Annotated in this window: 46 protein-coding genes (2 of these 46 cut by a window edge); 30 read left to right on the top strand and 16 right to left on the bottom strand. The window is 60.4% G+C overall.

Annotation, left to right across the window (positions count from 1 at the left end; genetic code table 11):
- Both K5K89_RS01510 and K5K89_RS01505 read right to left on the bottom strand, forming a co-directional pair.
- Positions 1–382: the start of a CaiB/BaiF CoA transferase family protein gene (locus K5K89_RS01510; protein WP_222540731.1), read on the bottom strand. Its footprint begins 839 nt before the window's first position; only the first 382 of its 1,221 coding nucleotides appear in the window; it begins with the start codon at positions 380–382; its stop codon lies off the left edge, out of view.
- Positions 383–394: 12 nt separating this feature from the next.
- A complete protein-coding gene (locus tag K5K89_RS01505; protein WP_003170842.1) occupies positions 395–1,576 on the bottom strand; it encodes an acyl-CoA dehydrogenase in 1,182 nt (393 codons plus the stop codon).
- Positions 1,577–1,734: 158 nt separating this feature from the next.
- On the opposite strand from K5K89_RS01505, the gene K5K89_RS01500 reads away from it, so the two are divergent.
- From K5K89_RS01500 to K5K89_RS01405, 20 genes are all read left to right on the top strand, one after another.
- Positions 1,735–2,634: a LysR family transcriptional regulator gene (locus K5K89_RS01500; protein WP_071490972.1), complete on the top strand. Its 900-nt coding sequence runs from the start codon at positions 1,735–1,737 to the stop codon at positions 2,632–2,634.
- Positions 2,635–3,086: 452 nt separating this feature from the next.
- Positions 3,087–4,208: a Re/Si-specific NAD(P)(+) transhydrogenase subunit alpha gene (locus K5K89_RS01495; RefSeq protein ID WP_222540730.1), complete on the top strand. Its 1,122-nt coding sequence runs from the start codon at positions 3,087–3,089 to the stop codon at positions 4,206–4,208.
- Positions 4,209–4,223: 15 nt separating this feature from the next.
- Positions 4,224–4,544, top strand: a complete 321-nt coding sequence (locus K5K89_RS01490; RefSeq protein ID WP_003220416.1) for an NAD(P) transhydrogenase subunit alpha — start codon at positions 4,224–4,226, stop codon at positions 4,542–4,544.
- Entirely contained in the window at positions 4,544–5,980 is a 1,437-nt protein-coding gene (locus tag K5K89_RS01485; protein WP_071490970.1) for an NAD(P)(+) transhydrogenase (Re/Si-specific) subunit beta, read from the top strand. Before K5K89_RS01490 ends, K5K89_RS01485 begins: the two co-directional genes overlap by 1 nt.
- 179 nt (positions 5,981–6,159) lie before the next feature.
- Positions 6,160–7,653: an acetyl-CoA hydrolase/transferase family protein gene (locus K5K89_RS01480; protein WP_071490969.1), complete on the top strand. Its 1,494-nt coding sequence runs from the start codon at positions 6,160–6,162 to the stop codon at positions 7,651–7,653.
- A gap of 318 nt (positions 7,654–7,971) precedes the next feature.
- The gene (locus K5K89_RS01475; RefSeq protein ID WP_012721550.1) at positions 7,972–8,187 is read left to right on the top strand and encodes a DUF1127 domain-containing protein; all 216 of its coding nucleotides are present in this window, start codon (positions 7,972–7,974) and stop codon (positions 8,185–8,187) included.
- Between the two features lie 262 nt (positions 8,188–8,449).
- Positions 8,450–8,635 (top strand): DUF1127 domain-containing protein, encoded by a 186-nt coding sequence (locus K5K89_RS01470; protein WP_092250850.1) that lies wholly within the window; start codon positions 8,450–8,452, stop codon positions 8,633–8,635.
- Positions 8,636–8,771: 136 nt separating this feature from the next.
- A complete protein-coding gene (locus K5K89_RS01465) occupies positions 8,772–9,092 on the top strand; it encodes a DUF2388 domain-containing protein (RefSeq protein ID WP_222540729.1) in 321 nt (106 codons plus the stop codon).
- 80 nt (positions 9,093–9,172) lie between these two features.
- The gene (locus tag K5K89_RS01460) at positions 9,173–9,481 is read left to right on the top strand and encodes a DUF2388 domain-containing protein (protein ID WP_222540728.1); all 309 of its coding nucleotides are present in this window, start codon (positions 9,173–9,175) and stop codon (positions 9,479–9,481) included.
- Positions 9,482–9,507: 26 nt separating this feature from the next.
- Entirely contained in the window at positions 9,508–9,828 is a 321-nt protein-coding gene (locus tag K5K89_RS01455; protein WP_071490965.1) for a DUF2388 domain-containing protein, read from the top strand.
- A complete protein-coding gene (locus tag K5K89_RS01450; protein WP_222540727.1) occupies positions 9,825–11,786 on the top strand; it encodes a DUF4105 domain-containing protein in 1,962 nt (653 codons plus the stop codon). The genes K5K89_RS01455 and K5K89_RS01450 overlap by 4 nt, the downstream gene beginning before the upstream one ends.
- A gap of 379 nt (positions 11,787–12,165) precedes the next feature.
- Positions 12,166–13,473 (top strand): CitMHS family transporter, encoded by a 1,308-nt coding sequence (locus tag K5K89_RS01445; protein ID WP_071490963.1) that lies wholly within the window; start codon positions 12,166–12,168, stop codon positions 13,471–13,473.
- Positions 13,474–13,538: 65 nt separating this feature from the next.
- Positions 13,539–14,306, top strand: coding sequence for a TerC family protein (locus K5K89_RS01440; protein WP_014716354.1), 768 nt, complete (start codon positions 13,539–13,541; stop codon positions 14,304–14,306).
- Positions 14,307–14,518: 212 nt separating this feature from the next.
- On the top strand, positions 14,519–16,177 hold the full coding sequence (locus K5K89_RS01435; protein ID WP_058424447.1) for a Na/Pi cotransporter family protein: 1,659 nt from the start codon (positions 14,519–14,521) through the stop codon (positions 16,175–16,177).
- A 57-nt stretch (positions 16,178–16,234) separates the two neighbouring features.
- The gene (locus K5K89_RS01430) at positions 16,235–17,620 is read left to right on the top strand and encodes a M16 family metallopeptidase (protein ID WP_222540726.1); all 1,386 of its coding nucleotides are present in this window, start codon (positions 16,235–16,237) and stop codon (positions 17,618–17,620) included.
- Positions 17,621–17,688: 68 nt separating this feature from the next.
- Positions 17,689–18,720, top strand: a complete 1,032-nt coding sequence (locus K5K89_RS01425) for a DUF5924 family protein (RefSeq protein WP_071490961.1) — start codon at positions 17,689–17,691, stop codon at positions 18,718–18,720.
- Positions 18,721–18,774: 54 nt separating this feature from the next.
- Positions 18,775–19,923, top strand: a complete 1,149-nt coding sequence (locus tag K5K89_RS01420; protein ID WP_222540725.1) for an ABC transporter permease — start codon at positions 18,775–18,777, stop codon at positions 19,921–19,923.
- Entirely contained in the window at positions 19,920–20,723 is an 804-nt protein-coding gene (locus K5K89_RS01415) for an ABC transporter ATP-binding protein (RefSeq protein WP_222540724.1), read from the top strand. The genes K5K89_RS01420 and K5K89_RS01415 overlap by 4 nt, the downstream gene beginning before the upstream one ends.
- Before the next feature lies 1 nt (position 20,724).
- A complete protein-coding gene (locus tag K5K89_RS01410) occupies positions 20,725–21,663 on the top strand; it encodes an MlaD family protein (RefSeq protein WP_071490958.1) in 939 nt (312 codons plus the stop codon).
- Positions 21,660–22,271 carry an ABC-type transport auxiliary lipoprotein family protein gene (locus K5K89_RS01405; protein WP_071490957.1) on the top strand — a complete coding sequence of 204 codons (612 nt, stop codon included), beginning with the start codon at positions 21,660–21,662 and terminating at the stop codon, positions 22,269–22,271. Before K5K89_RS01410 ends, K5K89_RS01405 begins: the two co-directional genes overlap by 4 nt.
- A gap of 92 nt (positions 22,272–22,363) precedes the next feature.
- Here K5K89_RS01405 and K5K89_RS01400 read toward each other — a convergent pair whose 3' ends face one another.
- The 5 genes from K5K89_RS01400 to K5K89_RS01380 form a co-directional block, all read right to left on the bottom strand.
- Positions 22,364–23,593, bottom strand: coding sequence for a nucleoside recognition domain-containing protein (locus K5K89_RS01400; RefSeq protein WP_071490956.1), 1,230 nt, complete (start codon positions 23,591–23,593; stop codon positions 22,364–22,366).
- Between the two features lie 98 nt (positions 23,594–23,691).
- On the bottom strand, positions 23,692–25,023 hold the full coding sequence (gene gltP, locus K5K89_RS01395) for a glutamate/aspartate:proton symporter GltP (protein ID WP_058424440.1): 1,332 nt from the start codon (positions 25,021–25,023) through the stop codon (positions 23,692–23,694).
- Between the two features lie 727 nt (positions 25,024–25,750).
- Positions 25,751–26,218 carry an inhibitor of vertebrate lysozyme family protein gene (locus tag K5K89_RS01390; RefSeq protein ID WP_071490955.1) on the bottom strand — a complete coding sequence of 156 codons (468 nt, stop codon included), beginning with the start codon at positions 26,216–26,218 and terminating at the stop codon, positions 25,751–25,753.
- Positions 26,219–26,220: 2 nt separating this feature from the next.
- Complete coding sequence (locus K5K89_RS01385) at positions 26,221–26,385, bottom strand: DUF1328 domain-containing protein (RefSeq protein ID WP_003170804.1); 165 nt, start codon at positions 26,383–26,385, stop codon at positions 26,221–26,223.
- A gap of 75 nt (positions 26,386–26,460) precedes the next feature.
- Positions 26,461–26,745 (bottom strand): hypothetical protein, encoded by a 285-nt coding sequence (locus K5K89_RS01380; protein WP_222540723.1) that lies wholly within the window; start codon positions 26,743–26,745, stop codon positions 26,461–26,463.
- Positions 26,746–27,123: 378 nt separating this feature from the next.
- On the opposite strand from K5K89_RS01380, the gene algB reads away from it, so the two are divergent.
- The gene (algB, locus tag K5K89_RS01375; protein WP_058424438.1) at positions 27,124–28,470 is read left to right on the top strand and encodes a sigma-54-dependent response regulator transcription factor AlgB; all 1,347 of its coding nucleotides are present in this window, start codon (positions 27,124–27,126) and stop codon (positions 28,468–28,470) included.
- A gap of 10 nt (positions 28,471–28,480) precedes the next feature.
- Complete coding sequence (locus K5K89_RS01370) at positions 28,481–30,268, top strand: KinB sensor domain-containing domain (protein ID WP_222540722.1); 1,788 nt, start codon at positions 28,481–28,483, stop codon at positions 30,266–30,268.
- Here the strand turns inward: K5K89_RS01370 and K5K89_RS01365 are convergent.
- From K5K89_RS01365 to K5K89_RS01340, 6 genes are all read right to left on the bottom strand, one after another.
- Positions 30,265–31,041 (bottom strand): N-acetylmuramoyl-L-alanine amidase, encoded by a 777-nt coding sequence (locus K5K89_RS01365; RefSeq protein WP_093527066.1) that lies wholly within the window; start codon positions 31,039–31,041, stop codon positions 30,265–30,267. The two genes, K5K89_RS01370 and K5K89_RS01365, sit on opposite strands and share 4 nt — an antisense overlap.
- An 88-nt stretch (positions 31,042–31,129) precedes the next feature.
- Positions 31,130–33,172, bottom strand: a complete 2,043-nt coding sequence (locus K5K89_RS01360; RefSeq protein WP_222540721.1) for a GGDEF domain-containing protein — start codon at positions 33,170–33,172, stop codon at positions 31,130–31,132.
- Complete coding sequence (locus K5K89_RS01355) at positions 33,169–34,047, bottom strand: endonuclease/exonuclease/phosphatase family protein (RefSeq protein WP_071490951.1); 879 nt, start codon at positions 34,045–34,047, stop codon at positions 33,169–33,171. Before K5K89_RS01355 ends, K5K89_RS01360 begins: the two co-directional genes overlap by 4 nt.
- A 10-nt stretch (positions 34,048–34,057) precedes the next feature.
- Complete coding sequence (gene dsbA / locus K5K89_RS01350; protein WP_033899253.1) at positions 34,058–34,693, bottom strand: thiol:disulfide interchange protein DsbA; 636 nt, start codon at positions 34,691–34,693, stop codon at positions 34,058–34,060.
- Positions 34,694–34,861: 168 nt separating this feature from the next.
- The gene (locus K5K89_RS01345) at positions 34,862–35,473 is read right to left on the bottom strand and encodes a c-type cytochrome (RefSeq protein ID WP_222540720.1); all 612 of its coding nucleotides are present in this window, start codon (positions 35,471–35,473) and stop codon (positions 34,862–34,864) included.
- A 34-nt stretch (positions 35,474–35,507) separates the two neighbouring features.
- Entirely contained in the window at positions 35,508–35,810 is a 303-nt protein-coding gene (locus K5K89_RS01340) for a c-type cytochrome (protein WP_071490950.1), read from the bottom strand.
- Positions 35,811–36,002: 192 nt separating this feature from the next.
- Between K5K89_RS01340 and yihA the strand changes: the two genes are divergently transcribed.
- Complete coding sequence (gene yihA / locus K5K89_RS01335) at positions 36,003–36,644, top strand: ribosome biogenesis GTP-binding protein YihA/YsxC (protein ID WP_010207832.1); 642 nt, start codon at positions 36,003–36,005, stop codon at positions 36,642–36,644.
- Positions 36,645–36,913: 269 nt separating this feature from the next.
- Here the strand turns inward: yihA and polA are convergent, their stop codons facing one another.
- On the bottom strand, positions 36,914–39,691 hold the full coding sequence (gene polA / locus K5K89_RS01330) for a DNA polymerase I (RefSeq protein ID WP_222540719.1): 2,778 nt from the start codon (positions 39,689–39,691) through the stop codon (positions 36,914–36,916).
- Between the two features lie 74 nt (positions 39,692–39,765).
- Here polA and K5K89_RS01325 point away from each other — a divergent pair, with 74 nt between their 5' ends.
- Both K5K89_RS01325 and K5K89_RS01320 read left to right on the top strand, forming a co-directional pair.
- Positions 39,766–40,056 (top strand): DUF2782 domain-containing protein, encoded by a 291-nt coding sequence (locus K5K89_RS01325; protein WP_071490948.1) that lies wholly within the window; start codon positions 39,766–39,768, stop codon positions 40,054–40,056.
- 56 nt (positions 40,057–40,112) lie between these two features.
- Complete coding sequence (locus tag K5K89_RS01320; RefSeq protein ID WP_222540718.1) at positions 40,113–41,066, top strand: homoserine kinase; 954 nt, start codon at positions 40,113–40,115, stop codon at positions 41,064–41,066.
- Positions 41,067–41,132: 66 nt separating this feature from the next.
- Here K5K89_RS01320 and K5K89_RS01315 read toward each other — a convergent pair whose 3' ends face one another.
- The gene (locus K5K89_RS01315; RefSeq protein WP_071490946.1) at positions 41,133–42,062 is read right to left on the bottom strand and encodes a zinc ABC transporter substrate-binding protein ZnuA; all 930 of its coding nucleotides are present in this window, start codon (positions 42,060–42,062) and stop codon (positions 41,133–41,135) included.
- A 58-nt stretch (positions 42,063–42,120) separates the two neighbouring features.
- Here K5K89_RS01315 and K5K89_RS01310 point away from each other — a divergent pair, with 58 nt between their 5' ends.
- From K5K89_RS01310 to K5K89_RS01295, 4 genes are read left to right on the top strand one after another with little or no spacing between them, the layout of a single operon-like run.
- On the top strand, positions 42,121–42,603 hold the full coding sequence (locus K5K89_RS01310) for a Fur family transcriptional regulator (RefSeq protein WP_025854323.1): 483 nt from the start codon (positions 42,121–42,123) through the stop codon (positions 42,601–42,603).
- Positions 42,603–43,388, top strand: coding sequence for a zinc ABC transporter ATP-binding protein ZnuC (gene znuC, locus K5K89_RS01305; RefSeq protein ID WP_071490945.1), 786 nt, complete (start codon positions 42,603–42,605; stop codon positions 43,386–43,388). Before K5K89_RS01310 ends, znuC begins: the two co-directional genes overlap by 1 nt.
- Positions 43,381–44,169, top strand: coding sequence for a zinc ABC transporter permease subunit ZnuB (gene znuB / locus K5K89_RS01300; RefSeq protein ID WP_071490944.1), 789 nt, complete (start codon positions 43,381–43,383; stop codon positions 44,167–44,169). Before znuC ends, znuB begins: the two co-directional genes overlap by 8 nt.
- Before the next feature lie 37 nt (positions 44,170–44,206).
- Positions 44,207–44,926, top strand: coding sequence for a PA5502 family lipoprotein (locus tag K5K89_RS01295; protein ID WP_071490943.1), 720 nt, complete (start codon positions 44,207–44,209; stop codon positions 44,924–44,926).
- Positions 44,927–45,028: 102 nt separating this feature from the next.
- Here K5K89_RS01295 and katE read toward each other — a convergent pair whose 3' ends face one another.
- A complete protein-coding gene (gene katE / locus K5K89_RS01290) occupies positions 45,029–47,158 on the bottom strand; it encodes a catalase HPII (protein WP_071490942.1) in 2,130 nt (709 codons plus the stop codon).
- Between the two features lie 265 nt (positions 47,159–47,423).
- Between katE and K5K89_RS01285 the strand changes: the two genes are divergently transcribed.
- Positions 47,424–48,093, top strand: the 5' portion of a protein-coding gene (locus K5K89_RS01285) for a methionine ABC transporter ATP-binding protein (protein ID WP_222540717.1). It continues 338 nt past the right edge of the window; only the first 670 of its 1,008 coding nucleotides appear in the window; it begins with the start codon at positions 47,424–47,426; its stop codon lies beyond the right edge, outside the window.

Genomic DNA, 48,093 nt, shown 5'->3' with positions numbered 1-48,093 from the left:
AGTAGATCAGCTCCGGGTTGATCTCCTTGAGCGATTCATAGTCCAGCCCGTAAGCCGCGAGACCACCCACCTTGAAGTTCTCGATCAGGATGTCCGACTTGGCCGCCAGCTCACGCACCAGCGCCTGACCCTCCGGCCGCGTGAAGTCAATTGTCACCGACTCCTTATTGCGATTGGCCGACAGGTAATACGCCGCCTCACTGGTGTTCTCACCATAGGTATCCTTGAGGAAGGGTGGCCCCCAGGCGCGCGTATCGTCGCCGCTGCCCGGCCGCTCGACCTTGATCACCTCAGCCCCAAGGTCCGCAAGGATCTGCCCAGCCCAGGGGCCCGCCAGTACTCGAGATAAATCCAGCACCCGCAGGTGCGAAAGCGCGCCCATGCCGTGCTCCTATTAATAGAACGCCTGAAGACCGGTTTGCGCACGCCCCAGAATCAAGGCATGCACGTCATGAGTGCCCTCGTAGGTATTGACCACCTCAAGGTTGACCAGATGACGCGCCACTCCGAACTCGTCGGAAATCCCATTGCCACCCAACATGTCCCGGGCCATGCGTGCGATGTCCAGGGATTTGCCGCACGAGTTACGCTTCATGATCGAAGTGATCTCAACCGCCGCCGTGCCTTCATCCTTCATGCGCCCCAGACGCAGGCAACCCTGCAGAGCCAGAGTAATCTCGGTTTGCATGTCTGCCAGCTTCTTCTGGATCAACTGAGTTGCCGCCAGTGGACGGCCGAACTGATGGCGATCAAGCGTGTATTGGCGAGCGGTATGCCAGCAAAACTCGGCAGCCCCCAACGCCCCCCAGGAGATGCCATAGCGTGCAGAGTTCAAGCATGTGAAAGGCCCCTTCAAGCCACGCACATCCGGAAAGATGTTCTCTTCCGGCACGAACACGTTGTCCATCACGATTTCACCGGTGATGGAGGCGCGCAGCCCGACCTTGCCGTGAATCGCCGGAGCGCTCAAACCCTTCCAGCCTTTCTCCAGGACAAAGCCACGGATATCGCCGGCATCGTCCTTGCCCCACACAACAAACACATCCGCGATCGGGCTATTGGTGATCCACATCTTTGCGCCCGTCAGGCTGTAGCCACCTTCCACCTTGCGGGCGCGAGTAATCATCGCCCCCGGGTCGGAACCGTGGTTAGGCTCTGTCAGACCAAAACAACCGATCCACTCGCCAGAGGCCAACTTGGGCAGGTACTTCTGCTTCTGCGCCTCAGTGCCGAATTCATTGATCGGCACCATGACCAGTGACGACTGCACACTCATCATCGAACGATAGCCCGAGTCAACACGTTCCACTTCGCGTGCGATCAACCCATAGCTGACGTAATTCAAGCCACTGCCACCGTACTGCTCGGGAATCATCGCGCCGAGCAGGCCCGTCTCGCCCATCTCGCGGAAAATCGCAGGGTCTGTCTTTTCATGGCGGAAGGCCTCGAGCACACGCGGCGCCAACTTGTCCTGAGCAAATTGCTCAGCACTGTCGCGCACCATGCGCTCTTCTTCGGTGAGCTGCTGATCCAGCAGCAGTGGATCGATCCAGTTGAAGCTTGCCTTGCCAGCCATGAATAAGCCCTCGCGGAAGAAAACGGAAGTCGTGGAGCCAGCGTAGGCCCGCCATGCGCGTAGGGCAAACGAGGTTTCCGCATAGGGTTGTGCTAATTTCTCACTTCGAAGCAGCCAAAAATGGCGTATATGCGCCCTAGCAAGTGAGGACACGGTATATGCGCAGGAAAATTCCCAGTACCACCGCTTTGGTCAGTTTTGAAGCGGCAGCCCGCCACGAGAGCTTCACCAAGGCTGCGCAGGAGCTTTCGATCACTCAAGGCGCTATCTGTCGACAGATCGCCAGTCTCGAGGAGTTTTTAAGTGTCGAGCTGTTTCGCCGTTCACGGCGCGGGGTAAAGCTGACAGAGGCGGGTCTGTCGTATAGCCGTCGCGTGGCGACGCAACTGGATGCGGTGGAGCGCGATACGCTTTCCGTCATGGGCCAGCAGGGCGCCAACACCATCGAACTGGCCGTAGTCCCGACGTTCGGCACTCAATGGTTGATTCCTCGCCTCAAGGATTTCCAACGCCAGCACCCCGAGGTCACGGTCAACCTCACGAATCGAACGCGACCTTTCCTGTTTGCCGACACAGAGTTCGACGCCGCCATCTACTTCGGCGACGCCGACTGGTCCGGTACCGAATCCCACCGGCTGATGGGCGAAAATCCTGTACCCGTATGCAGCCCTCGGCTATTGGGTGACCGTGCGCAGTTCAGCGCCCAGGCGATTGCAGAACTGCCGCTCCTGCAGCAAACCACACGACCCTATGCCTGGCGCCAATGGTTCAACGCCCAACATTTGAACATCCCACGCGACATGACAGGCCCCCGTTACGAGCTATTCTCGATGTTGTCCCAAGCGGCCATGCATGACATGGGGATCGCGCTGATCCCCCCGTTCCTTATCCAGCGCGAACTGAACGATGGCCAATTGGTGATAGCAAGCCCCGAGGCGCTGAGCAGCACGAAGGCTTATTACCTGATGATTCCCGACAGAAAAGTCGAATCCGCTTCGTTGCACGCGTTCAGAGACTGGCTCATCGACCAGTCGCAACGCTACAGCTCCAATGTTTAAAGGCTAAAACCGCATTACTGACTTTGTAGTCAATCAACCTACAGTCCTACAGATGTATATATATGTCGCATTTAAACAGAGCGTATCTCAAAGGTAAAAATACAGCTGAAAGCCATTAATTACGTGGCTTAGAGCGACTATTGCAAGCCAATGACCGACCATTCACACCAACCATGCAAAAATATTGGAAAAGCGTGCAAAACCCTTTAAGCCTATGTATTTGAACAGCTTAATTCAGTGCATTGCGACAATCAGTCACAGGGTGACTTGTAGTTAATTTTTCGTCACCCATCATAATCCCTTGAAGGCCGTAAAGTTCGCCTGCAAAATGCCGCGCCCCGCTGTCATTTCAGCGGGATCGTGCTGATCGGCCGCCCCAGTTGCGCCACTCGCGGTGCACTGGCCTTTTTACAAAAAGATCAAAAGCAAAAAGATCATGCAGGAGATTTGACGTGCACATTGGTGTTCCTCTCGAAACCCAGACCGGTGAAACGCGGGTGGCTGCCACCCCGGAAACCATCAAGAAGCTGATCGGCCAGGGCCATAAGGTCACTGTACAAAGCGGAGCAGGCATCAAGGCCAGCATCGTCGACAGTGCGTATGAAACGGCAGGCGCGACCATTGGCAGTGCCAACGATGCGTTTGGCGCAGAGCTGATTCTCAAGGTGGTAGCCCCCAGCGACAGCGAGCTGACGCTGATCAAAAGTGGCACCGTGTTGGTCGGCATGCTCAATCCGTTCAGCAACGAAACCATTGCCAAGTTGGCCGAGCGCGGTATTACAGCCTTCGCCCTGGAAGCTGCACCGCGCACCTCGCGGGCCCAGAGCCTGGACGTGCTGTCCTCCCAGGCCAACATCGCCGGCTATAAGGCGGTACTGCTCGCCGCTCATCACTATCCGCGCTTCATGCCGATGCTGATGACCGCCGCGGGCACCGTCAAGGCTGCTCGCGTGCTGATCCTCGGCGCCGGTGTGGCGGGCTTGCAGGCCATCGCCACAGCGAAACGCCTGGGTGCCGTCATCGAAGCGTCCGACGTACGCCCGGCCGTAAAAGAGCAGATCGAGTCTCTCGGTGCCAAGTTCGTCGACGTGCCTTACGAAACCGACGAAGAACGTGAATGCGCCGTCGGCGTCGGCGGTTACGCTCGCCCGATGCCCACCAGTTGGATGCAACGCCAGGCCCTGGCTGTGCACGAACGCGCCAAGCAAGCTGACATCGTCATCACCACCGCCCTCATCCCAGGCCGTAAAGCTCCGACGTTGCTCAGCGCTGAAACCGTGGCACAGATGAAACCCGGCTCCGTGGTGATCGATCTCGCGGCCGCCCAAGGCGGCAACTGCCCGCTGACCGTCGCCGACCAAGTGGTCGTGGAAAATGGCGTGATCATCTGCGGCCCGACCAACCTGGCCGGTGCCGTCGCTGCCGACGCGTCAGCTTTGTATGCGCGCAACCTGCTGGACTTCCTGAAGCTGGTCTTCACCAAGGAAGGGCAGTTTGAAATCAACCTCGAAGACGACATCGTCGCCGCGTGCCTGATGTGCCGCGACGGCCAAGTCATCCGTAAAAACGCCTAGGCAGGGATTCAGACGATGGAAGAGCTTATCTCCCCCGGTATCTACAACCTGATCATCTTTGTGCTGGCGATTTATGTCGGTTACCACGTGGTCTGGAACGTCACACCCGCACTGCACACGCCGCTGATGGCGGTAACCAACGCGATTTCGGCGATTGTGATCGTCGGCGCCATGCTCGCCGCCGCACTCACCGTGACGCCCCTGGGCAAGACCATGGGCACCCTGGCCGTGGCCTTGGCAGCAGTGAACGTGTTCGGCGGTTTCCTGGTGACGCGCCGCATGCTCGAGATGTTCAAGAAGAAAGCCCCGAAAGCAAAAGAAGAGGCGCCTAAGTAATGAGCATGAATCTGGTTACGACGCTCTACTTGATCGCGTCGATCTGCTTTATCCAGGCCCTTAAAGGCCTGTCACACCCGACCACTTCGCGACGCGGCAACCTGTTCGGCATGCTCGGCATGGCGCTGGCGGTACTCACGACCGTGGGCTTAATCTATAAGCTCGGCGCTGAACTCGCCACTGCCGGTATCGGCTACGTGATTGTCGGTCTGCTGATCGGCGGCACCGCCGGTTCGATCATGGCCAAGCGCGTGGAAATGACCAAGATGCCGGAACTGGTCGCCTTCATGCACAGCATGATCGGCCTGGCTGCAGTGTTCATCGCCATTGCCGCCGTAGTCGAGCCGCAATCACTGGGCATCGTCAAACACCTGGGCGATTCGATCCCTGCCGGTAACCGCCTGGAACTGTTTCTTGGCGCAGCCATCGGTGCTATCACCTTCTCCGGTTCGGTGATTGCGTTCGGCAAGCTGTCGGGCAAGTACAAGTTCCGCCTGTTCCAGGGTGCACCGGTACAGTTCGGCGGCCAACACAAGTTGAACCTGGTGCTCGGCCTGCTGACACTGGGCTTGGGCCTGGCGTTTATGTTCACCGGCAACCTCACCGCCTTCGCGTTGATGCTGGCCCTGGCCTTCGTGCTCGGCGTGCTGATCATCATCCCGATTGGCGGCGCGGACATGCCCGTGGTTGTCTCGATGCTCAACAGCTACTCCGGCTGGGCGGCGGCGGGCATCGGTTTCTCGCTGAACAACTCGATGCTGATCATAGCCGGCTCTCTGGTGGGCTCCAGCGGCGCGATCCTGTCTTACATCATGTGCAAGGCGATGAACCGTTCCTTCTTTAATGTACTGCTCGGCGGTTTCGGCAATGCGCCGGATGCGGGCGCAGCAACGGGCTCAAAAGAAGCACGTCCGGTTAAGTCCGGCTCTGCGGACGATGCAACCTTCCTGCTGACCAACGCCGACACCGTGATCATCGTCCCGGGCTATGGCCTGGCGGTGGCGCGGGCGCAACACGCGCTCAAAGAACTGACCGAGAAGCTGACCCACCACGGCGTCACCGTTAAATATGCGATCCACCCAGTGGCAGGCCGCATGCCTGGACATATGAACGTCCTATTGGCGGAGGCCGAAGTGCCTTACGACCAGGTGTTCGAGATGGAAGACATCAACTCCGAGTTCGGCCAAGCCGACGTGGTGCTGGTGCTGGGCGCGAACGACGTGGTCAACCCGGCCGCCAAGAACGACCCGAACTCGCCGATTGCCGGCATGCCGATCCTCGAAGCGTTCAAAGCCAAGACCATCATCGTCAACAAGCGCTCGATGGCCAGTGGTTATGCTGGGCTGGATAACGAACTGTTCTACCTGGACAAGACCATGATGGTCTTCGGTGATGCCAAGAAGGTCATCGAAGACATGGTCAAAGCCGTCGAGTAACACTGCCTCAGCGCAATACTCGAAACCCCGGCCTGCGATAGGCTGGGGTTTTTTATTGCTGCATGAAACCCGACCAAAGGCTCTAAATCGCTGCCTGGCATTCGACCATGGTAGCGGGCCGAAATTTTTTGAAATCACTAAACTGCGCACCTTGCTTCCGTAGCCTGAGATAAGAATCCATGTACCGTGATCGCATCCGCTTGCCTTCGTTGTTGAACAAGGTCATGAGCGCGGCAGACGCCGCCGCACTGATCGAGGACGGCATGACCGTCGGCATGAGTGGCTTCACCCGTGCGGGTGAAGCCAAGGCCGTCCCCCACGCCCTGGCCGAACGCGCCAAGACGTCGCCGCTGAAAATCACCCTGATGACCGGCGCCAGCCTGGGCAATGACCTGGACAAGCAACTGACCGAAGCGGGCGTACTGTCACGACGCATGCCTTTCCAGGTCGACAGCACCCTGCGTAAGGCAATCAACGCCGGCGAAGTGATGTTCATCGACCAGCACTTGTCGGAAACCGTCGAACAACTGCGCAACAACCAACTCAAGTTGCCGGACATCGCGGTGATTGAAGCGGTGGCGATCACTGAACAAGGGCATATCGTGCCCACCACGTCTGTGGGCAACTCGGCCAGCTTCGCGATTTTTGCCAAACAGGTGATCGTCGAGATCAACCTGGCGCACAATCCGAACCTGGAAGGGTTGCACGACATCTATATCCCGACCTACCGGCCGACGCGCACGCCGATCCCGCTGGTCAAAGTTGATGACCGTATCGGCAGCACCGCGATCCCGATTCCACCGGAAAAGATCGTCGCCATCGTGATCACCCACCAGGCCGACTCCGCCTCCACGGTGACGCCGCCCGACAGCGACACCCAAGGCATCGCCAATCACCTGATCAACTTCCTCAAGCAGGAAGTCGACGCCGGCCGCATGACCAACAAGCTCGGCCCGCTGCAGGCCGGTATCGGCAACATTGCCAACGCGGTGATGTGCGGCTTGATCGAGTCGCCGTTCGAAGACCTGACCATGTATTCGGAAGTGTTGCAGGATTCGACCTTCGACCTGATCGACGCCGGCAAGCTCAGTTTCGCCTCGGGCAGCTCGATCACCTTGTCGGAGCGACGCAACGCCGACGTGTTCGGCAACCTGGAACACTATAAGGACAAGCTGGTACTGCGCCCGCAGGAGATCTCCAACCACCCTGAAGTGGTGCGGCGCCTGGGCATTATCGGCATCAACACCGCGCTGGAGTTCGATATCTACGGCAACGTCAATTCCACCCATGTCTGCGGCACACGGATGATGAACGGCATTGGTGGCTCCGGGGACTTCGCGCGCAATGCGCACTTGGCGATATTCGTCACCAAGTCGATTGCCAAGGGCGGCGCAATTTCCAGCGTGGTGCCAATGGTCAGCCACGTGGACCACACCGAGCATGACGTCGACATCCTGGTGACCGAGATTGGCCTGGCCGACCTGCGTGGCCTGGCGCCACGGGAACGGGCTAGGGTAATCATCGACAACTGCGTGCACCCGGCCTACCGAGATGCCCTCAACAGTTACTTCGATGCCGCCTGCGCCATCGGCGGGCATACCCCGCACATCCTGCGCGAAGCACTGAGCTGGCACATCAACCTGGAAGAAACCGGGCACATGCTCAAGGCGTGATTGATACAGATCCGAGCTGATGCAAATACAGTTTCATCAGCTCGATGGATTCGCCCCCACTTAATGATAAAACTGTACTACTGTACCGGTCATTTCCTACCGAAACATCCTACGAACCTCACCGAAAATACCTATTTCGCACTATTTCAGTGCGGACAGGTACAGTTGCCCCATTTACGTACAGTACAGCAGCTATAAACAGTTAACTGGCCCCTTACAATACAGGTGAACTGTATCTAGAGAGTGTTGCGCCGGAAGAGGATCATTGGCATCAGTTAAACCACTACCTAATCCCGCCACAAGCGGAAGGATGTCATCATGGAACGTACACTCAGTTCCGAACTGTTCTTCGAAGAAAAAGCTGTAAACACCCAGGCCTCCCTGCCTCTGCGCGTTATCGCCAACCTGATGTTGTGGCAGCGCCGCATCTCCAGCCGCCACCAACTGGCTCGTCTGGATTCGCGTCTGCTGGCTGACGCAGGCATCAGCGAAGCTCAACGCTACGAAGAGCTGAGCAAGCCGTTCTGGCGCTGATTCAGCGCTCGCTGGCCCTGACCTGACGGGTCCACTGCCAGCAACCTGATTTGTCAAAACAAAGCCCGCCCCGGGAAACCGGAGGCGGGCTTTGTTGTTTCCAGGATTCGGATTTTTAACGGAAAACAGAAGCCTAGCGCAGCAATAGGTACAGTTAAAAAGATATAACAGTTAAGCGGTACAATTTAACATTGGTGTATCTGTATCGGTCGGACGCCGCCACCCAACATGGTGTTCCAAGACCTCATGAAAGGTACTCGCCATGGATACGTCACCCCCCCTTTATAAGCGACTGCCACGCCAGGCAGCCTCCATTCTGGCCAAATGGCTACGCCACGCTTATGAACGACGCCAATTGTCGCAGCTTGATACCCGGGAGCTCTCCGACGTCGGCATCAGTCAGGGCGACCGAATGGCCGAGCTGTCCAAGCCGTTCTGGCGTGACTAGGCAGTCAAGGCGCTTCCCGAACGGATAAGCGGCGGCTTAATATCCATTCACAATGTGGCAAACCGCGCAGTACAGGCGTCTGATCCCCAATGGCTGCCCTGCGCCACCTTATCCGTTCATCTACTGGAGTCATCCCATGTCCCGTCTTCGCCTGCTGAGTGCTGCCACCCTGTTGGCCCTGGCCGCCAACGCCAACGCGAGCAGCTTCATCGTGACCACCGACTCCATCGTCGGCGCGCTGAAGGCCACTTCCGACGCCACCTCCGATGCCACGTCCTCCCTACGTGACAACAAGGTCGTGCGTGCAGCCCGTGACGACGCCGCCAGCTTTGTCGCCAGCGAAGGCACCATCCGTGGCGTGAAACTGGAAAGCGCCCTGGCCCAGATCCGCCAGCAAGCGCCGCAATTGAACACTGCCACTGATGCACAACTGGCCCAAGCCATCCTGGCCATCTGACGACAAGGCGGACGCCCGGGCGCTGGCTCTCGCCCGGGCATTGCGCTAGCCTTGGCGCTCGTTTTCAGTTGTCGAGTGCCATGGTTTTTTCATACCGCCTTTTAATCGTCCTTGTGATGTTTTCGTTCGCTTGGTCGCCGATGGCTTCAGCCTTTGACCTCACCACCCAGAGCACCGTCGTGAGCGCGTATGTCACCAGCAAGGTGACCTCCGCACCCTTCGACAGAAAAGTGATAATGGCCGCCCAGGATGACGCCGCTGCGTTTATCGCCACTGACGGCCAATGGCGGGGCGCGCGGCTGGAGTCGGCACTGGATTATCTGCGCCGTAGCCAACCAAAACTTAACGCCAGCGACCTTGAACTGGCGCAGGCAATTCTCGTCCAATAATCATCCTTATTTTTTGGAGTCATTCCATGCGTAGCCCGCTGATTGCTGCCACCCTGGGCCTGCTGTTGTTGGCCGACATCGCCCAGGCGCATACGCTGGTGGCCACCAGTAACATCATTGTTCGCGCCTCCGGCCGCACCATTGATTTCACCTCGGACACGACCACCTCCATCCGCGACTCCAAAGTCGTGCGCGAAGCCCACGATGACGCCGCCAGTTTCGTCGCCAGCAATGGCGAGATCCGTGGCGCCCACCTTGAGGCCGCCTTCGACGCCCTGCGCACACGCCTGCCGGAAGCCCGCGACGCCAGCGACCAGACCCTAGCCGAAGCCATCCTCGCACTGTGAGGCGAATCGTCGCCTGGCTCCTGGCCGGGGCAGTGCTGCTGTGCGCCAGCGCAGCCCAGGCCAGCCTGCAGCTGCGACTCAAGACCGAAGGTCTGAGCCCGGCTGAACAACAGGCCAGCCAGGCGTTGCTCGACGAAGCGATGCGTTCCCTGCCGCCACGCTTTGTCGAGCAGTTGGACCGGCGCATCGATGTCGGCTGGACCGACAAGATGCCCGAGAACGCCTACGGGCAAGCCTCGCTCGTGTCCGAGCTGGACCTCAACAACAACCTGCTGGCCAGCCTGACCGACGGCAGCGCCGCCACCCAAAAAACCAATCGCCCCCACGGCACTGTGCGCCGGGAAATGCTCGCCACGGTGCTGCATGAACTGACCCACATCTATGACCGTGCGCGCCTGTGGTCCAAAGAAGACCGCACGCTGATCAATCGCTGCAGCCGCCAGAACAACCTCACCGGCCTGATCGGCCTGCCTGATCAATGCCGTGGCCAGAATGGCCGGCGCTTTACCCTGAGCGATGATCCACGCCTGCTGGACCTGGCCGGTTGGCCGCAATACGTCGGGCGCCGTGGCGAGCGTGAGCAGCACAACCATCAGGTGGCTCGCAGCCCGGACATTTACGAAACCACCAGCCCGCTGGAGTTCGTCGCGGTCAACATGGAGTATTTCCTCCTCGACCCCAGCTACGCCTGCCGCCGTCCCGCGCTGTTCCGCTATTACAAGGAACACTTCGGCTGGGCCCCGCCGCAACAAGACACCTGCGCCAGCACCTACGCGTTCCTCAATGCCGGTAACGATTTTGCCAAGACACCGCTGGGCCATGTGGACCCGGAGCGCGTCTACGAGATCGACTACCTGCTGGCCGAAGCCAACCAGAACCTGGTCAGCCGCTGGGGCCACAGCATGCTGCGCCTGGTGATCTGCGCACCGGGCCGCCCGCGTGGACCGGATTGCCGACTGGACCTGGACCAGCATCTAGTTCTTTCCTATCGCGCGTTCGTCGGTGACGTACAGCTGTCGAGTTGGGATGGCCTGGTCGGCAAATACCCCTCGCGGCTGTTCGTGCTGCCGCTGGCGCAAGTGATCGATGAATACACCAAGACCGAGCTGCGCGGCCTGGCCTCGGTGCCGTTGAAACTGACCCGCCAGGAAATCAACGATACCGTCGAGCATGCCGCCGAAATGCATTGGAGCTACGACGGCAACTACTTCTTCATCTCCAACAACTGCGCGGTGGAAAGCCTGAAACTGCTACGCAGCGGCAGCGCCAACCCGCAATTGACCGGCCTGGACAACATCACCCCCAATGGCTTGCTCGAGGTGCTGAGCGCACGCGGCCTGGCCGACACCAGTGTGCTGGATGACAAACGCAGGGCATTGCGCCTGGGTTATCACTTCGACTCCTTCCGCGAACGCTACCAAGCCATGTTCGATGTGCTGCGCAAACACCTGCCGATCAAACAGACCCAGGTCGAAGACTGGCTATCCCTGAGCGCCGAGGAGCGTCGCCAGTGGTTCGACCAGGCCGATCTGCGCACCAGCGCCGCGTTGCTGCTGCTGGAGCAGGCGAGCTTTCGCAAGCAGTTGATGCTGGCCCAAGACGAAGTCAAACAACGCTACCTCGGTGCCCGCGAGCTGAAAAACGGTGGCATGGAAAAAGCCAATGCCACGCTGCAACAGATCCTTGCCAACAGCGGTTTCCTCAGTCGCCCGGCGGAACTGCTCGGCAGCGGCGGTTATGGCTTGCCGCAACCTTCGGAAGCCACGCGTCTGGAATCGGAAAGCGCCGAGCGCCAGAAGCAGCTGCAATCGCTGACCGGCGAATTGGACAAAGAGGTGAGGGCGCTGCTGGAGCCTTCCCGTTCAGCCGAGATAGCCGCCTGTGAAGCCAACCTCAAGCTGGTGGGCGAACACTTGCGCAAGCTGCACAAAGCCGCCGGCGGCCTCGAACTGCCCTAAAAACCTCAAGCAAAATATAGACAAATGTGGGAGGGGGCTTGCCCCCGATAGCGGTGTGTCAGCCTGCGCATGCAGTGACTGGCACCCTGTTATCGGGGGCAAGCCCCCTCCCACATGTTGATCTACATAAATCCAGGGACCGCGTGCATTCCCTTCGTCACCTGTTTTTTCAGCGAAAGCTGGCTGAAAGCTTACCCGTCTAGGATCGCCCCCACTGCCGGCAACAGACCGGCTGTTAACAACAACAATGGTGATTCCCGATGTCCGCCCGTACCCGCCTGTTCGCCCCAACTCCACCCGTACGCCTCGTGCCTTTCGTTCTGCGCTGACCGCCACCCGGTTCGCCATTCCCTAGCCGCGCTACGCCTGGAGTATTCCTATGCTGACTTTCCTTGGCTTTGCCATGGTCATCACGTTCATGTTCCTGATCATGACCAAGCGCCTGTCCGCGCTGATCGCCCTGATCATCGTGCCGATCCTGTTCGCGCTGTTCGGTGGCTTCGCACCCGAGATCGGCCCAATGATGCTGGCCGGTATCACCAAGCTTGCGCCCACCGGCGTGATGCTGATGTTCGCCATTCTGTACTTCGCCCTGATGATTGACTCCGGCCTGTTCGACCCGGCCGTGCGCAAGATCCTCAAGATGGTCAAGGGCGACCCGCTGAAAGTCTCGGTCGGCACCGCTGTACTGGCCCTGGTCGTGTCCCTGGACGGTGACGGCGCCACCACCTACATGATCTGCGTGGCCGCCATGTTGCCGCTGTACCAGCGCATTGGCATGAGCCCCCGGATCATGGCCGGCCTGATCATTCTCGCCGGTGGCGTGATGAACATGACCCCTTGGGGTGGCCCGACCGCTCGTGCCGCCAGTGCATTGCATGTGGACCCTTCGGACATTTTCGTACCGATGATACCGGCGATGGCCGCCGGTGTGGTCGCGATCCTGGCGATCGCCTACCTGTACGGCAAGCGCGAGCGCGCACGTCTGGGCGAACTGCACCTGCAAGGCGATGAGATCGACCACAGCGAGATCAGCGTCTCCCAATACCCGGACGCCCGTCGCCCGAAACTGATCTGGTTCAACGGCGCGCTGACCTTCGCCCTGATGTGCGCGCTGATCGCCGGCCTGCTACCGCTGCCGGTGCTGTTCATGGTGGCGTTCAGTATCGCGATGATCGTCAACTACCCGTGCCTGCAGATGCAGAAAGACCGCGTCGCCGCCCACTCCGGCAGCGTACTGGCGGTGGTTGGGCTGATCTTCGCGGCCGGTATCTTCACTGGCATCCTGTCGGGCACCGGCATGGTCGATGCCATGTCCAAGAGCCTGCTGGCGGTCATCCCTGATGCATTGGGCCCTTACCTGGCGGTGATCACTGCACTGGTGAGCATGCCGTTCACCTTCTTCATGTCCAACGACGCGTTCTACTATGGCGTACTGCCCGTACTCGCCGAAGCCGCCAGCCACTACGGCATCACGGCTGCAGAAATGGGACGTGCGTCGATCGTCGGACAACCCGTGCACCTGTTGAGCCCACTGGTACCCTCGACCTACCTGTTGGTCGCTTTGGCAGGTATCGAATTTGGCGATCACCAGCGCTTCACCCTCAAGTGGGCAGTGCTGGTATGCCTGTGCATAATGGTCGCCGCTTTGCTGATGGGGATTATTCCGCTTTTCAGCACTCTATAATCCCAAACACCCAACCGCGCGGCGCTGCAGCTTGCGCGGTTTAACACTCGCTTAAAGGAATACACATGGAATGGCTGACCAATCCGGAAATCTGGATTGCCTTCTTCACCCTGACGGCCCTCGAGATCGTCCTGGGCATCGATAACATCATCATGATTTCGATCCTGGTCAGCCGCATGCCCAAGCACATGCAGGCACGCACCCGGATCTTCGGCCTGGCCCTGGCCATGGTCACGCGCATCCTGTTGCTGTTGTCGATCACCTGGGTGATGCAACTGACCGCCGACCTGTTCGTGGTCTTCGGCCAAGGCATCTCCGGTCGCGACCTGATCCTGTTCTTCGGTGGCCTGTTCCTGCTCTGGAAAAGCTCCCAGGAGATGTACCACGCGCTGGAAGGTGAAGACGAAACCCACGACGAGCCGAAGGGCGCCGGTGGCAAGTTCATCTACACCATCATCCAGATCGCGATCATCGACATCGTGTTCTCCCTGGACTCGGTGATCACCGCGGTCGGCATGGTCTCCCATGTACCGGTGATGGTCGCGGCGATTGTCGTGGCGGTATTGGTGATGATGCTGGCAGCCGGCACCATCAGCGAATTCATCGACAAGCACCCGTCGTTGAAGATGCTCGCGCTGTCGTTCCTGCTGGTAGTCGGTACCGTGCTGATCGCCGAATCCTTCGACGTGCACGTGCCAAAAGGCTACGTCTACTTCGCCATGGCGTTCTCGCTGGCGGTGGAAGCGGTGAACATCAAGATGCGCACCGCGATCGCGAAAAAGAAGAAACAGCAGGATCCTGTGAAACTGCGCAAAGACATTCCGGGTCAATAAACCCGAGCCAGACAATTAAGGGGCCTGCACAGGCCCCTTATTTTTATCCGCAAAAAGCTGATTTCATGACAGTTTTATTTCAATCCCCACTTTAGCTATGCGATGCTGGCGCAGAGCGCATTCGCCAACTACAGCTTAAGTACAAGACGTAGAGCGGCACGCGGCAACTTTCCTTCGCTCATTTTCGAGCGCACCCACACGGGGGGCCGAGCATGCTGACCTTGCTCAATCTGCTTTCCGCCGTGACCCTGCTTATCTGGGGCACGCATATCGTCCGTACCGGCATCCTGCGGGTCTACGGTTCCAACTTGCGCCAAGTCATCGGGCAGAACATGTCCAAGCGCTGGCTGGCGTTTATCGCCGGTATCCTGGTGACGGCCATGGTGCAGAGCAGCAACGCCACGGCAATGCTGGTCACGTCCTTTGTCGGCCAGGGCCTGATGGGGCTGATGCCCGCCCTGGCGACCATGCTCGGCGCCGACGTCGGTACCGCGCTGATGGCGCGGGTGCTGACGTTTGATTTGTCTTGGCTGTCGCCGCTGCTGATTTTTCTCGGGGTGATCTTCTTCCTGTCACGCAAACAGACGCGGGCAGGGCAGTTGGGCCGGGTGGGTATCGGTCTCGGGCTGATCATCCTCGCACTGCAATTGATTGTGGAAGCGGCCGGGCCGATTACCCATGCCCAGGGCGTCAAAGTCATCTTCGCGTCGTTGACCGGCGATATCCTGCTCGACGCCCTGGTCGGCGCCTTGTTCGCGATGATTTCCTATTCCAGCCTGGCCGCCGTCCTGCTGACCGCCACCCTGGCCGGCGCCGGTGTGATCGGCCTGCACGTGGCCATCGGCCTGGTGATCGGCGCCAACATCGGCAGCGGCGTGCTGGCGTTTCTCAGCACCAGCATGCAGAACGCTGCCGGACGCCAGGTTGCCTTGGGCAGCCTGTTGTACAAATTGATCGGCCTGCTGCTGATCATCCCGGTGCTCGACCCGCTCGTACGCTGGATGGATGGCCTGGACTACAGCGCGCAAGGCATGGTCATCACCTTCCACCTGCTCTACAACGTCAGCCGTTGCCTGATCCTGTTGCCGACCATTGGCCCGATGGCCCGCTTGTGTGCCTGGTTGCTGCCTGAGCGCGAAGAGGTGAACGGCAAGGCCAAACCACGCCATCTAGACCTGGCCGCCCTGGCCACACCCAGCCTGGCACTGGCCAACGCTGCCCGCGAGACCCTGCGCCTGGGCGACCTGATCGACAATATGCTCACCGCCATGCTCGAAGTGCTGCGCGGCAAGCAGACCGCCATCACCCAGGAAATGCGCAGCCTCAGCGATGATGTCGAAGCGCTGTACAGCGCGATCAAACTCTACCTGGCACAAATGCCCCGGGAAGACCTCAGTGAACACGACAATCGGCGCTGGGCCGAGATCATCGAACTGTCGATCAACCTGAAACTGGCCGGCGACCTGATCGAACGCATGCTGCGCAAAGTCCAGCAGCAGAAAACCTCCCAGCGTCGTCAGTTCTCCGAAGTGGGCCTGGAAGAACTCACCGGCCTGCACAGCCAGTTGATCGCCAACCTGCGCCTGGGGTTGTCGGTGTTCCTCAGCGCCGACCCGGAAAGCGCCCGCCAGTTGCTGCGGGAGAAGCGCCGCTTCCGCGCCCAGGAACGGCGCCTGGCCCACGCCCATGTCAGCCGCCTTCAGCGCAAGATCGTCCAGAGCCTGGAGACCAGCTCCCTGCACCTGGAACTGATTGCCGATATGAAACGCCTGAACTCGTTGTTTTGCAGCAGTGCTTATGTAGTGTTGGAAACGTCTGACACCGGCGCGCTCTCCGCCGAAGATATTGCCGACATCACACATTCGCCCTGAACGTACGGTGGCCCGTGAAGTCAGTTAAAAATGACCTCACTCGCCAGGAAGCTTGTTATGCGTCGCCTGTTGTTCGCTTGCCTGCTCATGGGATCTGCCCACGCCTTTGCCTTTGACCGCCTGCAAGTCGAGGGCTACACCTTGCCCAACGGCCTGCAATTGTTGCTCAAACCCGGCACCCAACGCGGGCATGTAGCGATCCGCCTGGTGGTCGGTGTAGGCCTGGATGACTTCAACTGCGCAGACAAAGAGCTGCCGCACCTGCTCGAACACTTGCTGTTCAGCGGCATCGACGGCGGTGGCGAAGCCGAGCTGGAAGACCGTATGCAAGCCCTGGGCGGCGAGTGGAATGCCTACACCAGCAACGCCGATACCACCTTTGTGATCGAGGCGCCCGCGCCAAACCAGCGCAAAGTGCTGGACCTGCTGCTGGCGATCATCACCCGCACCGAACTGACCGACGCCAATATCAACGCCGCCAAGCGGGTAGTGGAGCGCGAAGACGGCGGCCACTACTCACACCTGCAACGCCTGTTGGACCGCCAAGACCTGGGCCACACCGCCAGCAACCAATTGGCCGTCGAACTGGGGCTCAAATGCGCCGAGCGCGCCGAGGTCGACCACCTGACCCGCGACCAGTTGGAGAACCTGCGCGCACGCTGGTACGCCCCCAACAACATGACCCTGATTATCGTCGGCGACCTCGACAAACTGCTGCCCGCCTACCTGGAACGCACCTACGGCCAACTCGACCCGGTCGATCCCACTGAGCATGCGGCGCTGCCGGAAATACAACACGCCGCTGCCAGCCATCGCGAGTTGATCCACGGATGGGTCGGCAACAGCGCCAAATTGCACTGGTTATTTCCCGAACCGGTGCTGGACGAGGGGCATGATGAAACCTACGACCTGCTCAAGGATTACCTCGACTGGGCGCTGTACCGCCAACTGCGTCTCAAGCACGGTTTGTCCTACGGCCCCTGGAGCGAGCGCGAAGTACTCGGCGGTGTCGGTTTCCTCAGCCTGAATGCCGACTTAGAGCGGGAAAACCTCCCCGAAGCGGAACACGTACTCCAGGACCTCAAGGCCCGACTGCTCAAGGACGGCCTCGACCCAGCGGTATTTGCGCGCCTGCAACAAGCTGCCATTGCGCGCCAGGCGTGGGCCGTGCAAGGCAACAGCGCCTTGGCCGACTACTACTGGAGCGCGTCCGGCGATTACAACAACGGCCACTTCAGTGACCCGGCCAAGCGCATCAAGGCCGTGAGCCTGGACCAGACCAACCAGGCCATGCGTGAAGTGTTCAAGCAGCCCGGTTACTGGCGTATCGAAAAACCGCTGCTCAGCTACGACATGCTGAGCTGGATCGGCGCCGCAGTGCTGGGACTGATCGCCTTTGTGCTGATCGGCGTGCGGCTTTATCGCAAACGGATTGCGCAATGAGGCACCGGACAACGGCCTAAGACGTTATTCTGTCTGGGATTTTTTCCTACAAGACTGTGAACCGCCGAATGCCAAACCTGACCCACTTAATCCAGCGCATCCTCGAGCTGATCAAGCGCTACCCAGGGGTGATTGCACTCGGCGGTTTTATCTCAGGCGTGGGCAGCTTCATTCTGGTGGATCGCCAACAGGGCATGGCCAGCTGGATTGCGGTGATCATGCTGGTGAGCTGGCTGTGGCTGATGCTGGAAAACAGCTTCACCCAGCTGTTCACCAGGATTTTCAAGCGCGAAATCCCCGAACCGCTGTTGCGCTACGCGACCCAGATGATCCACCAGGAAAGTCTGTTTTTCGTGCTGCCGTTCTTTTTCGTCACCACCGCGTGGAACAGTGGCCAATCGGTATTCACGGGCTTGCTTGGCGCCGCGGCGCTGATCTCGATCACCGACCCGCTTTACTACAAGTGGCTGGCGCCCAAGCGCTCGCTGTTCCTTGCACTGCACACCTTTACGCTGTTCGCGGCGCTGCTCACCGCGTTGCCGATCATCCTGCACCTGACCACCGCCGAGAGTTACAAACTGGCCCTCGGCGTGGCCATGGCACTGTCGATCCCCAGCCTGGCGGTAAGCCTGCCGCTGCGTAGCGTCAAAGGCTGGGCGATGCTGCTCGGGGTGACCGCCGCCATCGGCTGCGCCGGGTGGTTCCTGCGCAGTTGGGTGCCTCCGGCCACCTTGTGGATGACCGAAGTGGCCATCAGCACCCAACTGCAGGACCGCACGCCAGGCGACGACCTCAAGGAAGTCACTGCCGCCCAACTGCGCAGCGGTGGGCTGTACGCCTATACCGCGATCAATGCGCCGCGTGGACTGGATGAACGCATCTACCACGTGTGGAAATTCAATGGCCAAGAGGTCGACCGCATCGCCCTGGATATCCACGGCGGGCGCAAAGAGGGTTACCGCGCGTGGACCCACAAGCAGAACTTCCCGGCCGACGCCGTGGGCCGCTGGCAGGTACGGGTGCTGACCGAAGACGGGCAGGTGATCGGTGTGCTGCGCTTCAAGGTGACGGACTCAGCACAAACGGACAACCCAAAGTAGGCCGTATCGTGCTATTACGTAGGAATTGTGGATAGCCAAACAAGCTCGGAGCTTATGACCCCCCCTACAACGGCCGGCGCAGCCCACCTCGATACGTCCACCACCCCGCCACAACTGCGGATTACGGGGGACTGGACGCTTGCCCACTATGCCAGTCTGAAAAAGCTGTCGGACAAGCTCGACGGCCAATACGACGCTGGCGCGCGCATCGACCTCAACGGCCTCGGCGCCCTGGATACCGCCGGCGCCTCGTTGCTGGTGGAACTGCTGGGACCGACCCGCATCGAGCAGTCCGCCGAGCAGACCGATTGCAGCTTGTCTGCCGCCGACCGCGCGCTGCTCAAGACCGTCCACCGTTCCCTGAATGATTTTTGCGTGCCGGAAAAAGCCCCGGAAGAAGCGGCGGGCATTCAGGTTCTGGCACGTATCGGCCGTGCGGTGGACACGGTCTGGCAGGACACCAAGAAACTCCTGGGTTTCGTCGGCCTGATTCTCGAAACCTTCGCCCGTAGCATCTTGCGCCCCAAGCGCTGGCGCGTGACGCCCATGGTTGCGCACCTCGAACAGGTCGGACTGGATGCCGCGCCCATCGTGGCTTTGCTGACGTTCCTGGTGGGTGCGGTGGTGGCCTTCCTCGGCGCCACGGTGCTCAAGAGCTTCGGTGCGACGATCTTCACGGTAGACCTGGTGGCGTTCGCTTTCCTACGGGAATTCGGCGTCTTGCTCACCGCGATCCTGATCGCCGGCCGCACCGCCAGTGCCTTTACCGCACAGATCGGCTCGATGAAGGCCAACGAAGAAATCGACGCGATCCGCACCCTGGGCCTGGACCCGATGGAACTGCTGGTACTGCCCCGCGTGCTGGCGCTGCTGGTGGCGCTGCCGATGCTGACGTTCCTGGCAATGCTCTCGGGCATCATCGGCGGCGGCGTGGTGTGCGCGGTGGCCCTGGATATTTCGCCGGCGATGTTCCTCTCGCTGCTGCAATCGGACATCGGCGTGCAGCACTTCCTCGTGGGTATGGTGAAAGCGCCGATCTTCGCGTTCCTGATCGCTGCGATTGGTTGCCTGGAAGGCTTCAAGGTCAGCGGCAGCGCCGAATCGGTCGGTGCCCACACCACCTCCAGCGTGGTGCAATCGATCTTTGTGGTGATCGTGATGGATGCCGTGGCCGCGCTGTTTTTCATGGAGATGGGCTGGTGAGTCGTCTACACCGAGCGCCCAGTGAGGCGGTGATTGAAGTGCGCGGCCTGTGCAATCGCTTTGGCAGCCAGAGCGTGCATGAAAACCTCGACCTGGATTTGTACAAGGGCGAGATCCTCGCAGTGGTTGGCGGCTCCGGCAGCGGCAAGTCGGTGCTGTTGCGCAGCATTGTCGGCCTGCGTCGTCCCAGCGAAGGTGAGGTGCGGGTGTTTGGCAAGAACCTGCCGAGCCTGCCGGAGCACGAACGCTCTTTGGTGGAACGACGCTTTGGCGTGCTATTCCAGAAGGGCGCGTTGTTTTCCTCGCTGACCGTTACCGAAAACGTCGCGCTGCCCTTGATCGAACACGCCGGCCTCAGCCGCCGCGACGCCGAGCACTTGGCCGCCGTCAAGCTGGCCCTGGCCGGGCTGCCATTGTCGGCGGCGGACAAATATCCGGCGTCGCTGTCCGGCGGCATGATCAAGCGCGCCGCCCTGGCCCGCGCATTGGCGCTGGACCCGGACATTCTGTTCCTCGACGAACCCACGGCGGGCCTCGACCCCATCGGTGCAGCGCAATTCGACCAACTGATCCTGACCCTGCGCGATGCGCTGGGCCTGAGCGTATTCCTGGTCACCCACGACCTGGACACGCTGTACACCATTACCGACCGCGTGGCGGTGCTGGCACAGAAGAAAGTGCTGGTGGCCGATGCCATCGATGTTGTCTCGGAAACCGACGACGCGTGGGTCCACGAATATTTCCACGGCCCCCGTGGCCGCGCGGCATTGGATGCCGCTCAATCGCTCAACGAGGTATGACATGGAAACCCGAGCCCATCATGTGATGATCGGTCTGTTCAGTGTGATCGTGGTGGTCGGCGCGATGCTGTTCGGCCTGTGGCTGGCCAAGTCCAGCGTCGACAGCGCCTTCCAGGACTACGAAGTGATCTTCAACGAGGCGGTCAGCGGCCTGTCCCAGGGCAGCTCGGTGCAGTACAGCGGGATCAAGGTGGGCGACGTGATCAGCCTGAGCCTGGACCCCAAGGACCCGCGCCGCGTGCTCGCGCGCATCCGCCTGGCCGGGCAGACGCCGATCAAGGAAGACACCCAGGCCAAGCTCGCCCTGACCGGTATCACCGGCACCTCGATCATCCAGCTCAGTGGTGGCACCCCGCAGAGTCCCGAGCTCAAGGGCAAGGACGGCAACCTGCCGCAGATCATAGCCTCGCCATCGCCCATCGCGCGCTTACTGAACAACAGCAACGACCTGATGACGAGCGTCAACCTGCTGTTGCACAACGCCAATCACATGTTCTCCCGCGAGAACGTCGAGCGCTTGAGCAACACCCTGGAGAACCTGCAGCAAACCACCGGCGCGATTGCCGACCAGCGCGGCGATATCAAGGTGGTGATGCAGCAACTGATGCTGGTGAGCAAGCAGGCGACTGCGGCGCTGGAACAGACCACCGTGCTCATGCGCAACGCCAATGGCTTGCTCAACGAACAAGGCAAGCAGGCCTTCGGCAGCGCCGAGCAGGCCATGAAATCCCTTGAACAAAGCACCGCGACCATCAACACCTTGCTGACCAACAACAAGGACTCGGTGAACAGCGGCATGCAAGGCCTCAACGAACTGGCGCCGGCGGTGCGCGAGCTGCGCGAAACCCTCGGTTCGCTGCGCGCCATCTCCCGCCGCCTGGAAGCCAACCCCAGCGGTTACCTGCTGGGCAGCGACAAGAACAAGGAGTTCACGCCATGAAGCGTGCTTACACAATGATCGCCCCTTTGGCCCTGGCACTGGTGAGCGCGTGTTCGATCCTGCCCAAGGCCGACCCTTCGGATGTGTATCGCCTGGCCGCGGCGCAGACCGCCAGCCAGGGCGCGCCGGTCAGCTGGTCACTGCGTGTGAACAAGCCGCAGACCAGCGAGTTTCTCGACAGCCCGCGCATTGCCGTGGTGCCCACTGGCGACCTGATCAGCAGCTATGCGAACTCGCGCTGGAGCGATCCGGCGCCGGTGCTGTTGCGCAACCGCTTCATGGACGGCTTCCAGCGTGATGGCCGGGTGACGCTGCTGAGCACCGATGACACCAACCTGCAGTCCGACTACGAACTGGGTGGGCAATTGCAGGCGTTCCAGAGTGAATATCACGGCGGTGCGGTAGAGGTGGTGATTCGCCTGGATGCGCGGCTGGTACGCGGCAGTGATCAACGGATCGTGGCCAGCCGACGGTTTGAGGTGAGGCAACCGGTGAGCGACACCAAGGTGCCGGCAGTGGTTGCCGGGTTTGGGCAGGCGGGGGATCAATTGAATAAGCAGGTGGTAGGGTGGGTTGTTCAGCAAGGCAATAGTGCAGCTAAACACTGAGGGCCTCATCGGGGGCAAGCCCCCTCCCACAGGTTGATCTGTGAACACATTCAAATGTGGGAGGGGGCTTGCCCCCGATAGCAATCCGAGCCTTAACCAAAGAACCAATAGCACACCGCAATCGCCGCAACGACGCCGGCCAACTCCGCCAGCAACGCACAGCCCACGGCGTGCCGCGCGCGCTGGATACCCACCGAACCGAAGTACACCGCCAACACATAGAAAGTGGTCTCGGTACTGCCCTGGATCGTCGCCGCGACCAGCGCCGGGAAGCTGTCCACGCCCTGGGTCTGCATGGTCTCGATCAACATCGCCCGCGCGGCGCTGCCGGAAAACGGCTTGACCATCGCGGTCGGCAAGGCATCGACAAAGCGCGTGTCCATGCCCGTCCAGGCGACCACATGGCGTATGCCTTCAAGGCCGAAGTCCAACGCGCCCGACGCTCGCAACACCCCCACGGCGCAGAGCATTGCCACCAGGTACGGCAGCAGGTTCTTCGCCACGTCGAAGCCTTCCTTGGCGCCTTCGACAAACGCCTCGTAGACCTTGACCTTGCGCAGCGCACCGATCACCAGGAACAGCATGATCAGGCCGAACAAGGTGAGGTTGCCAAGGATCGAGGACAGCCCGGCCAGCGCCGTGGCGGAGAGGGTCGCCAACAACGCCATGAAACCACCCAAGACCAGCGCACCGGGAACCAGGTACGCCAGCACCACCGGGTCCCACAGCCGCAGGCGCTGCATGATTGCCACCGAGAGCAGCCCCACCAGCGTGGATGCACTGGTTGCGAGCAGGATCGGCAGGAACACCAGCGTCGGGTCCGCCGCGCCTTGCTGGGCGCGGTACATGAAGATGGTTACCGGCAACAGCGTCAATGAAGATGCGTTGAGCACCAGGAACAGGATCTGCGCGTTACTGGCGGTGTTGGGGATGGGGTTGAGTTCCTGCAAGGCCTTCATCGCCTTGAGCCCGATGGGGGTGGCGGCGTTATCCAGGCCCAGGCCGTTGGCGGCAAAGTTGAGGGTGATCAAGCCGATGGCCGGGTGGCCGGCGGGCACTTCCGGCATCAAACGGCGGAACAGCGGGCCGAGGGCCTTGGCCAGCCAATCGACGATCCCGGCTTTCTCTGCGATGCGCAGAAAACCCAGCCACAGCGTCAGGGTGCCGAACAACAGCACCATGACTTCCACCGACAATTTGGCCATGGCGAAAATGCTTTCGACCATTGCCGCGAATATCCCGGCGTTACCGCCGACCAGCCATTGCGCCAGTGCCGACACCATTGCCACGACAAAGAAGCCAAGCCACAGGCCATTGAGCATCAGTTGAATCCCCCGAAGAATGGGACGAATGATAGCGGGGCCGGCAGAAACGACAAACCCCGGAATTTTCCGGGGTTTGTCTTTAAGCCGTCACGCTATCAGCTGCGGGTGGCCTGGGCGACCGGTGCGGCGGTCTTGGTGCGCCAATGCGGCAGCGAGTTCCAGTAGCGCTCGCCCTTGGCGTCGTCGTACATGCCTTCCCAACGGGAGATCACCAGCACGGCCAAGGCATTGCCGATCACGTTCAGGGCAGTACGCGCCATGTCCATGATGCGGTCGACACCGGCGATGAACGCCAGGCCTTCCAGCGGAATGCCCACGCTGCCCAGGGTGGCCAGCAGCACCACGAAGGACACACCCGGCACGCCAGCGATGCCTTTGGAGGTGACCATCAGGGTCAGCACCAGCATCAGTTGCTGGCCGATCGACAGGTCGATGCCATACAGCTGGGCAATGAAGATCGCCGCGATGCTCTGGTACAGGGTCGAACCGTCGAGGTTGAACGAGTAACCGGTCGGCACCACGAAACTGCAGATGGCTTTCGGCGCGCCGTAGGCTTCCATCTTCTCGATCACACGCGGCAGCACGGTCTCGGAACTGGCGGTGGAGTAGGCCAGTACCAGCTCATCCTTGAAGATGCGCATCAGCTTGATCACCGAGAAGCCGAACAGGCGGGCAATCAGGCCGAGGATCACGAACGCGAAGAACAGGATGGCGACGTAAACCAGGATCACCAGCTTGGCCAGCGGTAGCAGCGAGGCAAAGCCGAAGTTGGCAACGGTCACCGCGATCAGTGCGAAGACCCCGATAGGGGCGTATTTCATGATCATGTGAGTGACTTTGAACATGCTCTCGGACACGCCCTGGAACATGGTGACCAGCGGCTCACGCAGCTCAGGCTTGAGGCTCGACAAGCCAAGGCCGAACAGCACCGAGAAGAAGATGATCGGCAGCATCTCGCCACGGGCGACGGCGGCAAAGATGTTCGACGGGATCAGGTTGAGGATGGTCTGGATGAACGCATGCTCATGCTGCACTTCGGCAGCAGTGGCGGTGTACTTGGAGATGTCGACGGTACCCAGGGTACTCATGTCGATACCCGCGCCCGGGTGGAACAGGTTGGCCAGCAGCAGGCCGACCACGATAGCGATGGTGGTGACGATTTCGAAGTAAAGGATGGTTTTGACGCCGATGCGCCCGAGTTTCTTCGCATCACCCACACCGGCAATGCCGACGATCAGCGAGGAAATCACAATCGGGATCACGATCATCTTGATCAGGCGGATAAAGATATCGCCCGCTGGCTGCAATACGTTGCTGATCCACCAGGCTTTTTCAGCACTGAAATGGTTAAGCACTGCACCGATTGCGATCCCCAGCACCAAACCGATGAGGATCTGCCAGGCGAGGCTTAGCTTTGCCTTCTTCATGTCATTACCCTTACTTCAAGTGAACTTAAGGCAAATGCGCCAGCCGCAACGCTCGAGAGCGAAAAAGTGTGTGCATCTGCCTCCATGGAAGGTCACCGCAGCATGGCCGAAATGGCTTACTGGCAGGCGAAAAAAGGCGCAACTATTCCCATGCAAGGGTTCGACGTCTAATGCCGTAAACGCCTACCCTATGCCGAATCGGCATGAGATTTTTTAATAATAACTGTCCGAACGGTCAGTTCAAATGTGACATTTTGTCCGACAAAAATGCCGTGAACCGGCCAAACCCGGCTCGCTCAGAGATTCGGGACGTCCTCGGGGACCTGGCGGAAATGCCTGAGAATTCCATCATTTAGTGTCGGAAATGTCCTATGGCACCCACCAAAATTTATCGATAGATGGTCTACCCGACACACTAAGTAATGTTTGGAGATGAGCAGAAAGGTGATTCGCGACTAAGGGCGGCATGAACAGCGAAAAAAGGAGCGTTAAAGCCCGCCGCAAGTTCAGCAAGCCGATAGCTTGTGAACCTGCGTCGCAGCTTTTCGCCTGACCCGGCCCTTGCGCAGGCACTCCCTGTACCCGTAGGTCGCGCCGATCGTAGGTGATCAGAGCAACCCGGCCCCTTGGTCATGCACCGCCCTTGGCAAGCGGTGCAAACAGAAAGAAGCAAGGGCTTCCTTCTATGGACGCCGGCCCCGCAGACAACACGCGTGTCAGACGGAACCTAGTACCAATTCGGATCTTTCTTCAGCTGCTCCATCAGCAGCTTCTGCATGCCTTCATCCGGTTTACCGATAAAACGGTAATCGGCGTGCCGTGTTGGAGACTTGTCCTTCGGCAGACCGGCCGGGACTTCCACCAACATGGCGTAGGCATCTTCCTTGTCGAGGCTGAAGGCAACGATCAGGCGCTTGTTCAGGCAGGTGTCCGCGGTTTCGCAGAGCGGCCCGACCAGGTACTTGTCGCCGTCTTCTTCCACGGCATTCATTTGCTCAGCGGTGCCGGACAGGTTTATCACCCATTCCGGCAGGCGCTCTTCTTTCTTCACCACGCCTTGCCAGGTCTCACGGTATTGCGGGTCCGCGCTGAGCAATTCGTTGGCTCGGGACTGGCCGTCGTTGGCGGCCATCGCCAAGCCGCTGCCGCCCAGTAGCAGGGCGGCAGTAATGGCTTTGAAGGACAAAGTGGTCATTTTCAGCCTCGGCCGCGACGACCAAAGAAGAAGGAAGCGATGAACATCACCAGGAACACCACAAACAGAATTTTTGCGATACCCGTGGCAGTGCCCGCGATACCACCGAAGCCCAGGACTGCAGCCACAATGGCGATGATCAGAAATGTGATTGCCCAACTCAACATGGTGATTCTCCTTATGCTTCTTTATAGAGGTAACAGCGGTAGTGCTTTGCGGCCACGAAAGTGGCCTTTTGGTGCCTAGAACACCCAACGCTCCTGGGATGGCAGATCACTCAGGGAAGACTCCTGGTCAACCATCCGCAGTTGCGGGGCTGTTGCATCGGCAGCAACACTGCCAACGGAACGGAAATGGGTTTGGGTCATGGACGGACGTTCAAACTGGGGGATCTGCTGCTGACTCTGCTGCCAATGTTGCAACTGCTGGCCACCGATCAGCGTGACCATCAGGGCCAAGCTGGCAAACAGACCTTGCTGCAAGCGCAGTGGCGATACACGCAGTTGGCTGAGGCTTTGGCGAGTCATGCTGTTGTTCTCCCGCATTTTGATTATTCGTTGGAAGAGCTATTGCAGAGCGCGTGCCAGTTTTTTTACAAAATAAAACTCAATAAAATCATATAGTTATGAACTAAAGACTCATGCACCCTCCAGCATCCTGCACGATGCCCCCGTAGATGCCGTGCGAAATGCACGATGGCCAGCGGTCGGGTCGAGGGATAGAAAACGAAGAGGGTGTTGCCGAAGTGGCAAGACGGCATGAAAACGCCATCAGACGGGGCTTTGTAGGAAGTGATGCAGATACCTGCACGAGACTGCTATTTATCGATCAGAATAAACCATGCAACTTGCCCGATTATTCCGGGACTAAACACCATCATTCATAGTTTAAGGAGCGCGGGACAGATGGAATCAGCCAAGGAACTTCAAGGCCGCATTCTTTTAGTGGACGATGAGTCCGCGATCCTCCGCACCTTCCGTTATTGCCTGGAAGATGAAGGCTACACCGTCGCCACTGCGAACAGCGCGGCCCAGGCCGACGCCTTGATGCAACGCCAGGTATTCGACCTGTGCTTCCTGGACTTGCGCCTGGGCGAAGACAATGGCCTGGATGTGCTGGCCCAGATGCGAATCCAGGCGCCCTGGATGCGCGTGGTGATCGTCACCGCCCATTCGGCAGTCGATACCGCCGTTGATGCTATACAGGCCGGCGCCGCTGACTACCTGGTAAAACCCTGCAGCCCCGATCAACTGCGCCTGGCCACCGCCAAGCAGTTGGAAGTGCGCCAACTGTCTGCGCGGCTCGAAGCCCTGGAGGGCGAAGTGCGCCAGCCGAAAGACGGCCTCGACTCTCACAGCCCATCAATGATGGTGGTGCTGGAAACGGCGCGCCAGGTGGCTGGGACAGATGCGAACATCCTGATCCTTGGCGAGTCCGGCACGGGTAAAGGCGAACTGGCCCGCGCAATTCACGGCTGGAGCAAGCGTTCGAAGAAATCCTGCGTGACCATCAACTGCCCCTCTTTGACGGCAGAACTGATGGAAAGCGAGCTGTTCGGCCATAGTCGAGGGGCGTTTACCGGCGCCAGTGAAAGCACCCTGGGTCGCGTCAACCAAGCGGACGGCGGCACGCTGTTTCTCGACGAGATCGGCGACTTTCCCCTCACCTTGCAACCCAAGTTACTGAGGTTCATCCAGGACAAGGAGTACGAGCGCGTGGGCGACCCTGTCACCCGCCGTGCCGATGTGCGCATCCTCGCCGCCACCAACCTGAACCTGGAAGACATGGTGCGTGACGGCCGCTTCCGTGAAGACTTGCTGTACCGCCTCAATGTAATCACCTTGCATCTGCCACCGTTGCGCGAGCGCAGTGAAGACATCCTGACCCTGGCCGACCGGTTCCTGGCGCGCTTCGTCAAGGAATATGCCCGACCAGCACGCGGTTTCAGCGATGAAGCGCGCGAAGCGCTGCTCAACTACCGCTGGCCGGGCAACATTCGCGAACTGCGTAACGTGGTGGAGCGCGCCAGCATCATTTGCCCGCAGGAGAAGGTGGAAATCAGCCACCTGGGCATGGCCGAACAACCTAGCAACAATGCTCCACGCATTGGCGCGGCACTCAGTCTGGACCAGTTGGAGAAAGCCCACATCGGCGCAGTGCTTGCCACCAGCGATACCCTGGACCAGGCGGCCCGCACCCTCGGCATCGACGCGTCGACCCTGTACCGCAAACGCAAACAGTACAACCTGTGAGCTGTACTCTATGAAGTTAGCGATGAAGTTGCGCACTCGATTATTCCTGAGCATCTCAGCGCTGATTACCGTTGCCCTGCTGGGTTTGATCCTGGGCCTGGTAAGTGTCATGCAAATGGCCAAGACCCAGGAGTCCCTGATTCGCAGCAATTTCGTCACCCTGGACCTGGGCCTCAAGCTACGCCAGAGCCTGGGCGATCAATTGATCATGATGCTGGAAGACCGGCCGGACCCCGAGGCGCTGCAATCCTCGGAACGGCGCTACTTCGACCTGCTGGATCAAGGCATTGCCCATGAACAGCGCGACGGTCGCGGGACGGGATTCAGCCAGGCCCGAGGCCAATATCAGGCGCTGCTGGAGGCCTTTGATGAATCCCAGCAACCGACGCCGCCGCCCGGCGCCAAGGACAAACTCACCGACACTTTCAACACGCTGCGCAATGGCCTGATCGCCGAACACAAGCAGGCTTTGGAAAACATCAGCAACAGCGAGCACAAGTCCCGCGAACGCGCGTTATTGGTCGCCGGATTACTGGGGTTGGTGGGGCTTGCCGTGCTGATCATCGGGTTTGTGACAGCCCATGGCATCGCGCGGCGTTTTGGCGGACCGATCGAAGCGCTGGCCAAAGCGGCAGACAAGATCGGACAAGGGGATTTCGAGGTGACGCTGCCAATCTCCTCGGCAGCAGAAATGAACCAGCTGACCCGCCGCTTCGGCATCATGGCCGAAGCTCTGCGCCAGCATCAGGCGACCAATGTGGATGAACTGCTGGCCGGCCAACAGCGCTTGCAGGCTGTGCTCGACAGCATCGACGATGGCTTGCTGATGATTGACCGCCAAGGCCGGCTGGAGCATCTCAACCCCGTGGCTCAGCGCCAACTGGGCTGGGACGAGGAGCGCCTCGGCCAAGGCCTGGGCGAAGCCTTGTCGCGTCCGGAGCTGGATGAGCAACTGCACCTGGTGCTGCGCGGCGGCAACCTGGAGCGGGCGCCGGAGGATCTGGAAGTGGAGGTCGAGGGCGAACTGCGCCTGCTGACCTACAGCCTGACCCCGGTCAGCCATACCCAGGGACATATTCTCGGCGCAGTGATGGTGCTGCATGACGTGACTGAACAACGCGCCTTCGAGCGGGTGCGCAGCGAGTTCGTACTGCGCGCTTCCCATGAACTGCGTACGCCGGTGACCGGCATGCATATGGCCTTCGGACTCTTCCGCGAACGTGCGAAGTTCCCGGCGGAGTCCCGCGAAGCGGACTTGCTGGATACCGTCAATGAAGAGATGCAGCGCCTGATGCAGTTGATCAACGACCTGCTCAACTTCTCACGCTACCAGAACGGCCTGCAAAAACTCACGCTGGGGCCGTGCGACGTCACCGATCTGCTCGAGCACGCCCGAGCACGCTTCGCCGAGCCCGCCAACGCGCAAAATATCGAACTGCTGGTGGAAGCCCAATCCGACCTGCCTCGGCTGTATGCAGACCAGGTCCAACTGGAGCGTGTGCTCGACAATCTACTGGGCAACGCGCTGCGCCACACTCCCGCGGGCGGGCAGATACGCCTGCAGGCACGGCGCCATGGCGAGCGGGTGATCGTCAGCGTCGAGGATAACGGCGAGGGCATCGCCTACGGGCAGCAGGGGCGGATCTTCGAACCCTTTGTCCAGGTGGGCCGCAAGAAAGGCGGCGCCGGCCTGGGGCTGGCGCTGTGCAAGGAAATCGTGCAATTGCACGGTGGCCGCATGGGCGTGTACTCGCGACCGGGGCAGGGCACTCAGTTCTATATGGCGCTGCCGCTCTAGCTTCGGTTCAACGCACGCAGAATGGCTGCACTTTCTGCATCCGGCGTGCCATCGAACAGCGACGGCCGGAAATGCATCTGGAACGCCGCGATCACATGGCGCGTGGCGACATCCAACTCGCCGGTCTGGGGCGTCTGGTAGCCCAGGCGGGCCAGCTCTTCCTGGAACCAGGTGATGCTTGGCAGCTCGGCGGCGTATTGCACCTGAAACCGCGCAACGGCCTGCGCATCCGGCCAAACGCCCAACCCTTCGGCGGCCAGCCGCTTCCAGGGGAACAGCGGGCCTGGGTCGAGCTTGCGCAACGGCGCGATATCGCTGTGACCAATAATATTCTTGGGGTCGATACCGTTGCGCTTGCTGATGTCCTTGAGCAACACCACCAGGGACTTCACCTGCGCCTCTGAGTAGGGGTACCACAAGCGGCCCGTAGGTGTGTCCTTGTAGCCTGGGTTCACGATCTCGATGCCAATGGAGCTGGAGTTGAGCCAGGTGCGGCCCATCCACTCGCTTTCCCCCGCGTGCCAGGCGCGCTGGCTCTCGTCCACCAGCTTATAGATGGTGGCCGAGGCGTCGTCGCCGATCAGGTAATGGCTGCTGACCTGACCATGGGTGAGCAATGCCAGCGAGCGTTCAAGGTTGGTCGAGGTGTAATGCACGACTACGAACTGCACGCGGTTGTCGTGGTTCACCGAGGGGTGGTTGGTGTTTAGGCGAGGGCCGCTGGCACAGCCTGCGAGCACAAGGAACACAAAAGCGAAGTACAAGGATTTCATGGCGGTAGACGGTACGCAGAAGACGATAATGCAACAGTGTAACGTACCGATCGCATGCCAGCGGTCAAATCACAAAATGGAACATCTTTCAGGCAGCCTGCACCTGGTTGCGCCCCGCGGCCTTGGCACGATACAACGCTTCATCGGCACGCTTGAGCGCAAGATCACTGCGCTCTCCCGGCTGGAACTGCGCCACACCCATGGACACGGTGATCGTCACCGGCTCGCCCTTGAAGTGAAACGGGCACGCTTCAATCGCCGCACGCAACACCTCGCCCACGGCCAGGGCATCCGGCAGGGATGAGTCGGGCATCAGCAAGACAAACTCTTCACCACCAAAGCGCGCGATAAAGTCGGTCGGGCGCAGGCGCTTGCGCAGCACGTTGGCGATGATCTTCAGCACCTTGTCGCCGGCGAGGTGGCCGTAGCCATCGTTGATACGCTTGAAGTGATCCAGGTCCAGCATCGCCAACGACAGGTTGTTGCCGTGCTGGTGCCAGGTGTTCACCTCATAATCGAGGCGCTCGCTCCAGGCGGCACGATTGGGCAGGCCCGTGAGCGGATCGATCAACGCCTTCTGGCGCTGCACCTCCAGGTGCTCGCGATACCCCTGGGCTTCCTGCTCCATATTGGCAACCCGCTCAGCCAGGCCTTTGAGGCGCGCCGCCGTCTCCTGCTCGCGCAGGTCGCGCTGCTGCTGATGCTCATCCATGGTGCCGAGCAGCCCCTCAAGGTGGCTTTCCAGCACGTGCTTGAGGCTGTCCAGGTCGGCAGCTTCCTGCACGCTGCTTTGCAGGCCATCGACCTGTTCGCGGATCTGTGTGTCCAGCTCACGGGCGGCGGAGCGGCTGTCGGCATGCCCCTCGCTGGCGACTTGCAAGTGGCCCTGAAACGCCTCGAGCCGTTCGTTGAGCTGCTTGAGGTAAGCCTCGAACTCATGCTGGCCGCTGTCGGTGATCGCCAGCATCAAGACTGCCAGATCGTCGAGGATCGGCAGCAGTTCGTACCAGTTCAAACCATGGGCCAGGCGCTCGCGCATGGCCTCGGCCTGGGGTCGGTGACGTTCGGGCAACGAGAGTTCTTCGAGCAGGCCGAGCAGAGTGTCTTCGATGTGCTTGGCCACGGAGCTGTAGGACGGTTCTGGCGAGTCGGGCAGGGCATAGGTTCCATCCCCTTGCAACTCGTCAGGATCAGGCTCTTCTAGCACCGGTGGAAGCGACAAGCTGCCAATGGTGGTCTCATCCGGGGTCTCGACCTGAACTTCAGGCGTTTCGATAAAGGCGGCGAGGGCGCTTTCCGGTGCGGGTTCTTCGACTTGAGGCTTGGGCTCGACACGTGCTTCGGGTGTTTCAATAGCGGCGGCTTGAGGCGGGGCTTCATAGACGAAGGTTTCGCTGGAGGGCTCGGCCACCTGGGCGGGGGCTACGGGCTCGATGACCGGAGCGACGTTTTCTTGAGGCTGCGGCGCAAAGGCACGCAACGCTTGCGTCAGTTCCTCGGATTGCTCGGACGGCTGTGGCTCGACAGCGACTGGCTTGGTCGCCGCAGGCTGCGGGGCCGATCGGGGGGTCGATTCGTCCACCACCGTTTCGTTCGCAACGTCCTTGGCGCCGAACAAGCGCTGCAAAAGCCCAGGGCCTGGTCGCGCGGTTTCGCCGTCCGGCTCCAGGTTGTTCAGTGCCTGGCCCTGCAGGCCGCTCAACTCGCTGAGCAACAGCGGGATCTCTCGCGCCTGGCCGACGCGGCCGTCCAACTGCTTGGCGAACGTCTTCAGCGGCCGAGCCACCTCACGGGGCAATGGAAGTTTCTGTAGTTGCGTGACCAGGGACGTCAGCGCGGTGCTGATCTGGTCGACCCGGGTTTCGCGGCGCTGCTCCGAATCCAGCACGGCTTTTTCCAGGCGCGGCAGCAAGGCGGCGAGGGCGGCGTCCATATCATCGGTACGGACGACGTCGCGCATTTCCTTCATGCATTGGTCGACGGCGCGGTCAGTGCCCTCAGCCGCCAGCGTGCTGCGCACCAGTCCACGGCGCAGCAGGTCGAGGCGAGCGGCCCAGCGGCGTTCGAGTTTTTCCTGTTGCTCGATGCTCTTGAGGTATTTCTCTTTCCAGCGCTGGGCGTCGTCGCTCATGAAAGGGGTCCGCGGGGGCCAGGGCTCAACGCGGGTAATGCATCAGCCGTGAGCGAACCCGGCAGACGAATCTCTACCGCGACCGGCAGGTGATCGGAGATGGGCTGCGCCAGCACCTGCACACTCTCGAGTGTGAGGGTAGGACTGAGCAGGATATGGTCAAGGCAGCGTTGCGGGCGCCAACTGGGGAACGTGGCTTCGGCTTGCGGCGCCAGTAGGCCGAGGTCGCGCAACGGAGAATTCTGCAACAGGTCGCTGGCGTGGGTATTCATGTCCCCCATCAGCACCTGGTGCTTGTAATTGCCAATCAGCTCGCGGATGTAAGCCAGTTGCATCGTGCGAGTGCGGGCGCCCAGTGCCAGGTGCATCATCACGACCACCAAGGCCTCCGGGCCTTCGCCAAAGCGCACGAGGATCGCACCCCGCCCCTTGGGTCCGGGTAACGGGTGATCTTCGATGACTGAGGGCTTCAAGCGACTGAGCACACCATTGCTGTGCTGCGCCAGGCGCCCGAGGTTACGGTTGAGCTGCTGATACCAATAGGGGAAGGCACCCAGCTGGGCCAAGTGTTCCACCTGGTTGATATAGCCGGAGCGCATGCTGCCGCCATCAGCTTCCTGCAGGGCGACAAGGTCGAAGTCGTTCAGCAGGTTGCCGATCTTTTGCAGGTTGCCGGCACGTCCGTTGTGGGGCAGCAGGTGCTGCCAGCCACGGGTGAGGTAGTGCCGGTACTTCTCGGTACTGATGCCTACCTGGATATTGAAGCTGAGCAGGCGCAGGCGGCTGTCTGCCGGCAGGCCCGTGGACTCCAGGTGATGTTCATTGACCTGCGGATCATGCAGGCCAACCACACGTTCGGTACCCCAGCGGCGCATGACGGGCCCCTTACTTGGCTGCGCGCTCTTTGGCGATCAGTTGGTCGGCAACATTGAGGGTCTGCTCAGGACCACCGGAAGTGCCCAGGTCGAAACGGTATTTGCCGTTGACGATCATGGTCGGTACGCCTTGCACGCCATACTTCTGCGCCAGCTCCTTGGCCTGCTTGATCTGGCCCTGGATAGCGAAGGAGTTGAAGGTGGCCAGGAACTTGTCCTTGTCGACACCTTGGGTGGCCACGAAGTCAGCCATTTCGTCCGGCTTGGTCAGGCGCTTGCCTTGCTTCTGGATCGCGTCGAATACCGCGTTGTGGACCTTGTGCTCAACACCCATGGCTTCCAGGGTCAGGAACAGTTGGCCGTGGGCATCCCATGGGCCGCCGAACATAGCTGGAATGCGCTTGAAGTTCACGTCCTTGGGCAGTTTTTCAACCCATGGGTTGATGGTCGGTTCAAAAGCGTAGCAATGCGGGCAGCCGTACCAGAACAACTCCACCACTTCGATCTTGCCGGGTTCGGAAACCGGAACCGGATTGGCCAATTCAACGTAGGTCTTACCGGCTTCAAGCGGCACGTCGGCGGCTTGTGCGGTCATGCCGAAGAGGCTGGCAGTGACGAGAGCGGCGCTGAGGATCAGATTACGCATGCTTTACTCCTGGACAAATAAAGTCGCCTCACGCGACCTTTGTTGTGACAGGCCTGCGCGGGCATGAGTTCGTTAGTGTAACGGCACCGGCCACAAAAAAGGGCGGCCTGGGCCACCCTTTTTATGCTTGCATCGCGGGATTAATCGAGTGTTAACGTTGCGTGCACCTCAGTGCAGGCCCTGGATGTAGCTGGAGACCGCCGCAATGTCCTCGTCACTCAGCTTGCGGGCGATGGTGCGCATGATCGCCGCGTCGCCATCGTTGGTGCGCCCGGCCTCTTCCTTACGGAAATCGGTCAGCTGTTTGGCAATGTAGGTGGCGTGCTGGCCACTCAAGTGCGGGAAGCCGGCGGCGGCAATGCCCGCGCCATTGGGCGAATGGCAACCGGTGCAGGCCGGCAGGCCTTTATCCAGGTCGCCACCGCGGAACAGTTTCTCGCCGCGGGCCACCAGTTTCGGATCAGCAGCTCCCACACTGCCTTTCTGGCTGGCAAAATACGCCGCGATGTCTGCCAGGTCCTGATCGTTGAGGTTGGTCAACAAGCCGGTCATTTCCAGGACCGTGCGCTTGCCGGACTTGATATCCTGCATCTGCTTGGTCAGGTAACGCTCGCCCTGGCCGGCCAGTTTGGGGAAGTTCGGTGCCGGGCTGTTACCATCCGGTCCATGGCAAGCACCACATACGGCGGCTTTCGCCTGGCCCGCTGTAGCGTCGCCTGCAGCATGGGCAACACCGGTGATGCCCAAGGTCAACAGCAGACTCACGATCAGTTTGTTCATCAGCTAATCCAACTACGGCTAAGGGGTTTAAGAGTTATCTACCGGGTTTACTCACCATCAATTCAATGATGGCCTGGTAATCCTCAGTACTGCAGTCCATGCACAAACCACGCGGCGGCATTGCCTTGAAACCCTGGGTCACGTGTAGCACCAGCGTGTCCATGCCCTGCGCCAGTCTTGGCGCCCAGGCTGCCTGGTCACCCCGTCTGGGGGCGCTGGGCAACTGGCCGGCATGGCAAGCCACGCAAACTCGGTTGTACACCGCTTCCGGATCCTGTGTAGCCTGAGCGCCGTAAAGCGGGACCAGGGCACCGATAGCGAGCAACCACTTGGTCATACGTCGACCATTTCAGGGTTTGAGAGCGTTTTGCGTTCTAATGCGCAATAAAGGTCTATCGCTCCCGTGAACTTCATCCTTCGCTGGGACAAAGCACACACAAAATCTGCGGCATTATATACTGGCGCTACTGAAACGGAAACGACACCGCTTGCCGCACCCTTTCTCGGCACCGCCCACATCGGAAATCTCATGCAACTCAAGAATCCCATCCTCGGCCTGTGCCAACAGTCCACGTTCATGCTCAGCGCCGCCAAAGTTGACCAATGCCCCGATGACGAAGGCTTTGAAGTCGCCTTTGCCGGTCGTTCCAACGCCGGTAAATCCAGCGCGCTGAACACCCTGACTCACGCCAGCCTGGCGCGCACCTCGAAAACCCCGGGCCGTACGCAACTCCTCAATTTCTTCAAGCTAGACGATGATCGGCGTCTGGTCGACCTGCCGGGTTACGGTTATGCAAAAGTACCTATCCCGCTGAAGTTGCACTGGCAGCGTCACCTGGAGGCTTACCTGGGTGGCCGGGAGAGTTTGAAAGGCTTGATTCTGATGATGGACATCCGCCATCCGATGACCGATTTCGACCTGTTGATGCTCGATTGGGCAGTCGCCAGCGGCATGCCGATGCATATCCTGCTGACCAAGGCCGACAAGCTGACCTACGGCGCGGCCAAGAACACCTTGCTCAAAGTGCAGTCCGAAATCCGTAAGGGCTGGGGCGACGCGATCACGATCCAGCTGTTCTCAGCACCAAAGCGCATGGGCCTGGAAGAGGCTTATACCGTGCTGGCCGGTTGGATGGAATTGGCGGACAAAGGCGCGGAACTCGCGGAATAACTTTTCTGCGGGCAAAAAAAACCCCGGACTTCGTATGGGGAGGGGAAGTTCGGGGTTCAAGTTCCGGACCGCTAGGGCGGGGTCCAGATATCTGCCAACACTTAACACAACATAGGAGCATTGAAGGGCTTCACCACCCATTCAGTAACTCTGAGTAGCAGTTCACGGGTTAAGTTCCGGCAAGTCAGAAAAACTATTTGAAATAACCAACGGCGATTTCCGCACTAAAGCACTCTGCCACCACACAACGCGGTGGCAGCGCCCGCACGTCAGTGCGCTTCATCCCAGTTATTGCCGACGCCCACTTCCACCAGCAGCGGCACGTCCAGCTTCGCGGCCGCACTCATATGCTCGCGAATCTTTTCGCTGACCTGCGCCACCTGATCCTCACGCACTTCCAGTACCAATTCATCGTGCACCTGCAGGATCACCTTGGCATCCAGGCCCGAATCGGTCAGCCAGTTGTCCACCAGCACCATGGCTTTCTTGATGATGTCTGCCGCCGTGCCCTGCATCGGCGCGTTGATCGCGGTGCGTTCAGCGGCCGCGCGCTCCTGGGGCTTGTTGGAGTTGATGTCGGGCAAGTACAGGCGACGGCCGAAGAAGGTTTCCACGTAGCCCTGATCAGCGGCTTGGGCGCGGGTGCGCTCCATGTACTCGCGAACCCCGGGATAACGGGCGAAATACACATCGATGTAGGCCTTGGCCGTCTTGGTATCGACGCCGATGTCCTTGCCCAGCTTCTGCGCGCCCATGCCGTAGATCAGACCAAAGTTGATCGCCTTGGCACTGCGGCGCTGGTCGGAGGTGACCTCGCCCAGCTCAACCTTGAACACCTCGGCCGCCGTGGCGGTGTGCACATCCAGGTTGTGACGGAAGGCGTTCATCAAGCCTTCGTCCTTGGAAAGGTGCGCCATGATCCGCAGCTCGATCTGCGAATAGTCCGCCGCCAGCAGCTTGTAGCCCTTGGGTGCAACAAACGCCTGGCGAATCCGCCGCCCTTCGGCGGTACGCACCGGGATGTTCTGCAGGTTCGGATCACTGGAAGACAAGCGCCCGGTTGCCGCCACCGCCTGGTGATAGGAGGTATGGATACGTCCGGTACGCGGGTTGATCTGTTCCGGCAGGCGATCGGTGTAGGTGCTTTTCAGCTTGCTCATGCTGCGGTACTGCATCAGCACCTTGGGCAGCGGATAGTCATCCTCAGCCAGCTTGGCCAGCACTTCTTCGGCCGTCGACGCCTGGCCCTTTCCGGTTTTCTTCAGCACCGGCAGGCCGAGTTTTTCATAAAGAATCGCGCCGAGCTGCTTGGGCGAGCCCAGGTTGAACGCCTCGCCGGCGATCTCGAAGGCCTGGCGCTCCAGTTCGATCATCTTGTTGCCCAGCTCGATGCTCTGGATACCCAGCAGGTCCTTGTCCACCAGTGCACCCTGGCGCTCGATACGGGCCAGCACGGGCACCAATGGAATCTCGATATCCGTGAGCACGCTCGCCAGGCTCGGGATGGCGGACAATTGTGCAAACAGCGCCTGGTGCAGACGCAGGGTCACATCGGCATCTTCCGCCGCATAAGGGCCGGCCTGCTCCAGGGCGATCTGATCGAAGGTCAGCTGCTTGGCGCCCTTGCCGGCGATGTCCTGGAAAGCAACAGTGTCGTAGTCCAGGTACTTCTTGGCCAGGCTGTCCATGTCGTGACGGGTTGCCGTGGAGTTCAGCACATAGGACTCAAGCATGGTGTCGAACGCAATGCCACGCACGGTAATGCCCTGCGCCGGGTCGCCGCCGATAGCGCAGTTGGCCAGGATGTTCATATCGAACTTGGCGTGCTGGCCAACTTTGAGCTTGGTCGGGTCTTCCAGCAGCGGTTTCAGGGCCAGCAGCACGGTGTCGCGGTCCAACTGCTCCGGCGCGCCGATGTAGGAATGGGTCAACGGGATGTAGGCCGCTTCATGGGGCTGCACGGCGAAGGAGACGCCAACCAGCTGCGCCTGCTGGGCATCGATACCGGTGGTTTCGGTGTCGAAGGCAAACAACTTCGCATCGTTGAGCTTCTTCAGCCAAAGTTCGAACGTCGCCTGGTCGAGGATGGTGGTGTAGGTGGCCTCTGCCGGCGCTACTGCCTCGACGACTTGCTCGGCAACCGGCGCAGCCTTGAGTTCCACGCGTTTGGCATCGCGCTGGACCTCATCAATCCAGCTCTTGAACTCCAGCAGCGTGTACAACTCCAGCAGCTTCTCGCGATCCGGCTCGATCAGGTGCAAGTCATCCAGACCGATATCCAACGGTACATCGCACTTGATCGTCGCCAACCGGTAGGAAAGAAAAGCACTCTCCCGATGTTCTTCCAGCTTGGCCGGCAACGTCTTGGCGCCTCGGATAGGCAAGGTCGGCACAATATCCAACTGCTCATAAAGCTCTTTGATGCCGCCGTTCACGCCGACCAGCAAGCCGGAAGCGGTCTTCGGACCGATACCCGGAACACCCGGAATGTTGTCGGACGAATCGCCCATCAGCGCCAGATAGTCGATGATCTGCTCGGGAGCGACACCGAATTTCTCCTTCACGCCCTCGATGTCCATCGCGCTACCGGTCATGGTGTTGACCAAGGTAATGTGCCCGTCGACCAACTGCGCCATGTCCTTGTCACCGGTGGAGATCACCACCGGGCGGTAGGCGGCGGCGCTGCTGCGCGCCAGGGTGCCGATCACATCGTCGGCCTCGACGCCTTCGACGCACAGCAACGGGAAGCCCAGCGCGATCACGCTCTGGTGCAACGGCTCGATTTGCACGCGCATGTCATCCGGCATGCTCGGGCGGTTGGCCTTGTATTCGGCGTACATGTCATCGCGAAAGGTCCCACCCTTGGCGTCGAACACCACCGCGAACGGGCTGTCCGGGTACTGCTTGCGCAGGCTCTTGAGCATGTTCAACACGCCCTTGACCGCGCCGGTGGGCAAGCCTTTGGAAGTGGTCAGCGGTGGCAATGCGTGGAAGGCACGGTACAGATACGAAGAACCGTCCACCAGGACGAGGGGTGCTTGGCTCATGAGCAGAATCAACCTTTTCGGCGGGTCAGGCGCTAGAATAGCCGGACCAATGACGACAAAGGGACAAGGTTATCATGCGTACATTCAATCGCCTGCTGTTGACTGGCTTGATTGCACTCGCTCCGATGGCTGCCGTGGCGGCAGACGATGCGCCTGGGGGCGATCCGGAAGTGACCATTCGCACGGAAGGCGACAAGACCATTCAGGAGTACCGCCAGAACGGTTTCCTGTACGCAATCAAGGTCATCCCGAAGGGCGCACCTCCTTATTTCCTGGTGCGCGCGGACGGAACCGATGCGAACTTCATCCGTTCTGACCAGCCGGATATGCTGATCCCGTCATGGAAGATCTTCGAATGGAAATGATTTCTTAACTTCAATTGGCGCCGCGCACCGCGGCGCCCGTACTGGCAGTTTTAACCATGTCTGTGTTCACCCCCCTGGCTCGGCCCGAGCTGGAAACCTTTCTCGCCCCTTACGGCCTCGGCCGCCTGATCGACTTCCAGGGGATTGCCGCCGGTAGCGAAAACACCAATTTCTTTATCAGCCTGGAGCAGGGTGAGTTTGTCCTGACCCTGGTCGAGCGTGGCCCGGTTGCGCAAATGCCGTTCTTCATCGAACTGCTCGACGTACTCCACGACGCCGACCTGCCGGTGCCCTACGCCCTGCGCACCACCGACGGCGTGGCCTTGCGTGAACTCAAAGGCAAACCGGCGCTGCTGCAGCCGCGCCTGGCCGGTAAGCACGTCAAGGACGCCAACGCCCAGCACTGCGCCCAGGTCGGTGACCTGCTGGGCCATCTGCACCTGGCGACGCAGGGCGAGAAAGTCCTCGAGCGCAAGACCGATCGCGGCCTGGACTGGATGCTCAGTGAAGGTGCGCAACTGATTTCGCACCTGAACGCCGCACAGCAGCGCCTGCTGCAGGACGCTCTGACCGAGATCGCAGCGAACAAGGCCGAGATCCTCGCCCTGCCACGCGCAAACGTGCACGCCGACCTGTTCCGCGACAACGCGATGTTCGAAGGCACGCACCTCACCGGCCTGATCGACTTCTACAACGCCTGCTCCGGCCCGATGCTGTACGACGTGGCGATCGCCCTGAATGACTGGTGCTCGGACGCCGATGGCGTGCTTGATGGGCAACGCGCCAGGGCCTTGCTGGGAGCGTATGCAGCGCTGCGGCCGTTTACCGCGAAGGAAGCCGAGCTGTGGCCGACGATGTTGCGCGTGGCCTGTGTGCGATTCTGGCTGTCACGCCTGATCGCGGCTGAATCCTTTGCGGGACAGGATGTGCTGATCCACGACCCGGCGGAGTTCGAGCATCGACTGATGCAGCGTCAGCGGGTCACCGTGCAACTGCCATTTGCCCTCTAAAAGCCTGTGAGATCAAAAAGTGTGGGAGGAGGCTTGCCCCCTCCCACATTTGGTCGTCGTTTGCTGTCAGAGCGATTCCAGGCAACCCGCCAAGTCGTTGCCCAACTTATCCAGCACTTGCTCGTAGCCTTGAGCGGTAGCCGGGGTATAACCCCCCAGCGCATCCAACTCTGCCAACTTCACCGGCAACCCGGCCACCAGCGTTTCAGCCAGGCGCGGACGCAACGGCGGTTCACTGAACACGCACGTCTTGCCCACTTCCTGCAAACGGGTACGCATCGCCGCGACATGCTGGGCGCCAGGCTGGACTTCAGCGGCCACGCTGAACACGCCGGCATGCTTGAGCCCATAAGCGTCTTCGAAGTAATCGAAGGCTTCATGGAACACGAAGTAGGGCTTGCCATCGATCGGCGCAAGACGGGCTTTCAGGCGAGCATCCAGGGCATCCAGGCGCTCGTCGAAGGCCTTCACGTTGCTCTGGTAACGCGAGGCATTAGCCGGATCGGCAGCAGCCAGGTCAGTGGCCATGCGAGCAGCAATAACCCGTGCGTTGATCGTGGACAGCCACAAGTGCGCGTCCAGGCTGCCTGGGCGGTGATCGTGGTCATGTTCGTCGGCTTCATCGGCGTGGGAGTGGCTATCTTCGGCAAAACGGCGCAGCTTCATGCCCGGCAGGTCCTGCACTGCTACCGTTGTTGCCGTACGACCTTTCAACACGCGCGGCAGGAAACTCTCCATGTCCGGGCCGATCCAGTACAGCAGGTCCACCGACTGCACACGCCGTACGTCGGATGGTCGCAACGCATAGTTATGCGGCGACGCGCCCGGTGGCAACAACACCTCCGGAACCGCCACGCCGTCCTGCACCGCCGCAGCAATCAACTGCAGTGGCTTGATGCTGGTTAACACCTTGACGTCGGCCTGAGCGGCGCCAGCCATGAACAAACTGGTGACAAATACGACAAAAACGGGAAAAAGTCGGGACACGATGACCACTCAATGGCGTAGGAACGGGTAACATAATAACGTCTCTATCAAATATCTGTCGCCGCTCATGCCTAAAACACCGCTTGCCAGCCGTCCCCACGACCACTCTCACTGCGTGCATACCGCGCTGTCGGAAGCCGACACCCTGTGCACACAGAAGGGTCTGCGCCTGACCGCACTGCGCCGCCGCGTGCTGGAATTGGTGTGGCAGAGCCACAAGCCGCTGGGCGCCTACGACATTCTCGGCGTGCTCAGCGAGCAGGACGGCCGCCGCGCCGCGCCGCCCACCGTGTACCGCGCACTGGACTTCCTGCTGGAAAACGGCCTGGTGCACCGCATCGCCTCGCTGAACGCCTTCGTCGGCTGCAGCCACCCGGAACACGCGCACCAGGGCCAGTTCCTGATCTGCCGCGAGTGCCACGCCGCCATCGAGCTTGAACAAAAAAGCATCAGCGACGCCATCATCAAGAGTTCTGCCGAGGTCGGCTTCCGGGTCGAAGGGCAAACGGTCGAAGTGGTCGGCCTGTGCTCGGGCTGCCAGGGGGCTTGATGAGCAACGCGTTAATCCGCCTGGAGCAGGTCGGGGTCACGTTCGCCGGGCAAAACGTGCTGGATAACATCGCACTGAGCGTGGAGCCGGGGCAGATCGTTACCCTGATCGGCCCCAACGGCGCCGGCAAGACCACCCTGGTGCGTGCCGTGCTGGGCCTGCTCAAGCCCGACACCGGCAGTGTGTGGCGCAAGCCCAAGCTGCGCGTCGGCTACATGCCGCAGAAGCTGCATGTCGATCCAACCTTGCCATTGTCAGTCCTGCGCTTCCTGCGCCTGGTACCCGGCGTAGACCGTGCCCGCGCCCAGGCGGCGCTCAGGGAAGTCGGCGCCGAACAGGTGATCGACAGCCCGGTGCAAAGCATTTCCGGCGGCGAAATGCAGCGCGTGCTGCTGGCCCGCGCCCTGTTGCGCGAGCCGGAACTGCTGGTGCTGGATGAGCCCGTGCAGGGCGTCGACGTCGCCGGCCAGGCCGAGCTGTACAGCTTGATTACCCGTCTGCGCGACCGCCATGGCTGCGGCGTATTGATGGTGTCCCACGATTTGCACCTGGTGATGAGCACCACCGACCAGGTGGTGTGCCTCAACCGCCACGTGTGCTGCTCGGGCCATCCGGAACAGGTCAGCGGCGACCCGGCGTTCGTCGAGCTGTTCGGCAAGAACGCCCAGAGCCTGGCGATCTACCACCACCATCACGACCACGCCCACGACCTGCATGGCGCTGTCGTCGATGACCCCGCCACCCCCCATACCCACGTTCATGGAGATAGCTGCAAGCATGGCTGATTTTCTGCTCTACGCCCTGCTGGCAGGCTTGGCTTTGGCGTTGGTGGCGGGCCCGTTGGGCTCGTTCGTGGTCTGGCGGCGCATGGCCTATTTTGGCGACACCTTGTCGCACGCCGCGCTGCTGGGCGTGGCCCTGGGCTTTCTGTTGGATGTGAGCCCGACCATCGCCGTGACCGTTGGGTGCCTGCTATTAGCGGTACTGCTGGTGACCCTGCAACAGCGCCAGCCCCTGGCCTCCGACACCCTATTGGGCATCCTGGCACCCAGCACCCTGTCCCTGGGCCTGGTGGTGCTGAGCTTCATGCATGAAGTGCGCATCGACTTGATGGCCTACTTGTTCGGCGACCTGCTGGCGATCAGCCCCGGCGACCTTGCGTGGATCCTCGGCGGCAGCGCGGCCGTACTGGCGCTGCTGGTCGCACTGTGGCGCCCGCTGCTGGCGATTACCGTGCACGAAGAGCTGGCCACGGTAGAAGGCTTGCCCGTGCCGGCCCTGCGCATGGCCCTGATGTTATTGATCGCCGTGGTGATCGCTGTCGCGATGAAGATTGTCGGCGTATTGTTGATCACGTCGCTGCTGATCATTCCCGCGGCCGCTGCCCAGCGCCACGCCCGCTCACCGGAGCAGATGGCGGTGGGTGCCAGCCTGCTGGGGATGCTCGCTGTGTGCGGGGGCCTGGCGTTGTCCTGGTTCAAGGACACGCCGGCCGGGCCGTCGATTGTGGTCACGGCCGCCGCCCTGTTTCTGCTGAGTTTTGTCCTGCCCCGTCGAGGGGTGTAGACTTGCTCGCTTTTTGCGCAAATAGAGAGTCGCAGGAATGAAGCCGTTCACCTCCCGTTATCTGCTCCTTGCCGCATTTTCCCTGCTGCTGGGCGCCTGTCAAAGCACACCGCCCGCCGTCCCAGAGGCCCCGGACGCACGCGCTGCGGCCATCGCACAGCTGGAACAAAACCTGGCCAGCAGCGAACTGGCCACCGCAGAAGACCAGCTAGCGGCGCTGCAAGCCCAGTCGCCCAACGACCCGGCGCTGGAAACCTACCAGCGGCAGTTGGCTGAAGCCTACTTGCAACGCAGCCAGATCGTGCTGCAAAAGGGTGATGTAAACGCCGCCGCGACCGCCCTGAGCCGTGCCCGCGCCCTGATGCCCAAGGCACCCGCGCTGACCGGTGGCGTCAACAGCGCCATCAGCCATGCGCGCAAGGCCGAACTGGACAAAGCCGAAGCCGACCTGAAAGCCGCCGAGGCCAAGCCCGCCGCCAAGGTCATCGACCCCACGGCGCCCAGCACCACCGTGGCGTTGAACCTCACCAACATCGAAGAACTGCGCCATCAGCTGGATGCGATTGCCACCGACGTGGTGAATTACCAATGCGATGTGAGCATCCAGGCGCCGCGCACAGAGGATTACCCGTGGCTGGCCACGTTACTGACCAAACGGGTGAAGCGAATTGATTCGGGGTATGACCTGAAGATTCACCGGCAGATTCTGAAGAAGATTCCGGCGCAGGTTGTGCTGATTCCGCGCAAGGCGGAATAAAACCATCGGCGGCAAGCCCCCTCCCGCACTTTGAATGTATTCACAGCTCAAAATGTGGGAGGGGGCTTGCCCCCGATGACGATCTAACAAACAACCAAAGACTTAAGCCGGAATCGCCTTGGCCTTAGGCTCACGATCCCAGACCCGGTGCTGGGCAATCGCGGCAAAGAATGCCTTGAACGCCTTGGCATCCGAGCCGACGATCAGTCCCGCATCCGCCTCAAGCTTCAACAGATCCAGCAATGACTTAGCGTCGTTGGCGACGGTAATCGCCTTCAAATGCTTGTACGCTTCCAACAGGAAGTGCAACGCCACGCCATCACCACTCAAGGCTTTAACAGAGTCTTTCCCGCCAGGGACAAATACCGCATCGAACGCAATCGATGGCATACCTTCCATCGAGGCATCCACCTTCAGGCTTTTACCATCAGCCGTTTTTACCGGTGCCGAGGTTGGCCCCAGCAGCTTGGCATGTGCGCCCTCGGCTTCCAGTGCCTTCTTCAACGCATCAATTGCAGCACCATCAACGCCGTTCGCGGCAAGAATCGCCACTTTTCGCGTTTTGATATCACCCGGCAGCAGGTTTGCCTGGCTCAATGCCGGCGAACGTTCCGGCTGGGTTTTACGGACAGGCACCGTGCCTTGGGTCGGCGCGGGCAGCCCCAGGTTCTGCGCCACGCGCTTGGCCAGTTCCAGGTCGATGTTGGCCAGGATCTCGTTGACCTGACGCGCGCGGATAAACTCGCGCTCGACCTTGCCCAGCTCAAAGCTGTAGGCCGCAATGATGTGCTCCTGTTCGTGCTTGCTCATGCTGTGGAAGAACAGACGCGCCTGGGAGAAGTGATCGCCGAACGACTCGCTGCGCTCACGGATCTTGTGGGCGTCGATGCGCTCAGGGTAGGACTCAAAACCACCATCCTGCGCAGCCGGTGGCGTTTCTTTCGGCCAGCCGCCATCGATTGAGTTCGGCTCATAAGAGGCTCGCCCTTTATCGATGGTGCTGCGGTGCATGGCATCGCGCTGGTTGTTATGCAGCGGCGTGACCGGCTGATTGATCGGCAACTGATGAAAGTTCGGCCCGCCGAGTCGGCTGATCTGCGTGTCGGTGTAGGAAAACAGCCGACCTTGCAGCAGTGGATCGTTGGAGAAGTCGATACCCGGCACGATATGGCCTGGGCAGAACGCGACCTGCTCGACCTCAGCGAAGAAGTTGTCCGGGTTGCGGTTGAGCACCATCTTGCCCAGCGGCGTGATCGGCACCAGCTCCTCAGGGATCAGCTTGGTCGGGTCGAGGATATCGAAGTCGAACGCATGCTCCTTGTCCTCGGGAATCACCTGCACGCCCAATTCCCACTCAGGGTAGTCGCCCATCTCAATGGCTTCCCAAAGGTCGCGGCGGTGGTAGTCGGTATCTTTACCGGCCAGCTTTTGCGCTTCGTCCCACACCAGCGAGCAAGTACCCGCCGTAGGACGCCAGTGGAATTTGACGAAGTTGGATTTCCCCTCGGCGTTCACCAGGCGGAAGGTGTGCACGCCAAAACCCTGCATGCTGCGCAGGCTCTTTGGAATGGCACGGTCAGACATCGCCCAGATCACCATGTGCGCCGATTCAGGCTGCAACGAGACGAAGTCCCAGAAGGTATCGTGCGCCGACCCGCCTGTAGGAATTTCATTGTGCGGCTCGGGCTTCACGGCGTGTACGAAGTCAGGAAACTTGATCGCGTCCTGAATGAAAAACACCGGCATGTTGTTGCCCACCAGGTCGAAGTTGCCTTCTTCGGTGAAAAACTTCACGGCAAAACCGCGCACATCACGCACCGTGTCACCCGAACCACGCGGGCCCTGCACAGTGGAAAAGCGGGTGAAGACCGGCGTTTTATGCCCAGGGTCACGCAGGAAACCAGCCTTGGTCAGCGCCGAATGGTTCTCGTAGGTCTGGAAATAGCCATGGGCACCGGTGCCACGGGCATGCACGATGCGCTCCGGGATACGCTCATGGTCAAAGTGCGTGATTTTTTCACGCATGATGAAATCTTCCAGCAGCGATGGGCCACGGGAGCCCACTTTTAGGGTGTTCTGGTTGTCGGAAATCTTGACGCCCTGATTGGTACGCAGGGCCTGACCGGTCGCATCGGAGCGGAAGGCCTCCAGGGCCTGCAGCTTGGCGTTGGTGTTACCACGATCCAGGGTGTCGGTGCCCGCTAGCTCGCTCTTTGGCTTTTTGCTACTCATCAGTCAAAACTCCTTATTCAAAGTGGCCAGAGCGGTCCCCGGCTCGTTTGAGCAAAACCCCAGGCACGGCACCTGGGAAATCGAGTTGCTTAAGTAGTGACTGACGCGGTTTTGTACCGTTCCTTTTTTATGACCTTTGATCGCGTTATTGCCAAATCGCTGGTTGAATACGAAATAAATGCTAAGAAACGCTATACAGACAGGCTAAAATGCGCGCCCGGCTAACCGCTGATCCCTTTTCCATGCGCCCCACAAGGTTCGCTACGTGATCGAGTTTCAAAACGTCCATAAAACCTACCGCGTCGCCGGTAGGGATATTCCCGCGCTGCACGCCACCAGTCTGAGTGTCGAAAACGGCCAGGTGTTCGGCCTGATCGGCCACTCCGGCGCGGGTAAAAGCACCCTGCTGCGCCTGATCAACCGCCTCGAAGAACCGAGCGGCGGCATCATCAGGGTAGATGGCGAAGAAGTCACCGCCCTGGACGCCAACGGCCTGCGCCGTTTCCGCCAGCAGGTCGGGATGATCTTCCAGCACTTCAACCTGCTGGCTTCCAAGACCGTCGCCGACAACGTGGCGCTGCCACTGACCCTGGCCGGCGAACTGTCGCGCAAGGACATCGACCTGCGCGTCGCAGAACTGCTCGCGCGCGTCGGCCTGTCGGACCACGCCAAAAAGTACCCGGCGCAGTTGTCCGGCGGCCAGAAACAACGCGTCGGCATCGCCCGCGCCCTGGCGACCAAGCCAAAGATCCTGCTGTGCGACGAAGCCACCAGCGCCCTCGACCCGCAGACCACCGCGTCGGTGCTTCAACTGTTGGCCGAGATCAACCGCGAGCTGAAGCTGACCATCGTGCTGATCACCCATGAAATGGACGTGATCCGCCGTGTCTGCGACCAGGTGGCCGTAATGGACGCCGGCGTGATCGTCGAGCAAG

Origin of the sequence: Pseudomonas sp. DR208 (assembly GCF_019823005.1) — a bacterium.
Classification (GTDB): Bacteria; Pseudomonadota; Gammaproteobacteria; order Pseudomonadales; family Pseudomonadaceae; genus Aquipseudomonas; species Aquipseudomonas extremorientalis.
Note: the sequence above shows the minus strand (reverse complement) of the source record. Positions and strands in the feature narration are given on the sequence as shown.

Excerpts from the sequence above, each read along its gene's own strand:
- K5K89_RS01380 (WP_222540723.1), bottom strand. The coding sequence starts at position 26,745 with ATGACTCGCCAAAGCCTCAGCCAACTGCGTGTATCGCCACTGCGCTTG.
- K5K89_RS01505 (WP_003170842.1), bottom strand. The coding sequence starts at position 1,576 with ATGGCTGGCAAGGCAAGCTTCAACTGGATCGATCCACTGCTGCTGGAT.
- K5K89_RS01320 (WP_222540718.1), top strand. The coding sequence starts at position 40,113 with ATGTCTGTGTTCACCCCCCTGGCTCGGCCCGAGCTGGAAACCTTTCTC.
- K5K89_RS01435 (WP_058424447.1), top strand. The coding sequence starts at position 14,519 with ATGCTGACCTTGCTCAATCTGCTTTCCGCCGTGACCCTGCTTATCTGG.
- K5K89_RS01455 (WP_071490965.1), top strand. The coding sequence starts at position 9,508 with ATGCGTAGCCCGCTGATTGCTGCCACCCTGGGCCTGCTGTTGTTGGCC.
- K5K89_RS01410 (WP_071490958.1), top strand. The coding sequence starts at position 20,725 with ATGGAAACCCGAGCCCATCATGTGATGATCGGTCTGTTCAGTGTGATC.
- K5K89_RS01355 (WP_071490951.1), bottom strand. The coding sequence starts at position 34,047 with ATGCGCCGCTGGGGTACCGAACGTGTGGTTGGCCTGCATGATCCGCAG.
- K5K89_RS01475 (WP_012721550.1), top strand. The coding sequence starts at position 7,972 with ATGGAACGTACACTCAGTTCCGAACTGTTCTTCGAAGAAAAAGCTGTA.
- K5K89_RS01490 (WP_003220416.1), top strand. The coding sequence starts at position 4,224 with ATGGAAGAGCTTATCTCCCCCGGTATCTACAACCTGATCATCTTTGTG.
- K5K89_RS01325 (WP_071490948.1), top strand. The coding sequence starts at position 39,766 with ATGCGTACATTCAATCGCCTGCTGTTGACTGGCTTGATTGCACTCGCT.
- yihA (WP_010207832.1), top strand. The coding sequence starts at position 36,003 with ATGCAACTCAAGAATCCCATCCTCGGCCTGTGCCAACAGTCCACGTTC.
- K5K89_RS01480 (WP_071490969.1), top strand. The coding sequence starts at position 6,160 with ATGTACCGTGATCGCATCCGCTTGCCTTCGTTGTTGAACAAGGTCATG.
- K5K89_RS01425 (WP_071490961.1), top strand. The coding sequence starts at position 17,689 with ATGCCAAACCTGACCCACTTAATCCAGCGCATCCTCGAGCTGATCAAG.
- K5K89_RS01365 (WP_093527066.1), bottom strand. The coding sequence starts at position 31,041 with ATGAAATCCTTGTACTTCGCTTTTGTGTTCCTTGTGCTCGCAGGCTGT.
- K5K89_RS01360 (WP_222540721.1), bottom strand. The coding sequence starts at position 33,172 with ATGAGCGACGACGCCCAGCGCTGGAAAGAGAAATACCTCAAGAGCATC.
- K5K89_RS01460 (WP_222540728.1), top strand. The coding sequence starts at position 9,173 with ATGGTTTTTTCATACCGCCTTTTAATCGTCCTTGTGATGTTTTCGTTC.
- K5K89_RS01420 (WP_222540725.1), top strand. The coding sequence starts at position 18,775 with ATGACCCCCCCTACAACGGCCGGCGCAGCCCACCTCGATACGTCCACC.
- K5K89_RS01340 (WP_071490950.1), bottom strand. The coding sequence starts at position 35,810 with ATGACCAAGTGGTTGCTCGCTATCGGTGCCCTGGTCCCGCTTTACGGC.
- K5K89_RS01400 (WP_071490956.1), bottom strand. The coding sequence starts at position 23,593 with ATGCTCAATGGCCTGTGGCTTGGCTTCTTTGTCGTGGCAATGGTGTCG.
- K5K89_RS01390 (WP_071490955.1), bottom strand. The coding sequence starts at position 26,218 with ATGACCACTTTGTCCTTCAAAGCCATTACTGCCGCCCTGCTACTGGGC.
- K5K89_RS01385 (WP_003170804.1), bottom strand. The coding sequence starts at position 26,385 with ATGTTGAGTTGGGCAATCACATTTCTGATCATCGCCATTGTGGCTGCA.
- K5K89_RS01470 (WP_092250850.1), top strand. The coding sequence starts at position 8,450 with ATGGATACGTCACCCCCCCTTTATAAGCGACTGCCACGCCAGGCAGCC.
- katE (WP_071490942.1), bottom strand. The coding sequence starts at position 47,158 with ATGAGTAGCAAAAAGCCAAAGAGCGAGCTAGCGGGCACCGACACCCTG.
- K5K89_RS01445 (WP_071490963.1), top strand. The coding sequence starts at position 12,166 with ATGCTGACTTTCCTTGGCTTTGCCATGGTCATCACGTTCATGTTCCTG.
- K5K89_RS01295 (WP_071490943.1), top strand. The coding sequence starts at position 44,207 with ATGAAGCCGTTCACCTCCCGTTATCTGCTCCTTGCCGCATTTTCCCTG.
- znuC (WP_071490945.1), top strand. The coding sequence starts at position 42,603 with ATGAGCAACGCGTTAATCCGCCTGGAGCAGGTCGGGGTCACGTTCGCC.
- K5K89_RS01485 (WP_071490970.1), top strand. The coding sequence starts at position 4,544 with ATGAGCATGAATCTGGTTACGACGCTCTACTTGATCGCGTCGATCTGC.
- K5K89_RS01370 (WP_222540722.1), top strand. The coding sequence starts at position 28,481 with ATGAAGTTAGCGATGAAGTTGCGCACTCGATTATTCCTGAGCATCTCA.
- K5K89_RS01345 (WP_222540720.1), bottom strand. The coding sequence starts at position 35,473 with ATGAACAAACTGATCGTGAGTCTGCTGTTGACCTTGGGCATCACCGGT.
- K5K89_RS01440 (WP_014716354.1), top strand. The coding sequence starts at position 13,539 with ATGGAATGGCTGACCAATCCGGAAATCTGGATTGCCTTCTTCACCCTG.
- K5K89_RS01310 (WP_025854323.1), top strand. The coding sequence starts at position 42,121 with ATGCCTAAAACACCGCTTGCCAGCCGTCCCCACGACCACTCTCACTGC.
- K5K89_RS01500 (WP_071490972.1), top strand. The coding sequence starts at position 1,735 with ATGCGCAGGAAAATTCCCAGTACCACCGCTTTGGTCAGTTTTGAAGCG.
- znuB (WP_071490944.1), top strand. The coding sequence starts at position 43,381 with ATGGCTGATTTTCTGCTCTACGCCCTGCTGGCAGGCTTGGCTTTGGCG.
- gltP (WP_058424440.1), bottom strand. The coding sequence starts at position 25,023 with ATGAAGAAGGCAAAGCTAAGCCTCGCCTGGCAGATCCTCATCGGTTTG.
- K5K89_RS01405 (WP_071490957.1), top strand. The coding sequence starts at position 21,660 with ATGAAGCGTGCTTACACAATGATCGCCCCTTTGGCCCTGGCACTGGTG.
- polA (WP_222540719.1), bottom strand. The coding sequence starts at position 39,691 with ATGAGCCAAGCACCCCTCGTCCTGGTGGACGGTTCTTCGTATCTGTAC.
- dsbA (WP_033899253.1), bottom strand. The coding sequence starts at position 34,693 with ATGCGTAATCTGATCCTCAGCGCCGCTCTCGTCACTGCCAGCCTCTTC.
- K5K89_RS01465 (WP_222540729.1), top strand. The coding sequence starts at position 8,772 with ATGTCCCGTCTTCGCCTGCTGAGTGCTGCCACCCTGTTGGCCCTGGCC.
- K5K89_RS01430 (WP_222540726.1), top strand. The coding sequence starts at position 16,235 with ATGCGTCGCCTGTTGTTCGCTTGCCTGCTCATGGGATCTGCCCACGCC.
- algB (WP_058424438.1), top strand. The coding sequence starts at position 27,124 with ATGGAATCAGCCAAGGAACTTCAAGGCCGCATTCTTTTAGTGGACGAT.